This window comes from Campylobacter sp. BCW_4323 (assembly GCF_001763115.1).
GTDB classification, from domain to species: Bacteria; Campylobacterota; Campylobacteria; order Campylobacterales; family Campylobacteraceae; genus Campylobacter_D; species Campylobacter_D jejuni.
In genome coordinates this window covers 56,432-114,102 of the sequence record NZ_MJYC01000039.1, presented here as the reverse complement: position 1 = coordinate 114,102, position 57,671 = coordinate 56,432, and the positions used below count along the sequence as shown (strand labels likewise).

General features: G+C 30.6%; 56 protein-coding genes and 2 pseudogenes (2 of these 58 running past the window's edge). 27 read left to right on the top strand and 31 right to left on the bottom strand.

Going from position 1 to position 57,671, the window contains the following annotated elements; genetic code table 11:
- The 3 genes from AJN60_RS03150 to AJN60_RS03140 form a co-directional block, all read left to right on the top strand.
- Positions 1-1,311: the 3' portion of an FAD-dependent oxidoreductase gene (locus AJN60_RS03150; RefSeq protein ID WP_002870795.1), read on the top strand. Its footprint begins 36 nt before the window's first position; only the last 1,311 of its 1,347 coding nucleotides appear in the window; its start codon lies beyond the left edge, outside the window; its stop codon occupies positions 1,309-1,311.
- A 48-nt stretch (positions 1,312-1,359) separates the two neighbouring features.
- Positions 1,360-2,802: a pyruvate kinase gene (gene pyk / locus AJN60_RS03145; protein ID WP_070283007.1), complete on the top strand. Its 1,443-nt coding sequence runs from the start codon at positions 1,360-1,362 to the stop codon at positions 2,800-2,802.
- 97 nt (positions 2,803-2,899) lie between these two features.
- Complete coding sequence (locus AJN60_RS03140; RefSeq protein ID WP_002860276.1) at positions 2,900-3,535, top strand: hypothetical protein; 636 nt, start codon at positions 2,900-2,902, stop codon at positions 3,533-3,535.
- A 30-nt stretch (positions 3,536-3,565) separates the two neighbouring features.
- On the opposite strand, the gene pflB is transcribed toward AJN60_RS03140, so the two are convergent.
- From pflB to der, 5 genes are read right to left on the bottom strand one after another with little or no spacing between them, the layout of a single operon-like run.
- Complete coding sequence (gene pflB, locus AJN60_RS03135; protein WP_070285865.1) at positions 3,566-6,028, bottom strand: motility protein PflB; 2,463 nt, start codon at positions 6,026-6,028, stop codon at positions 3,566-3,568.
- Between the two features lie 9 nt (positions 6,029-6,037).
- Complete coding sequence (serS, locus tag AJN60_RS03130; protein WP_070233640.1) at positions 6,038-7,273, bottom strand: serine--tRNA ligase; 1,236 nt, start codon at positions 7,271-7,273, stop codon at positions 6,038-6,040.
- A 10-nt stretch (positions 7,274-7,283) separates the two neighbouring features.
- Positions 7,284-8,243, bottom strand: coding sequence for a tryptophan--tRNA ligase (gene trpS, locus AJN60_RS03125; RefSeq protein WP_070285864.1), 960 nt, complete (start codon positions 8,241-8,243; stop codon positions 7,284-7,286).
- The gene (locus AJN60_RS03120) at positions 8,240-8,737 is read right to left on the bottom strand and encodes a shikimate kinase (protein ID WP_002861145.1); all 498 of its coding nucleotides are present in this window, start codon (positions 8,735-8,737) and stop codon (positions 8,240-8,242) included. Before AJN60_RS03120 ends, trpS begins: the two co-directional genes overlap by 4 nt.
- The gene (gene der, locus AJN60_RS03115; protein WP_070285863.1) at positions 8,724-10,106 is read right to left on the bottom strand and encodes a ribosome biogenesis GTPase Der; all 1,383 of its coding nucleotides are present in this window, start codon (positions 10,104-10,106) and stop codon (positions 8,724-8,726) included. The genes AJN60_RS03120 and der overlap by 14 nt, the downstream gene beginning before the upstream one ends.
- Positions 10,107-10,206: 100 nt before the next feature.
- Between der and AJN60_RS03110 the strand changes: the two genes are divergently transcribed.
- The 7 genes and pseudogenes from AJN60_RS03110 (at position 10,207) to AJN60_RS03080 (ending at position 15,007) form a co-directional block, all read left to right on the top strand.
- Positions 10,207-11,139: a DMT family transporter gene (locus AJN60_RS03110; RefSeq protein ID WP_070285862.1), complete on the top strand. Its 933-nt coding sequence runs from the start codon at positions 10,207-10,209 to the stop codon at positions 11,137-11,139.
- Positions 11,136-11,951: a 3-deoxy-8-phosphooctulonate synthase gene (kdsA, locus tag AJN60_RS03105; RefSeq protein ID WP_070285861.1), complete on the top strand. Its 816-nt coding sequence runs from the start codon at positions 11,136-11,138 to the stop codon at positions 11,949-11,951. The genes AJN60_RS03110 and kdsA overlap by 4 nt, the downstream gene beginning before the upstream one ends.
- The gene (ribH, locus tag AJN60_RS03100) at positions 11,948-12,412 is read left to right on the top strand and encodes a 6,7-dimethyl-8-ribityllumazine synthase (protein ID WP_002870785.1); all 465 of its coding nucleotides are present in this window, start codon (positions 11,948-11,950) and stop codon (positions 12,410-12,412) included. Before kdsA ends, ribH begins: the two co-directional genes overlap by 4 nt.
- Positions 12,412-12,810, top strand: coding sequence for a transcription antitermination factor NusB (gene nusB / locus AJN60_RS03095; RefSeq protein ID WP_002854405.1), 399 nt, complete (start codon positions 12,412-12,414; stop codon positions 12,808-12,810). The genes ribH and nusB overlap by 1 nt, the downstream gene beginning before the upstream one ends.
- Positions 12,807-13,484: pseudogene (gene pyrF / locus AJN60_RS03090) on the top strand (orotidine-5'-phosphate decarboxylase); the annotation flags it as partial. The gene nusB and the pseudogene pyrF, both read left to right, overlap by 4 nt.
- Before the next feature lie 57 nt (positions 13,485-13,541).
- A complete protein-coding gene (msrP, locus tag AJN60_RS03085; protein WP_044794002.1) occupies positions 13,542-14,435 on the top strand; it encodes a protein-methionine-sulfoxide reductase catalytic subunit MsrP in 894 nt (297 codons plus the stop codon).
- A complete protein-coding gene (locus AJN60_RS03080) occupies positions 14,435-15,007 on the top strand; it encodes a sulfite oxidase heme-binding subunit YedZ (RefSeq protein ID WP_053872455.1) in 573 nt (190 codons plus the stop codon). Before msrP ends, AJN60_RS03080 begins: the two co-directional genes overlap by 1 nt.
- On the opposite strand, the gene AJN60_RS03075 is transcribed toward AJN60_RS03080, so the two are convergent.
- The 8 genes from AJN60_RS03075 to rpsU all read right to left on the bottom strand — a co-directional run bounded on the left by AJN60_RS03075 (position 14,972) and on the right by rpsU (position 21,536).
- Complete coding sequence (locus AJN60_RS03075) at positions 14,972-16,684, bottom strand: AAA family ATPase (RefSeq protein ID WP_004305420.1); 1,713 nt, start codon at positions 16,682-16,684, stop codon at positions 14,972-14,974. The genes AJN60_RS03080 and AJN60_RS03075 overlap by 36 nt on opposite strands.
- On the bottom strand, positions 16,684-17,508 hold the full coding sequence (locus AJN60_RS03070) for a hypothetical protein (RefSeq protein WP_070285860.1): 825 nt from the start codon (positions 17,506-17,508) through the stop codon (positions 16,684-16,686). Before AJN60_RS03070 ends, AJN60_RS03075 begins: the two co-directional genes overlap by 1 nt.
- Before the next feature lie 10 nt (positions 17,509-17,518).
- On the bottom strand, positions 17,519-17,995 hold the full coding sequence (locus AJN60_RS03065) for a hypothetical protein (protein ID WP_002861137.1): 477 nt from the start codon (positions 17,993-17,995) through the stop codon (positions 17,519-17,521).
- Positions 17,996-18,003: 8 nt separating this feature from the next.
- Positions 18,004-18,495 (bottom strand): YajQ family cyclic di-GMP-binding protein, encoded by a 492-nt coding sequence (locus AJN60_RS03060; RefSeq protein WP_002861136.1) that lies wholly within the window; start codon positions 18,493-18,495, stop codon positions 18,004-18,006.
- Complete coding sequence (locus AJN60_RS03055; protein ID WP_070285859.1) at positions 18,485-19,420, bottom strand: D-2-hydroxyacid dehydrogenase; 936 nt, start codon at positions 19,418-19,420, stop codon at positions 18,485-18,487. The genes AJN60_RS03060 and AJN60_RS03055 overlap by 11 nt, the downstream gene beginning before the upstream one ends.
- Positions 19,421-19,423: 3 nt before the next feature.
- Entirely contained in the window at positions 19,424-20,593 is a 1,170-nt protein-coding gene (locus tag AJN60_RS03050; protein ID WP_070285858.1) for a glutathionylspermidine synthase family protein, read from the bottom strand.
- 9 nt (positions 20,594-20,602) lie between these two features.
- Positions 20,603-21,208: a UPF0323 family lipoprotein gene (locus AJN60_RS03045; protein ID WP_044778507.1), complete on the bottom strand. Its 606-nt coding sequence runs from the start codon at positions 21,206-21,208 to the stop codon at positions 20,603-20,605.
- A gap of 115 nt (positions 21,209-21,323) precedes the next feature.
- On the bottom strand, positions 21,324-21,536 hold the full coding sequence (rpsU, locus tag AJN60_RS03040; protein WP_002780697.1) for a 30S ribosomal protein S21: 213 nt from the start codon (positions 21,534-21,536) through the stop codon (positions 21,324-21,326).
- A 158-nt stretch (positions 21,537-21,694) separates the two neighbouring features.
- On the opposite strand from rpsU, the pseudogene ccoG reads away from it, so the two are divergent.
- From ccoG to cmeC, 5 genes and pseudogenes are all read left to right on the top strand, one after another.
- Positions 21,695-23,072: pseudogene (ccoG, locus tag AJN60_RS03035) on the top strand (cytochrome c oxidase accessory protein CcoG).
- A complete protein-coding gene (gene cmeR / locus AJN60_RS03030; RefSeq protein WP_070243286.1) occupies positions 23,059-23,691 on the top strand; it encodes a multidrug efflux system transcriptional regulator CmeR in 633 nt (210 codons plus the stop codon). Before ccoG ends, cmeR begins: the two are co-directional and overlap by 14 nt.
- Positions 23,692-23,785: 94 nt before the next feature.
- On the top strand, positions 23,786-24,889 hold the full coding sequence (cmeA, locus tag AJN60_RS03025) for a multidrug efflux RND transporter periplasmic adaptor subunit CmeA (RefSeq protein ID WP_070285857.1): 1,104 nt from the start codon (positions 23,786-23,788) through the stop codon (positions 24,887-24,889).
- Complete coding sequence (cmeB, locus tag AJN60_RS03020; protein WP_079861559.1) at positions 24,889-28,011, top strand: multidrug efflux RND transporter permease subunit CmeB; 3,123 nt, start codon at positions 24,889-24,891, stop codon at positions 28,009-28,011. Before cmeA ends, cmeB begins: the two co-directional genes overlap by 1 nt.
- Positions 28,004-29,482 carry a multidrug efflux transporter outer membrane subunit CmeC gene (gene cmeC, locus AJN60_RS03015; RefSeq protein ID WP_070285855.1) on the top strand — a complete coding sequence of 493 codons (1,479 nt, stop codon included), beginning with the start codon at positions 28,004-28,006 and terminating at the stop codon, positions 29,480-29,482. The genes cmeB and cmeC overlap by 8 nt, the downstream gene beginning before the upstream one ends.
- Positions 29,483-29,504: 22 nt before the next feature.
- Here cmeC and cmeU read toward each other — a convergent pair whose 3' ends face one another.
- Positions 29,505-29,756 carry a CmeU family protein gene (gene cmeU / locus AJN60_RS03010; RefSeq protein ID WP_070274998.1) on the bottom strand — a complete coding sequence of 84 codons (252 nt, stop codon included), beginning with the start codon at positions 29,754-29,756 and terminating at the stop codon, positions 29,505-29,507.
- A gap of 127 nt (positions 29,757-29,883) precedes the next feature.
- Here cmeU and AJN60_RS03005 point away from each other — a divergent pair, with 127 nt between their 5' ends.
- A complete protein-coding gene (locus AJN60_RS03005) occupies positions 29,884-31,230 on the top strand; it encodes a coproporphyrinogen III oxidase family protein (RefSeq protein WP_070285854.1) in 1,347 nt (448 codons plus the stop codon).
- Here the strand turns inward: AJN60_RS03005 and hemJ are convergent.
- From hemJ to AJN60_RS02985, 4 genes are all read right to left on the bottom strand, one after another.
- The gene (gene hemJ, locus AJN60_RS03000) at positions 31,227-31,679 is read right to left on the bottom strand and encodes a protoporphyrinogen oxidase HemJ (protein ID WP_002870768.1); all 453 of its coding nucleotides are present in this window, start codon (positions 31,677-31,679) and stop codon (positions 31,227-31,229) included. The genes AJN60_RS03005 and hemJ overlap by 4 nt on opposite strands.
- Positions 31,663-32,133 carry a signal peptidase II gene (gene lspA / locus AJN60_RS02995; protein ID WP_052858530.1) on the bottom strand — a complete coding sequence of 157 codons (471 nt, stop codon included), beginning with the start codon at positions 32,131-32,133 and terminating at the stop codon, positions 31,663-31,665. The genes hemJ and lspA overlap by 17 nt, the downstream gene beginning before the upstream one ends.
- On the bottom strand, positions 32,126-33,463 hold the full coding sequence (gene glmM, locus AJN60_RS02990) for a phosphoglucosamine mutase (RefSeq protein WP_002870766.1): 1,338 nt from the start codon (positions 33,461-33,463) through the stop codon (positions 32,126-32,128). Before glmM ends, lspA begins: the two co-directional genes overlap by 8 nt.
- A gap of 93 nt (positions 33,464-33,556) precedes the next feature.
- A complete protein-coding gene (locus AJN60_RS02985; protein WP_070285853.1) occupies positions 33,557-34,585 on the bottom strand; it encodes a cytochrome-c peroxidase in 1,029 nt (342 codons plus the stop codon).
- Positions 34,586-34,784: 199 nt separating this feature from the next.
- Here AJN60_RS02985 and plsY point away from each other — a divergent pair, with 199 nt between their 5' ends.
- The 5 genes from plsY to AJN60_RS02960 all read left to right on the top strand — a co-directional run bounded on the left by plsY (position 34,785) and on the right by AJN60_RS02960 (position 38,263).
- The gene (gene plsY / locus AJN60_RS02980; RefSeq protein ID WP_002861122.1) at positions 34,785-35,393 is read left to right on the top strand and encodes a glycerol-3-phosphate 1-O-acyltransferase PlsY; all 609 of its coding nucleotides are present in this window, start codon (positions 34,785-34,787) and stop codon (positions 35,391-35,393) included.
- Positions 35,378-35,695, top strand: a complete 318-nt coding sequence (locus AJN60_RS02975; protein WP_002857609.1) for a dihydroneopterin aldolase — start codon at positions 35,378-35,380, stop codon at positions 35,693-35,695. Before plsY ends, AJN60_RS02975 begins: the two co-directional genes overlap by 16 nt.
- A gap of 78 nt (positions 35,696-35,773) precedes the next feature.
- Positions 35,774-36,445 carry a homeostatic response regulator transcription factor HsrA gene (hsrA, locus tag AJN60_RS02970; RefSeq protein ID WP_002857553.1) on the top strand — a complete coding sequence of 224 codons (672 nt, stop codon included), beginning with the start codon at positions 35,774-35,776 and terminating at the stop codon, positions 36,443-36,445.
- A gap of 112 nt (positions 36,446-36,557) precedes the next feature.
- The gene (locus AJN60_RS02965; protein WP_002854647.1) at positions 36,558-36,803 is read left to right on the top strand and encodes a YfhL family 4Fe-4S dicluster ferredoxin; all 246 of its coding nucleotides are present in this window, start codon (positions 36,558-36,560) and stop codon (positions 36,801-36,803) included.
- Positions 36,803-38,263, top strand: a complete 1,461-nt coding sequence (locus AJN60_RS02960; protein WP_053872664.1) for a Ppx/GppA phosphatase family protein — start codon at positions 36,803-36,805, stop codon at positions 38,261-38,263. Before AJN60_RS02965 ends, AJN60_RS02960 begins: the two co-directional genes overlap by 1 nt.
- Here AJN60_RS02960 and AJN60_RS02955 read toward each other — a convergent pair.
- From AJN60_RS02955 to AJN60_RS02915, 9 genes are all read right to left on the bottom strand, one after another.
- Positions 38,260-39,057, bottom strand: a complete 798-nt coding sequence (locus AJN60_RS02955; RefSeq protein ID WP_002861120.1) for a hypothetical protein — start codon at positions 39,055-39,057, stop codon at positions 38,260-38,262. The genes AJN60_RS02960 and AJN60_RS02955 overlap by 4 nt on opposite strands.
- Positions 39,058-39,366 (bottom strand): flagellar motor switch protein FliN, encoded by a 309-nt coding sequence (gene fliN / locus AJN60_RS02950; RefSeq protein ID WP_002824739.1) that lies wholly within the window; start codon positions 39,364-39,366, stop codon positions 39,058-39,060. It lies immediately after the preceding gene.
- Complete coding sequence (locus AJN60_RS02945) at positions 39,366-39,788, bottom strand: chemotaxis protein CheX (RefSeq protein WP_002892835.1); 423 nt, start codon at positions 39,786-39,788, stop codon at positions 39,366-39,368. Before AJN60_RS02945 ends, fliN begins: the two co-directional genes overlap by 1 nt.
- Before the next feature lie 70 nt (positions 39,789-39,858).
- Complete coding sequence (gene trpA, locus AJN60_RS02940; protein ID WP_070285852.1) at positions 39,859-40,608, bottom strand: tryptophan synthase subunit alpha; 750 nt, start codon at positions 40,606-40,608, stop codon at positions 39,859-39,861.
- Complete coding sequence (gene trpB, locus AJN60_RS02935) at positions 40,601-41,779, bottom strand: tryptophan synthase subunit beta (RefSeq protein ID WP_070285851.1); 1,179 nt, start codon at positions 41,777-41,779, stop codon at positions 40,601-40,603. The genes trpA and trpB overlap by 8 nt, the downstream gene beginning before the upstream one ends.
- Positions 41,776-42,375, bottom strand: a complete 600-nt coding sequence (locus AJN60_RS02930) for a phosphoribosylanthranilate isomerase (RefSeq protein WP_002861117.1) — start codon at positions 42,373-42,375, stop codon at positions 41,776-41,778. The genes trpB and AJN60_RS02930 overlap by 4 nt, the downstream gene beginning before the upstream one ends.
- Positions 42,362-43,963 carry an anthranilate phosphoribosyltransferase gene (gene trpD / locus AJN60_RS02925; RefSeq protein ID WP_070285850.1) on the bottom strand — a complete coding sequence of 534 codons (1,602 nt, stop codon included), beginning with the start codon at positions 43,961-43,963 and terminating at the stop codon, positions 42,362-42,364. Before trpD ends, AJN60_RS02930 begins: the two co-directional genes overlap by 14 nt.
- The gene (locus AJN60_RS02920; RefSeq protein WP_070285849.1) at positions 43,960-45,210 is read right to left on the bottom strand and encodes an anthranilate synthase component I family protein; all 1,251 of its coding nucleotides are present in this window, start codon (positions 45,208-45,210) and stop codon (positions 43,960-43,962) included. The genes trpD and AJN60_RS02920 overlap by 4 nt, the downstream gene beginning before the upstream one ends.
- A gap of 170 nt (positions 45,211-45,380) precedes the next feature.
- Complete coding sequence (locus AJN60_RS02915; RefSeq protein ID WP_002854718.1) at positions 45,381-45,506, bottom strand: hypothetical protein; 126 nt, start codon at positions 45,504-45,506, stop codon at positions 45,381-45,383.
- Positions 45,507-45,628: 122 nt separating this feature from the next.
- Here AJN60_RS02915 and AJN60_RS02910 point away from each other — a divergent pair, with 122 nt between their 5' ends.
- The 3 genes from AJN60_RS02910 to AJN60_RS02900 all read left to right on the top strand — a co-directional run bounded on the left by AJN60_RS02910 (position 45,629) and on the right by AJN60_RS02900 (position 49,761).
- Positions 45,629-46,414 (top strand): sulfite exporter TauE/SafE family protein, encoded by a 786-nt coding sequence (locus AJN60_RS02910; RefSeq protein ID WP_070243295.1) that lies wholly within the window; start codon positions 45,629-45,631, stop codon positions 46,412-46,414.
- Between the two features lie 73 nt (positions 46,415-46,487).
- Entirely contained in the window at positions 46,488-49,313 is a 2,826-nt protein-coding gene (gene uvrA / locus AJN60_RS02905) for an excinuclease ABC subunit UvrA (protein WP_070285848.1), read from the top strand.
- Between the two features lie 4 nt (positions 49,314-49,317).
- Positions 49,318-49,761, top strand: coding sequence for a YqaA family protein (locus AJN60_RS02900; protein ID WP_044305785.1), 444 nt, complete (start codon positions 49,318-49,320; stop codon positions 49,759-49,761).
- Here AJN60_RS02900 and AJN60_RS02895 read toward each other — a convergent pair.
- Together AJN60_RS02895 and AJN60_RS02890 are read right to left on the bottom strand one after the other, a co-directional pair.
- A complete protein-coding gene (locus AJN60_RS02895; RefSeq protein WP_052858517.1) occupies positions 49,717-50,724 on the bottom strand; it encodes a nucleoside hydrolase in 1,008 nt (335 codons plus the stop codon). The genes AJN60_RS02900 and AJN60_RS02895 overlap by 45 nt on opposite strands.
- The gene (locus tag AJN60_RS02890; RefSeq protein ID WP_070285847.1) at positions 50,721-52,082 is read right to left on the bottom strand and encodes an MFS transporter; all 1,362 of its coding nucleotides are present in this window, start codon (positions 52,080-52,082) and stop codon (positions 50,721-50,723) included. The genes AJN60_RS02895 and AJN60_RS02890 overlap by 4 nt, the downstream gene beginning before the upstream one ends.
- A gap of 161 nt (positions 52,083-52,243) precedes the next feature.
- Between AJN60_RS02890 and polA the strand changes: the two genes are divergently transcribed.
- Genes polA through motB form a run of 3 tightly spaced genes read left to right on the top strand, consistent with a single transcriptional unit; the run spans position 52,244 to position 56,422 of the window.
- Positions 52,244-54,883, top strand: coding sequence for a DNA polymerase I (gene polA, locus AJN60_RS02885; protein WP_070243299.1), 2,640 nt, complete (start codon positions 52,244-52,246; stop codon positions 54,881-54,883).
- 16 nt (positions 54,884-54,899) lie between these two features.
- Entirely contained in the window at positions 54,900-55,676 is a 777-nt protein-coding gene (motA, locus tag AJN60_RS02880) for a flagellar motor stator protein MotA (protein WP_002854170.1), read from the top strand.
- Positions 55,677-55,678: 2 nt separating this feature from the next.
- Positions 55,679-56,422, top strand: a complete 744-nt coding sequence (gene motB, locus AJN60_RS02875) for a flagellar motor protein MotB (protein ID WP_002861111.1) — start codon at positions 55,679-55,681, stop codon at positions 56,420-56,422.
- A 5-nt stretch (positions 56,423-56,427) separates the two neighbouring features.
- On the opposite strand, the gene flhB is transcribed toward motB, so the two are convergent.
- Together flhB and AJN60_RS02865 are read right to left on the bottom strand one after the other, a co-directional pair.
- The gene (gene flhB / locus AJN60_RS02870) at positions 56,428-57,516 is read right to left on the bottom strand and encodes a flagellar biosynthesis protein FlhB (protein WP_002857279.1); all 1,089 of its coding nucleotides are present in this window, start codon (positions 57,514-57,516) and stop codon (positions 56,428-56,430) included.
- Between the two features lie 118 nt (positions 57,517-57,634).
- A protein-coding gene (locus AJN60_RS02865; RefSeq protein ID WP_002854219.1) for a peroxiredoxin crosses the window boundary here: on the bottom strand, positions 57,635-57,671 show its 3' portion. 560 nt of this gene lie beyond the right edge of the window; the window shows 37 of its 597 coding nt (coding positions 561-597); the start codon falls outside the window, past its right edge; the stop codon is at positions 57,635-57,637.

Here is a 57,671-nt window from a genome sequence, read left to right as displayed (position 1 = left end):
GCTGGAATTTCAGGAGCAGCATTATTTTACGAGCTTGCAAGATATACAAATATTAAAAATATTGCTTTGATAGAAAAATATAATACAGCTGCAACATTAAATTCTAAGGGAACGAGTAATTCTCAAACCATTCATTGTGGAGATATTGAAACCAATTATACTTTAGAAAAAGCGCGAAAAGTAAAAAGAACAGCTGATATGATAGTTAAATATGGACTCATGCAAAATGCGCAAAATAATTTCATGTTTTCTCATCAAAAAATGGCCCTAGCTGTTGGAGATATAGAATGTGATTATATGAAAAAACGCTATGAAGAATTTAAAGAACTTTATCCTTATATAAAATTTTTCGATAAAGCAAAAATCAAACAAATTGAACCCAAGGTTGTTTTAGGAGAAGATTGCAATCAAGATAGACCTGAAAATATCTGTGCCATGGGTGTTGAAAGCGGCGAGGTTTTTACAACTGTAGATTTTGGGAAAATGAGTATAAATCTAATAGAACAAGCGCAAAAACAAAATAAAAATACTTTTGTTGCCTTTAATCAAGAAATTATTCACATAGAAAAAAAGGAAGATATTTTTATATTAAAAACCTCAAATCATCAAGAATACCATGCCAAAAGCGTAGTTGTCAATGCTGGGGCACACTCTTTATATTTAGCACATAAAATGAACTTAGGTATGGATAAGTCTTGTTGGCCTGTTGCAGGAAGTTTTTATTTAACCAAACAAAAACTTTTAAACGGTAAGGTTTATATGGTGCAAAATCCTAAACTTCCATTTGCAGCTCTTCATGGAGATCCTGATTTGCTTGCTGATATGAACACTCGCTTTGGACCTACCGCACTTGTTATTCCAAAACTAGAACGTTATCATGGTCTAAAATCAGTTCCAGAATTTTTTGAAGCACTAAAACTTGATAAAACTGTTTTAAAAGTAACTTTTAATATGTTTAAAGATGCAACAATTAGAAATTACATCTTTTATAATTATCTTTTTGAACTACCTTTTATTGATAAAAGCTTATTTGTTAAAGATGCCAAAAAAATAGTCCCAAGTCTTAAAGCAAGTGATATTTATTATGCAAAAGGTTTTGGAGGCGTAAGACCACAAGTTATTGATAAAACTAAAGGAGAATTAATGCTAGGTGAAGCAAGCATCACAGAAACCCCTGGTATTATTTTCAATATGACTCCAAGTCCTGGGGCAACAAGTTGTTTAGGAAATGCTGAAAGAGACGCAAAACTTATATGTAATTACTTAGGAATGGAATTTAACGAAGATAAATTTTCTTCAGAATTATTGTAATCATTTTGTTTCTATTTTTAGCTACAATAATTTCAAAAGGAGTTTGCTATGCTTAAAAAAACAAAAATTGTAGCCACAGTAGGTCCAGCAAGTGAAAAGGAAGAAATTCTACGCCAAATGATTATCAATGGTGTAAATGTTTTCCGTTTAAACTTTTCTCATGGAACACATGAGTATCATAAAAAAAACTTAGATACCATAAGAAGAGTAGCTAAAGAATTGCATACTCGTATTGGAATTTTACAAGATATTAGTGGTCCTAAAATTCGTACAGGCGAACTTAAAGAACCATTTGAATTAAAAAAGGGTGATAGAATTGATTTTTATCGTGAAACAATTTTAGGGGAGAAGATTGCTCAAAATCATTATAAAATCAGTATTAATCAAAAATCTATTTTAGATATGTTAAAAATTGATGAATATATTTATCTATACGATGGATCAATTCGTGCTAAAGTAGTAAGCATAGATGATCAAAAAATTGAAACCATTATAGAAAATGATGGTTTTTTAAACTCAAATAAAGGTATTAATTTTCCGAACACTAAAATCAATATTGATGTTATTACACAAAAAGATAAAAATGATTTACTTTGGGGTATAAAAAATGAAGTAGATTTTTTAGCAATATCTTTCGTACAAAATGCGCACGATATTGATGAAGTTCGTGAAATTTTAGCACAAAATAACGCAAAAATATCCATTTTTGCAAAAATTGAAAAATTTGATGCAGTAGAAAATATTGATGAGATTATTAAATCTAGCGATGGTATAATGGTTGCAAGAGGAGACTTAGGTATTGAGGTACCTTATTATAAAGTTCCTAATATCCAAAAAGAAATTATACAAAAAGCAAACAATGCCTCTAAGCCTGTTATTACTGCAACTCAGATGCTTTTTTCATTAGCCAAAAGCAAAACCGCCACAAGAGCTGAAATTTCAGATGTTGCAAATGCTGTTTTAGATGGAACAGATGCAGTAATGCTAAGTGAAGAAAGCGCCGTTGGTATAGATCCTGCAAACGCTGTTGATATAATGTGCCAAACTATAATAGAAACAGAAAAACGCTATCCATATAACAAATTTAATGATTTTAATGATTTAGACAATACAGATAAAATCATGCGTTCTTCAGCTCATCTTGCAACAGATCTTAACGCTGATGCTATTTTTTCTTTAACAAGTAGCGGAAAATCTGCTATTAAGATTGCAAGATATCGTCCAAATATAGAAATCATAGCAGTAGGGCATTCTGAAAAAACCTTAAACTCTTTAAGTATAGTTTGGGGAGTTAATCCTGCGATCTTGGTTAACAAAAGTAATGAACTTACAGAATTATTAAAAGACTCTGTAAGATCAAGTGTTGAAAAAGGTTTTATGGATGAAGACAAATGCTATCTTCTAACTGCAGGCTTTCCAACAGGAGTAGAAGGTACTAGCAATCTTATCCGCATTCTCAATAAAGAGCAAATTACTTATTATCTACAATAAAACATTAAATTCCTTTGAAAATAAGGAATTTAATGTCCTTATAAATTTTTTAAGTCAAAAGTCGATATAAATTAAAGCCTCACACAAAGGAGCAAATATGCAAGTGAATACTTTTTCAAATATCGCTAGCATGGCACAAACACAAGTTAGCAATAAGAAGGCAGATGATGCTAAGGAAAACACAAAAGACAAAAATGTTCAAAGTGCTAATTCTAGCAAGGATGTAGATAAAAATACCCTTGAAAAATTAAATGCACTTGGTGGAAAGGGCATTACACAAATTTACCTAGTTCAGTTTCAACAGCAAACAATGAATGCTGTAATAGGTTCGAGCAATGCCCAAACTGGACTAGATAGTCTTTTAAATGGTGCCAATTTAGATACTGCGAAATCTATACTTACAAATATTGATTTTGCATCCTTAGGCTACAGTGGCAAAAATCCACTTGATATGAATACAGATGAACTTCAACAACTTGTAAGTGAAGATGGTTTTTTTGGAGTGGAAAATACAGCCAATCGCATCGCGGATTTTGTTATTAAAGGCGGTGGCGACGATGTTGAAAAATTGAAAAAAGGTCTTGAAGGTATGAAAAAAGGATTTGAGCAAGCAGAAAAAATGTGGGGTGGAGAACTTCCTCAAATCAGTCAAGATACAATAGATGCGGCACTTAAAAAAGTTAGCGATCGCATTGATGAACTAGGCGGAAAAACTCTAGATCTTCAAGCTTAACTAAAAATGCTTAGAAATTTCTAAGCATTTTTAGTTGTTATTAATATCAAAAGTAAAAAATTCACTCTTAAAATTATTAGGTAAAGTTTTATACTGAGATATCGCAGCTTCATAGTTCTTTACTTCTTGATACAACATACCAAGAGCTGCTTTACTTTCTTTGTTATTTTTATCTGTAAGTTTAGAAAGCTGCAAAAGCGCTATAGCTGAATTTGGATTATTTGCACCTACGGCTGCTACGGCTGCTAAAAATAAAGTTTTAGTATCTTTAGCTCCATAATCATCAATCAAAGAATTGTAAAGCGCATAAGCCTCCTCGTATTGCTGTGCAAAAATATCCAAATAAGCTAAAGTTTGCAAAATACCCTCATCTTTTGCTCCTGAAACATTAATCAACTCTTTAAATTTCTGTCTTTCTAAATTTAAAAGCCCTGCAATATGCATTAAATTAACATAAAATTCCCTAGCTATATTTGGCCCACCAAAAACACTACGATAATCAAGTTTTAAATTTTTAAAATGAATTTGAGCATTTTGAGCATATTCTTTAATATTTAAATTTGAATTTAAAGAATTAAAATACAAAATATTTGCCAAAATATCTTCAGGCAACTCTGAACGCAATTTAGCAATTTTCACATCTACTTGATTATTAAGGTTATTATTTTTAGCAACAATAGCTTCAAAAATCAAACTCAAAGGCGTGTCTTTTTTTGTTTCATCTAAATAAGGAAGCATAGAAATATAATCATTATTAACTAAAAACAACATACTTTTTTGCATATTAGCTTTAAAATTAGAATCAGCAGCTATATTATCAAGAATTTCATTGTAAAGTTTAGTTGTATCAATATCAATTAATTTTGCACAAAACATAGCAAAAGCACCTGCTAAGTAATTTTTAGGATTAAGATGATATGAACTTGAAAAATGCTTATAAGCAAGTTCATAATTTTGCATTTGGGCATAGGTTAAAGCCAAATTATAATGTAAAATACTATGTTCTGGATAATCCTTGATAAGTTTTTGAAATTCTTGGTTAGCAAGGCGTAACTTCTGATTTAATGCATAGTTAATAATATTGGCAATTTTTACATTGGTAGATGAAAGAGCCTTGCTTGTATTAAGATAAACTCCCGCATCAGCACTATCATCAACGAAATCTGTAACATTAGCTTTTTTAATATATAAAGCAGCCTGCTTACTATCAAAAACCTGATAAGGTGCAAAATAAAAAAGCAAATCGAATTGATCTTTTTGTTTTTTTAGCAAATCTTTTGAAAAAGAATTTTGAGCAACTGCTATATTAAAAAGATCCTTATTTAAACGAACTTGAATTTTATAAGTATCTAAAATCTTATATCTATCTTTATCGTTATCATAAGAATTTTGTAAGCGCGCTAACATATCTTGATAATTTCCTGTTTTAATATCAACCAATGTTAAAGCCGCTAAACTTTGATTAAAATCTCTTTCAATTTTCATCGCTGTACTTAAAGCGACTTTAGCTTTAGCATATTCTCCTATTCTAGCGTATAAAAGACCTAAAGATAAACTAGATTCAAAATTGCCTTGAGAATTTAATTGCTGTATAGCCTTGGAATCAAAGTCCATTTTTGCATAAATTTTAGCAGACAAATACTTTGCAACATCAGAATACGGCTCCACATCTGTTCTTTGCAACATTTGTAAGGCCTCAGGGTAATATCCTTTGTAATAATTAATCAAGCTTAAATAATAATCATATAATTTTGATTTTCCTTCTTTTGGAAGATACACTTGAGCTAAATCAATATAATATCTAAATTTTTCCTTATCATTAAGCTTTAAAGCACAAACAGCAGCATTGATAGCAGCTACACTTTGATTTTCTCCATTGGCTATAGCTTTCTTGAAGCTTTCAAAAGCTTCTTGGAATTTATTCTCATTCATTTGAGAAACGCCTAAATTATAATTAGATAAAGATTCATTATATACGGCAACTTGCTCATAAACTTTTAAAGCCTGTTCAACCTCACCCTTTAAATATAAAGCATTTGCTTTTTGGATCATACCATCAATTCTTTGCATATCATTGTATTTATATGATTCATCAGGCATAACAACAGGTTGTTCTAAAGGCTTAGAAGCTATAATATCTGGTTTAATTTTTCCTTCACTAAAAGTTAAATAAAAAAGTGTAAAAACTAAAATACAAATAATCCCCAAAGATAAACCCACAAGAGACATAAACTTACGATCTTTATACCAAGGCGTAGGCTCTTGACTTTCAACTTCTTCAAAAGTTGATACATCTTCAGGCGCACTTTCTCTTGTAAATTTAAAACCACTTTCACTATTTTCTTGAGGTAATTCTTCTGGCAATGATGCAAATTCTTCATCTTCTGGAGCTTGCCCCTCTTGCCCTTTAAATCCCTCTAAACTCTCATCAAGTCTTGGTTGATTTAAGCCATCTTCGGGTTTTTCTAGTATTATATCTTCTTGTTCAGCCATCTATACTCTTTAAAAATATTTTTTCAAAACATCAGGAATATGAATTTTTCCTTCTTTGTCTTGATAATTTTCCATAATCGCTACCAAGGTTCTTCCTACTGCCAAAGATGAGCCATTAAGAGTGTGGACGAGTTCATTTTTTCCTTGTTCGTTTTTATAGCGAATTTTAGCGCGTCTTGCTTGAAAATCACGACAATTTGAAACCGAGCTGATCTCACGATATTTATTTTGTCCGGGAAGCCACACTTCAAGATCCACAGTTTTTGCCGCACTAAAACCCAAATCTCCAGTGCAAAGCATCAAATGTCTATGCGCTAAACCTAAAGAACTGAGTAAATCACTTGCACACTCAAGCATTTCATTAAACACGCTATCACTTTGCTCAGGTTTAGTGATACTTACAAGCTCTACTTTTTCAAACTGGTGTTGTCTTATAATACCTCTTGTATCACGCCCTGCACTGCCTGCTTCTTTTCTAAAACAAGCGCTATAACAAGTCATTTTTATAGGTAAAGTTTCACTAGCTAAAATTTCTCCACTATAAAGATTGGTTACTGGAATTTCAGAAGTTGAGATCAAATACAAATCCTCATCATCTACCTTATACATATCTTCTTTAAATTTTGGCAACTGACCTGTCCCAAACATAGTAGCACCATTTACCAAAAAAGGTACATTAACAAATTCAAATCCACGACTTCTATTAAAATCTATCATATAATTTACCAAAGCACGGCTTAATAAAGCTCCTTCGTTCTTAAGCACACAAAAACGGCTTTGTGAAATTTTCACCCCACGCACAAAATCAAGCCAATTTAAGCTCTCTCCTAATTCAAAATGCTCTTTTGGAGTAAAATCAAAGCTAGGTGGATTTAAAACTTTTTTAAGCTCCACATTTTCATCTTCGTCTTCACCCACAGGCACAGACTCATCAGGGATATTTGGGATGGCATGAGCGATTTCTTCAAGCTCATTTTCTAAAGCATTTACTTTAGCGCTTTGCTCATTAATTTTGCTTTTATTTTCGCTTAATTTTGCTTTTAAATTTTCTTTATCTTCGGCTGTAGCAAGCTCTTTGCTGAATTTATTTTGAAAAGCTTGAAATTCTTCTAAAGCTGTTTTTTCTTTTTTTAAACTTGCAAAAAGTTCAGCAAGTTTTTTTAAGATATTTTCATCAACTTTTTTATTTTTTAACTTTTTAGCCACTTCATCAAAATTATTTTGCAAATTTTTTAAATCTAGCATTTTCTACTCCTTAAAGTCCGATTTTTTCATAAATTTTTTGCATTTTTTCTTGGGCAATTTTTCTTGCTTTTGTCGCACCAAAATCCAAAATTTCTTTCAAATGCGAAGGCTTTTCTAAGAGCTCATTGTATTTTTCTCTTGCTTCTTTAAAATAAGCATTTACAAGCTCGTTTAAATACATTTTAAAATGTCCATAACCCTCACCACCTTTTTCATAGCGTATTTGTAATTCTTTTTGCCCTGCTTCATCTAAAAAAAGCTTTGCGATTTTAAAAACATTGCAGTTTTCATGATCTTTTGGATCTTCTAAAGCAGTGCTATCTGTAACTATGGAAGAAATTTGTTTTTTTAAGATTTTTTCACTGCTAAAAATATCTATAGTATTTTGATAAGATTTGCTCATTTTTACCCCATCAGTACCTACAACTACAGCTACTTCTTCATTAACTCTCGCTTCTGGAAGGGTAAAAATTTCACCCCATTCATTATTAACTTTTAAGGCAATATCGCGTGCGATTTCAACATGCTGGATTTGATCTTTTCCCACAGGGACAATTTGCGTATCAAAAAGCAAAATATCTGCCGCCATTAAAACAGGATAAGAAAAAAGTCCGTGTGAAGCACTAAGCCCCTTAGCAACTTTATCCTTATAACTATGCGCACGCTCTAATAAACCCATAGGAGTAAATTGCGATAAAATCCAATAAAGCTCCATAACTTCCTTAACATCACTTTGCAACCAAAAAACGCTCTTTTGTGGATCTATACCAAGGCTTAAAAAAGCCGCAGCAGCTTTTAAGGAATTTTGTTGAATTTTTTCTCCATCTTGAGAAGAAGTCATGGCATGATAATTAGCAATAAACATAAACATTTGGCTTTTTTCTTGCGCATCTACCATTTGTTTAATCGCACCAAAATAATTACCTATATGCAAATCGCCACTTGGCTGAAGGCCTGTTAATACTCTCATTTTATCACCTTTTTAATCTCGCTTAAAAGCTCATCTATATTTTTATTTTCTATATTTAAAACAAAATTTGCCTTTTGTTCATACTTGCTTAAACGCTCATTATATAATTTTTTTGCTTTAATTTCATCATAAAATAAAGGTCTTTTAGAAATTTCATTTTCATCTAAACGCTTTTTTAAATATTCAAAATCTGCTTTTAAATAAATACAAAAACCTGCTTTTTCTAAATTTGAAACATTAACAAAGCCCCCACCTGTAGCAATACAAGTTTTCTCACAAGAACTAAAAAAATCAGCCATTTTTTGCTCTTGTTCTCTAAAAAAATTCTCCCCTTTTTGCACAAAAATTTCACTGACTTTTTGATTAAATTTTTGTTCTATTAAAAAATCACTATCTAAAAAAACAAGATCTAAATCCTTAGCTAAAGCTCTTGCTAAAGTGCTTTTTCCAGAACCCATAAATCCTATAAAAACGATATTTTTAACTTTCATCATTTTCTTTACTGCCCTTTTTACGCGAAGCAATCACTAAAGGCACACCTTCGAAATTAAATTCTTTTCTGATTTGATTTTGCAAATAACGCTTGTAGCTAAAATGCAAGGCCTTAGGACGATTCATAATAAGTGCAATTTTTGGCGGTGCTAAGTCATATTGTACTGCATAATAAATTTTAACCAATTTCCCATAATCATGCGGCAAAGGATGTGCTCTTGTAGCATTTTCTATCAAGGTATTAAGCTTAGAAGTTTGGATTTTTTGAGTAAAATTTTCAAAAATTTGCAAAATTTTATCGAGTAAAACATGCACCCTTTTTCCACTTAAAGCTGATACACTAATCACGGGTGCGTAAGCTAGAAATTTAAAACGATCAAGACGCAATTCTTTTACAGTCTTATCAAAATCCATCTCACTTTTATCCCATTTATTTAAAACAATAATCACACCCAAATAATGCTTAGCCACAAGCCCAGCAATGCGTTCATCAAGCTCGTTAAAGCCCTCATGCGCATCTAAAACCAAAAGTGCTATTTGAGAATGAGATAAAATTTTTTCCGTGCGATTTAGTGCAAAGCGTTCTAGTCCTTGAATTTTACCCCTTTTTCTAATACCTGCAGTATCAACAAATTCTATCACTTTATCTTTATGAACTACACTTTCATTAACAGGATCTATAGTAGTTCCTGCGATAGAACTTACAACACTGCGTTCTTGCTTAACCAAAGCATTTAAAAGACTTGATTTTCCAACATTTACACGCCCTACAATACCCACTCTGATATGATTTTGATCAACTTCTTTAAATTGAATTTCTTTTCCTTCTTCATAATGCTCTAAAAAATCTTCTAAATTTTCTTCTTCATCGGGGATTAAAAACTCTTCATGTAAAAATTTTTCAAGCCATTCATAAAGTTCATCTAAGCCTACATTATGAGTTACTGAAAGATTAAAGATTTCCTTTACGCCAAAATTTGCAAACTCCCAAGCCCTTTCTTCATCTTTTTTATTATCTACTTTATTAATCACTAAGGCTATAGGTTTTCCAAGTTTTTTTAAAGAATAAAAAAACTGTCTATCCTCATCATCAGGCGCTAATTTCCCATCAACTAGATAAAGTATGATATCGCTTTCTTTAGCTACTTTTAAAGTGTTTTTTTTCACATTTTTAAAAAGTTCATCACTTTCATCAAGCCCCCCACTATCAATAAGCATGGCTTTTTTTGAATGAATATGAATTTCTGTTTTATTTGTATCTCTAGTTGTGCCTGAAATATCACTTGTAATAGCTATTCTTTGTCTTGCCATTCTATTAAAAAGACTTGATTTTCCAACATTTGGCTTACCTATAAGTATAATGCTTTGCATTTTTTTCCTAGAAAATTATATTTTTAAAATTATATAAAATTTGGCTTAATATTAAGCAAAAAAAGACTAGAATTAACCCAGATTTTAGTCAAGGAAAAAAATGCTAAAAATAATCAAGCATAATTTAGGAATTTATTTCATGATTTTAGCATGTTTGGATTTTGCACTTATGGGAGCTTGTGCAAAAATTCTTAGCAAGGAAATGAGTTCTATAGAAATTATGTTTTTTAGAAATATCATAGGAATTTTTTTTATAGTCTATCTTTTAAAACGATCTAAGGCACATAAAGAAGGGGGACATTTTTGGCTCTTGGTATTTCGTGGAGTAGTAGGCACGCTTTCACTATATATGTTTTTCTATAATGTTTCAAATATTACACTAGGTGGAGCTTTTGCTTTTCAAAAAACTGCTCCTATTTTTATTACTTTAATAGCTTTTGTTGTTTTTAAAGAAAATATTGGCATCAAAGGCTGGATAGGAATTTTAATAGCATTTGGTGGAGTGCTTTTAATCGCTCAGCCTTGGGCTCATAATTTAAATCATTCAGGCTTTGATTTAAAAAATTCAGTTATAGGTATCACGAGTGGATTTTTAGCCGCTTTAGCTCTTACAAGTGTAAGAGAACTTAGAAAATCTTACACTACAGAACAAATTGCCTTTTCTTTTATCCTTTTAGGAACCTTAATGCCTTTAATTTCTATGATCAGTGCTGAATTTTTTGAACCACAGCATCTTGATTCTTTACATTTAGATTTCATTCTAGCACCTTTTGTGATGCCAAGTCTTACAGCTTGGCTTATCATTGCCATTATGGGAACTTTAGGCACCTTTTATCAAATTTATGTCACTAAAGCTTATGGTATCGCTAAACAAGCAGGAGTAGTTGCTGGAGTTAGTTATCTTGATGTAGTATTTAGTATGATAGTTGGGATAATTTTAGGAGATAATTTACCAAGTACTATGGTTTTTTTAGGTATAATAGGCATTATTTTTGGTGGATTAATTTTAGTTAAGAACAAAGGAAAAAAATGAAAAAAATGATACTCATTGCTGGTCCTTGTGTGATAGAAAGCAAAGATTTGATTTTTAAAGTTGCCGAACAATTAAAAAATTTTAATGAAAACCCAAATATAGAATTTTATTTCAAATCAAGTTTTGATAAGGCCAATCGCACAAGTATTAATTCTTTTCGAGGTCCTGGTCTTGAAGAAGGATTAAAAATTTTACAAAGCGTAAAAGATGAATTTGGCATGAAAATCTTAACCGATATACACGAAAGCAATCAAGCAAACCCTGCAAGCGAAGTAGCTGATGTCTTGCAAATTCCTGCTTTTTTATGTCGTCAAACCGATTTACTTGTAGCCGCAGCAAAAACTAAGGCAAAAGTTAATATCAAAAAAGGACAATTTTTAAACCCAAGCGATATCAAATACAGCGTTAAAAAAGTTCTACAAACCCGTGGCATAGAAGATGAAGGCTATGAAGCTGCTCAAAAAAATGGTGTTTTTGTAGCTGAAAGAGGAGCTAGCTTTGGCTATGGAAATCTAGTAGTAGATATGCGTTCTTTAGTTATCATGCGTGAATTTGCTCCAGTTATTTTTGATGCTACCCATAGCGTACAAATGCCAGGGGCTGCAGGTGGAAGTAGCGGAGGGAAAAGCGAATTTGTAGAACCTTTAGCAAGAGCGGCAGCAGCCGTAGGCATAGATGGCTTTTTCTTTGAAACACATATTAATCCTTGCAAGGCTTTATGCGATGGACCTAATATGCTTAATCTTACACGCCTTAAAAATTGCGTTAATACATTACTAGAAATACAAAATATCATAAAGGAAAACAAATGAATATTATTGAAGGAAAATTAAATTTAGACTCAAATACAAAAATTGCTATCATTAATGCAAGATTTAATCATATTATCACAGATCGCCTTGTAGAAGGAGCAAAAGATGCTTTTTTAAGACACGGAGGCAAAGAGGAAAATCTAAGCCTTATACTTGTTCCTGGTGCTTTTGAGCTTCCGTATGCGTTAAAAAAAGCTATAGAAAGCAAAAAATTTGATGCAATTTGTTGCGTAGGTGCAGTAATTCGTGGCTCAACTCCGCATTTTGACTATGTTTCAGCAGAAACTACCAAAGGCATAGCCAATGTGAGTTTAAATCATAATATCCCTGTAAGCTTTGGTGTTTTAACTACAGATACAATAGAACAAGCCATAGAAAGAGCTGGAAGCAAGGCAGGTAATAAAGGCTTTGAAGCTATGGCAACTGTAATTGAGATGTTAAATTTAAGCAAGGAGCTTTAATGGCAACGCGTCATCAAGTTCGCCAAAGCGTCATCTCCTTACTTTATGCTTTTGAATTAAATTCTCAAAACAACGTTTTTGTAGATGAAATTTTAGATGAAAAAAAAATACGCAATGAACAAAAAAATTTTACTTTAAATTTATATCATGGAATTTTAGATAATTTAAACAATATTGATGAAACCTTAAATTCATTTCTAAATGATAATCAAATTACAGCTTTAGGACATGTAGAAAGAGCTATACTAAGACTTGGAGCTTATGAGTTACTTTTTACCGATACTCCTAGTGCCATTGTTATCAATGAAGCTATAGAACTTGCCAAAGAACTTGCTAATGACAATTCTCCAAAATTTATAAATGGAGTTTTAGATGCCTTAATAAAGGCTAAAAAATGAAGCTTTGTGTCGCACTTGATCTTTCTACAAAAGAAGAATGCTTACAACTTGCTAAAGAATTAAAAAATTTAGACATATGGTTAAAAGTAGGTTTAAGAGCATATTTAAGAGATGGTTTTAAATTCATAGAAGAACTTAAAAAAGTTGATGATTTTAAAATATTTCTTGATCTTAAAATTCATGATATTCCCAACACTATGGCAGATGCTTGCGAAGAAATATCAAAACTTGGTGTTGATATGATCAATATCCACGCAAGTGCTGGAAAAATAGCCATGCAAGAAGTTATGACACGGCTTAGCAAATTTTCAAAAAGACCATTAGTTTTAGCAGTTTCTGCTCTTACGAGTTTTGATGAAGAAAATTTCTTTAGTATTTATAGACAAAAAATCGAAGAAGCTGTAATTAATTTTTCAAAAATATCCTATGAAAATAGACTTGATGGTATGGTATGCTCTGTTTTTGAAAGTAAAATCATCAAAGAACACACCCAAAGAAATTTCTTAACTCTCACTCCAGGAATTCGTCCATTTGGAGAGAAAAATGATGATCAAAAACGCGTCGCTAATTTAACAATGGCTAGAGAAAATTTAAGCGATTTTATAGTAGTTGGACGCCCTATTTATAAAGATAATAACCCTAGAAAAATTTGTGAAAAAATTCTACAAGAAATTTAATAATCATTATCCTTGTTATATTTTAATAATAAAAATTTTTAATAAGGAAAAATTATGATTATAACTCCTGAGAATTTATATAAAAAAAGAAGAGATTTTTTAAAACTTGGAGCAGGTGCTTTAATAAGTTCAAGCGTGCTTACTTCTAAACTATCTGCTTTAAATTTCACAAACGATACTAATCCAAACAAACTTGAAATCAGCGATGAAGAACTGGCTACAAATTATGTTAATTTTTATGAATTTTCAACAGACAAAAAAAAGGCTGTATCATTAGCACAAAATTTCAACACTCAAAATTGGAAAATCGATATCAGTGGAGAAATAGAAAAACCTTTAACTCTAAGCATGGAAGATATTTTAAAATTCCCTCTAGAAGAAAGAATTTATCGTTTTCGATGTGTTGAAACTTGGTCTATGGTGGTACCTTGGGTAGGCTTTGAATTGCGTCGTTTGATTGAAATGGCAAAGCCTACAAGCAAAGCAAAATTTGTTAAATTTACCACTCTTTTAGATAAGAGTCAATTTCCCGATCAAGACGCTTTATTTCCAACTATAGACTATCCTTATGTAGAAGGACTTCGCATGGATGAAGCTATGCATCCTCTTACCTTGCTTGCAGTAGGAATGTATAAAAAAGCCTTAAAGCCTCAAAATGGCACTCCAATACGCCTTGTTGTTCCTTGGAAATATGGCTTTAAAAGTATTAAATCCATAGTTAAAATAGAATTTACCAAAGAACAGCCTAAATCCACTTGGGAAAGTTACGCTCCAAACGAATATGGTTTTTATGCCAATGTCAATCCTAATGTCTCTCATCCTAGATGGTCTCAAGCTAACGAGAGGACTTTAGGAGATTTCTTTACCAAGCCTACTTTAATGTTTAATGGCTATGAAAAAGAAGTAGCAAGTTTATATAAAAACATGGACTTGAAAGTGAATTTTTAATGCAGACAAAATACTTTAAATTTCTTGCTTATTTTAGCTTCATCATAAGTTTAATCTATGGATTTTATCGCATCATAAAAGCCTTTGATTTTGTAAAAGAAGCCTATATTTACACTGGAATATTTGCTTTAATCTTTTTAAATTTAAGTCTTTTATTTTCTTTACTTAAATTTAAAAAAACAAAAAATTATCCTAAAATTTTAGGTATTTTTGCAGCTTTTTGGGCGATTTTGCACTTTTTAAATTATTTTATTTTTGATAGAAATGCTCAAATTTTAAGGCTTTTCGATGATATTTCACATCGTTTATTAGAAGCAAGTGGATTTATCGCATTTTTAATCATATTTTTAATGCTTTTAAGTTCTTTTAAAATCTTTAAAAAACTTAGTAAAATCAGAAAACTAGGATATTTATGCTTAGTTTTGGCAAGTTATCATTATTTTTTAACCCCAAAAATTCCTATGTTTTGGGAATGGAGCGCTTTAATTATAGCTTTGTTTTATTTTATAGTTCGCTATACAAAAACATTAAAAAAGTTAAAATCCAACAATCTTACTTTTATCAAAACTTGAATTTAATTCTTTTTGTATGCTTTCTATAAAATCTTGCATTTTAAAAACCCCATCTTTTGATACAGCTACTTTCAAAGCTGTATTCTTCACCACCATTAAAATTTGTGCTCCACTTAATTCATAATTTGATAAAATATTTATATCAAAATCTTTTTCAAATAATGCTTTTTTAGGTAGAAATTTTTCCCAAATTTTAAGCCTATCTTTAAAATCAGGTTTTTTAAATTCTATCTTATAATCAAATCTTCTTGAAAATGCACTATCTAAGCTTTCTAAAAAATTTGTCGTAGCGATAATCACACCGCTAAAACGCTCAATTTGCTCTAAGAATATATTTTGCATTTGATTATGCATTTTATCGCTACCACTACTTCCATCTACACGCGTACTTAAAAACTGATCGGCTTCATTGAGAAGTAAAATAGGACTTTGTTTGCAAGTTTGCACGATATTTTTATAGGTATCAAAAATTTTTCTTACATTTTGTTCACTCTCTCCAACCCATTTGCTCAAAATTTTAGAACAGTCAAAACTAAGAACAGATTTTTTCATTGATTTAGCCATAGCTAAAGCTGACATAGTTTTTCCAGTACCAGCAGGACCATAAAAAATAATTTTAGCTTCTATATTTTTATTGCTCTTTATACCCCAAGAATGAAGTCTTTCTAGGACTTTTTTATCTTGTTGTTTTAAAATATTTTCTAAAAGCTCTTTTGTATTTTCAGGCATAATAATATCATTGATGTCAGTGCTTGGTTCTATAAGCTCGAAAATATCTTGATCTTTTAAAACACTTTCAATTTTGATTTTTTTACTTTGTTTTGGTTCAAAATTTATAATTCTTTGTAAAATTTCATCAATAATAAAAAAACTTTTAGAAATATCTCCAAAAGCATTTAAATATTCATCATACTCGATTAAGTTTAAAAGAGGAGCATTTTCTTGTAATAGTTTTTTATTTTTATGCCTTTCTAAATCATTTTCACTGATTAAAGAAAGTAAAGAATTCATTTCTCTAGAAATCGAACTTTCATTACTTAAGGCGTATTCTTCTTTTAAAAGTGCTAGAAAAATAATTTGTTCTTTATGTTCAAGATTGTATTCTTTAAAAATATCAGCTAATACATTATAAAATTTACTTTTTTTTAGTCTTTCTTTGATATGTTTTTCATAAAGTTTAATTTGATTTTTTATTTCACTATTATAAGCACTTTTTTGTATAAAACTTAATCTTTCGTATAATTGAATACGCACAAATTCATCTTTTAAATATTCTAAATAATCTGCATAAGCCTCTTGTTTCTCAAAGTTTAAACGAGGTTTTGCTTCTAAAAATTCTAAAAAATATTCACTTAGACTAAGCTCGCTTTGCAATAAGGCAAGAGTTAATGTTTGAGTTTTATTATTTTCTAAACTTTTAAAAAAACTCGAATTTTGATTTACAAAACCTCTTTCGATAAGTTTTTTTAAATCCTCCAAAGCATCAAGATAAAGATACTTATCATTTCCAAAAATTGTCGATAATAAAGTAAAGGCATTGATAGAAGAAATAGAAACGACATAATTTCTACAAAGTTCTCTAAGAATCAAAGCCTCATTTTTAGCACACTTAAGCTCTTTATAAATTTGAGTATCTTCTATATTTTTCAAACTTAAAAAATTTTTTAATTTTTCCATTATTTTTTAAATTCCTTAAGCTCATCTTCGTTAAATTCTACGCAAATATTTTCATCTAAAAAATGACCTTCAAAAGGTAGATAACAAATTTTTAGTTTTCCATTATTAAGCAAAAAATTATTATTAAATTGTAAATTTTGCAGATCTTCAAAACACTCATCACATGTATTTTTAAGCTTCTCATGTAAAAGATTTTGAAATTTTTGATTTTCAGTATTATACAAATCATTTAGTTTTACAAACGCGTGAGCATTAATATCATAAACAAAATTATTTAACTCTAAAATAGCACGACTCATGCCATCTTCATAAAAATAATACCATTCTTCAAAACTAATTTTTCCATCTTGCAAAAAAATAGGTTTTTGGCGAATTTGTTCAAAGCTAAATACACCCTTATGAACAGGATGAAATTCTTTAAAATCATCATTAAAACCTATAAAATCAAGACTACGCTTTATACGAATGCCATCTTGCGTTTCAATAAGTTCTAAAGTAGTCGTTCCTAAATTTTCTCCTTGAAAATTTTTATTATCATATGTAAGCATTTTAGAAGAATTGATTTTATATTTTTTACGCTCATCCTGCCAAAAATCATTTGTCTTAAAGAGTGGAATCTCTAAATTTCCATTTATATCATCAACAATTAAAAAACTAGAACTTGTTTGATTTTTATCCCTGTCAAAAAGTGGAGTCATAGGTGCATTATCATAAACTATGGCAAAAATTTCTTTATCCTGCAAATGATAAAAATACAATTCACCTTTATAAACTTGTGCTAAAGCTAGATTTACAAAGCAAAATACCAGTAAAAAAAATTTCAAACTCTATCCTTCAATTTTGAATATGCGTTAAGATAATTTTAGTATGTGAAATTTTATCAAAAAAACTTACTTTATTATCACAAACTTGATAAAAAATTTCATAATTTTTTGCTTTTAAATTTTGCTCAAAACCACAATCAGTTTTTTCTAAATTTTTACCCTGCCATAAAGCATTTGCCTTTAAAATATCACTTAAAATATCATCATAATATACATTTTTAAAAAATTTTTGATTAAACACTTTTTTATCATAACACACTGCATTGATGCAAATTTTATCCTTGATTTTGAGTTCAAAAAAAGCTTGCCCTAGTTTATAAACTTCCAAATTTAAAGCATTATTTTCTTTTTTTAAAAAAGCTGCATCATTGATTTTTATCATAGGAGAAGCAATCAAAACCATCAAGCTTTGACTTGAAAAATTTTGATTTTTCACACTACAAGCACAAAGAAAAAAAACAAAACATAGAGCTAAACAATGTTTCAAATTTAACCTTATTTGAGATTTTTAAAACTGATATTTAACTCTAAATCAAGCTCTTTTACAAGCTTCATCACAGCTTGTAAATCATCGATTTGTTTTGCTACAACACGAATTTCTTCACCACGAATCGAAGAGTTAACTTTAAGCTTGCTATCTTTAATAGCTTTATTGATTTTTTTAGCATTTTCACTATCAATAGCATCGTTTGCTTTCAAATTTAAACGAAACATTGCTCCACTTTCACGAGAAAGCTCTTTAATAGCATTAGGATTAATTCCTCTTTTGATAAGTTTAGAAATCACTATATCTTTTAGAACATCAAGTTTTCCTTCACTAGAAGAACTGAGTTTAAAAATACTCTCTTTTTCGTTTAAATCAATCTCACACTTAATTCCTTTTAAGTCATAACGACTATCAAGTTCTTTTTTAGCTTGTTCAAAAGCATTTTTTAACTCTTGCTTATCTAAAGCTGCTGAAATATCAAAACTATGTTCACTTGCCATTTTCTATCCATTCTTTTAAATTATTATAAACTATATCCATTAAAGCATTTAAAGCTTCCTTACTCGCCCATGCAACATGAGGGGTGATAATAAGATTTTCTTTATTTTTAATGCTTAAAAGCGGATGATTTTTCATCATAGGTTCAATTTCTAAAACATCAAGCCCTACACGAATATTTTTTTCATCTATGATTTTAGCTAAATCATTTTCATTGATAATCCCACCTCTTCCTACATTAATCAAAATCGCATTATCTTTTAAAAGCTTTAATTCTTCAAAGGTGAGTAAATTTTTAGTTTTTTCATTTAAAGGTGCATGGATACTTATAATATCACAAGTTTTTAATAAATCTTTTAATTCCAAATGTATAAAATCTGCGTTTTTATTAGCTCCACTCGTAGAATAATAATAAATTTCAGCTCCAAAAGCCTTTGAAATTTTTGCCACTTCTTTACCTATAGTTCCTAAGCCTATAATACCATGTTTTTTACCGCTTAAGGTGTTTAAAATTCTGCTATAATCTGTAAAAATAGGACTTTCACACCATTTACCCTCTTTACTCCATTTGTCATAATAAAGCACTTGATTTAAAAAAGCAAACATAAATGTAAAAGTATGTTGTACAACACTCATGGTAGAATACCCAGCAGCATTTTTTACAATAATACCTTTTTCTTTAGCATACTCAATATCGATATTATTAACCCCTGTAGCAGTTTCTAAAATGAGTTTTAAATTTTTACAAGCATCAATCACATCTTTATCAATTACAACCTTGTTTGTCATGGCGACATTAGCATCTTTTAAACGCTCTATGGTTTGCTCTTTATTTGTTGTAGTATAAATTTGTAAAGAACCAAATTTTTCAAAAACACTTAAATCATAATCCCCTAAAGTTGCCGCATCTAAACAAACAATTTTCATTTTTCAATCCTTTATGATATGTCCTACAAATTTAGAATAATTATCAAGCACAAGACCACCTTTTCTAAATCCTAAACCACACCCTTCATAGGCAAAGAAAACACCTGCTTGATAGTATTCGTTTTCACATGAATTAAACTCTACATATTCTTGATAAATAGCCTTATTATTCCCGTAAGGACCTACATTCTCATGCAAAGTTTTTCCATCTTTAATTATACTGATATTTGCACCTTCTCTACCAAAAACAGGTTTTTTAACATAGTTTTTACCCTCTAAAGGAGTATCTTTTGTTTCTAAAAGTAAAGGATGATTTGGATAAAGTTCCCATAAAATTTTTAAAATTCCCTTAGATTGAAATAAAAGCGTATAAGCAGGATTTAAAATAATTGCTCTTTGATTACGCATAATTTGAGTTAAAAGCATGGCAAGTTCACCCTCTTCTATGGCTATATCTTCCCAAGGAATAAGCTTAAACCAATACTCATAATTTTCGCCCTCTTTAAAAATACCCTCTTCGCTAAATTCCACCTCATCCACAAAGGAAAAATTAGTTTGAAAACCTGCTTCATTGGCTATATGAGAAAGTAATTTTGTAGTGATTTCTTCTTCTTTACTTCCTGCAACACTTGAAAAAAGAATTTTCCATCCTTGATAATGTTCTTGAAACCCTTCAACACTTTCATCAAGGGTAATAAGTCTTTTAAAATTATCCATCAAACTTTCATAAATGCTGTTAAATTGTGCGCTTTCATCCATTCCATTTTGTTTTAAAAGCGCCCATTGTAAAATCGCACTTTCAAAAAGAGCAGTAGGGGTATCAGCATTAAATTCTATAAGTTTTATAGGCTTACCATCAAGTCCACCCGCTAAATCAAAACGCCCATATAAATGCCAATGAACCTCATTTTCCCAACTCATCTTAATCGCATCAATAAGATTAAAAGGAATTCCAAGCTCATCAAAACGATCATTATCAATCACTTCTTGCGCTGCAGCAATAAACATATCATAAAGCTCATTTACCGCTTCATAATAAGCATTAGCTTCACTTTCCTTAACACAAACTAACTTATTGCTAATATAATCACTTCCATCTTCATCTGTATGCCAAGAAAAACCTATATTTTCTAAATAATCTTTTTGAAGTTTGTCTACTTGTAATAATTGCATTATTTATCCTTAAGAACCAAAAGAAGAACTAGAACTTGCAGCTTTAGAGCCTCCACCAAAAAAGCCTGATTTTTTAGCGCTTGAGGTAGAACTCGTTGAGCCTGCTTTATTAAAACTATTCACACTTCTTTGATAAGCACTTTGATTTGAAAAAGCACCGCGTTGTTGATTAGCAAAATTTTGATTATTGAAAAGTTTTGAACCTATCCAACTTCCCAAAATAGCACCTGCAGCACTTGCAAGTAAAGTTTCTCCTAAACTCAATCCTCCACTACTGATTTGTCCATTGTCTTTAGTTAAATTTGAAGTTCCATTGTCAATTTTAGCTGCTTCTTCTTTAATCAAAGCATCCATTTCTTCTTTGGATAAAATTCTTTCTGTACCATTAAGATCTTTTAAAACTACCCTTGTTTCATCACTTGGATATTGATCTTTGATTTTATACTGCCCTGGAGCTGTTTCTTCGATAATTACAAAAGCTCCTTGAGCATTAGCTGCTTGATTTAAAGTATCTGCATTGTCATTATTACTTCCACAACCTGCTAAAGCACCTCCAGCAACAGCTGCTAAACCACCTATCATACCAATTTGAATGATTTTTTTGATTTTTTTCATAAGTTTATCCTAAAAACAGAAAATCTAGATTAGAAATTTTAACAAAAAATAATAAATACTTTTTAATGCCAAATGAAGTTTGCAGATATAAAAAAAGCCCTTTCGGGCTTTTGGGTTAGAGTCTTGACTCGTAGCGTCTAAGCATATAAAGTCTTTTAAGCATTTTTTTGCGTGCTGAAATTTTTTGTTTTTTGCGAATTTCAGTCATAGGCTCGAAAAATCTTCTTGCTCTTACTTCAGTTACAACTAGATTTCTATCTACTTGCTTTTTGAATTTACGATACGCTTCATCAAAAGACTCGTTAGGATGCACCTTGATTCCTGGCACAGTCCTCACCACCTTTCTGTGTAAATTTTTGTTGTGAAATATAATTATAAAACACTTCTTATTAATTCTAACTTAGAAAGCATTTAAAAATTGTTTTAGTTTTTATCGGCTATAATCCTTAGTTACAAAGTGCTAAAAATTATAATTAAGGTCTAAAAATGCAAGGACACATTACAAACTATACAAAAAAACGATATTTTATATATTTAATTGCAAGTATTGTCATATTTGCTCTACCTTTCATAAGAATTAATGAAAATCATTTTTTTCTTTTAAGTTTTGATCACTCTAAATTAAACCTATTTTTTATTTCTTTTTCAACACAAGAATTTTATCTCATGCCTTTTGTTCTTATATTTCTTTTTTTATTTATTTTTTTTATTACAACTTTAGGTGGAAGAATTTGGTGTGCTTGGAGTTGTCCACAAACAATTTTTAGAGTTATATATAGAGATATCATACAAACTAAAATTCTTAAAATTCGCAAAAATATCAATAACAAACAAAAAGAATATGAGGGACAATATTTTAAAAAATTTCTTGGAGTAATAATTTTTTATTTTATATCTTTAGTTGCTGTTAGTAATTTACTTTGGTACTTTATTCCTCCTGAAGATTTTTTCAATTATATTCAAAATCCTGGCGAGCATCTACTTTTACTTGGAGTTTTATTTTGTGCTAGCTTACTTTTTACTTTGGATATTACCTATTTACAAGAAAAATTTTGTATTTATGTCTGTCCTTATGCAAGAATACAATCTGTAATGTTTGATCATGATACAATGCAAGTGATCTACGATGAAAAACGCGGAGGTTTGATTTATGATGGACACATCAAACTTCATAAAAAACCGCCTGAAGGAGAATGCATAGGTTGTGAAGCCTGTGTTAGCATCTGTCCAACTCATATTGACATACGCAAAGGAATGCAACTTGAATGTATTAATTGTCTTGAATGTGCCGATGCTTGTTCTAAGGTACAAAGCAAATTTAATCGTCCAAGTTTGATCAATTGGACAAGTGCAAAAGCTATTGAAACACGTTCTAAGGTTCATTATTTAAGATTTAGAACGATAGCATATTTTATAGTTCTTTTAATTGCTTTATTGGCTTTAATTATCATGGGAAGCAAAAAAGAAAGCATGCTTTTAAATATCAATCGCAGTAGTGAATTATACAATATTTCAAATGTTAAAGGTAAATTAGTCATTTCAAATGCTTATACCTTTTTGTTTCAAAATACAGATTCTAAACCTCATGAATATTATTTTACAGCAAATTTAGAAGGAATAAATGATGGAATTGAAATCATAAGACCAAACAAACCTTTTAAATTAAAAGCAGGAGAACAAGTTAAAAAAATAGTTGTTATCAAAGCTACAAAAAATTTAGCAAACAACGATAAAAAAGATGTAATCTTTCCTTTACATATAAAAGCTTACGCAAAGGATAATGAAAAAATTTCGGTTTTTAGAAAAAGTATATTTGTATACCCCAAAAACACTCTTACAAAGGATAAAAAATGAACTCAAATAGAACACCATCACAAAAAGTTTTAGCTAGACAAGAGAAAATCAAAGCAGTGGCCTTAGAGCTTTTTTTAACAAAAGGTTACCAAGAAACAAGTTTGAGTGATATTATTAAATTATCCGGAGGATCTTATTCTAATATTTATAATAGTTTTAAAAGCAAAGAAGGATTATTCTTTGAAATTTTAGATGACATATGTAAAAAACATTTTCATCTTATTTATTCCAAAACACAAGAAATTGAAAATGGTACTTTAAAAGAAATTTTAACTTCTTTCGGTTTAACTTTTATAGAAATTTTTAATCAACCAGAAGCTGTAGCTTTTGGTAAAATTGTTTATTCTCAAGTTTATGATAAAGATAGACACCTTGCTAATTGGATAGAAAACAATCAACAAAATTTTTCCTATAACATACTTATGGATTTTTTTAAGCAACAAAATAATTCTTATATGAAAAAAAATGCAGAAAAACTTGCTGTTCTTTTTTGTACTATGTTAAAAGAACCTTATCATCATCTTAATGTTTTAATTAATGCTCCTGTGAAAAATAAAAAAGAACAAAAAGAACATGTTGAATTTGTTGTAAACGTTTTTCTAAATGGGATCAATGGTTCCAAAGCTTAAAAAATAATTTTATTAACCAAAATTAAGATATAATTAGCCAAAAATTTTTGTAATAAATATTACAATTTTTAATTTAATTTTTCAAGGCAAAACCATGAAATTATTTCAAAACAACATTATTTTAGCTTTAAGTGTTGTGCTTTTACTCACTGCTTGTAGCAAAGAAGAAGCACCAAAAATACAAATGCCGCCTCAACCTGTAACAACAATGAGTGCTAAATCTGAAGATTTGCCACTTAGTTTTACTTATCCTGCTAAACTTGTCAGCGATTATGATGTTATTATAAAACCTCAAGTTAGTGGCGTAATAGTAAATAAACTTTTTAAGGCTGGAGATAAGGTAAAAAAAGGACAAACATTATTTATTGTAGAGCAAGATAAATTTAAAGCTAGCGTTGATTCAGCTTACGGACAAGCTTTAATGGCTAAGGCAACTTTTGAAAACGCGAGCAAGGATTTTAATCGTTCCAAGGCTCTTTTTAGCAAAAATGCAATCTCTCAAAAAGAATACGACTCTTCTCTTGCTACATTTAATAATGCAAAAGCTAGTCTAACAACTGCTAGAGCACAACTTGCAAATGCAAAAATTGATCTAGATCATACCGAAATAAAAGCTCCTTTTGATGGTACTATAGGAGATGCTTTAGTTAATATAGGGGATTATGTAAGTGCTTCAACAACTGAACTAGTTAGAGTTACAAATTTAAATCCTATTTACGCAGATTTCTTTATTTCAGATACAGATAAACTAAATTTAGTCCGCAATACTCAAAGTGGAAAATGGGATTTAGACAGCATTCATGCAAATTTAAATCTTAATGGAGAAACCGTTCAAGGCAAACTTTATTTTATTGATTCCGTTATAGATGCTAATAGTGGAACAGTAAAAGCTAAAGCTGTATTTGATAACAACAACTCAACACTTTTACCGGGTGCTTTTGCAACAATTACTTCAGAAGGTTTTATACAAAAAAATGGCTTTAAAGTGCCTCAAATAGCTATTAAACAAGATCAAAATGATGTTTATGTTCTTCTTGTTAAAAATGGAAAAGTAGAAAAATCTTCTGTACATATAAACTACCAAAACAATGAATACGCTATCATTGACAAAGGATTACAAAATGGCGATAAAATCATTTTAGATAACTTTAAAAAAATTCAAGTTGGTAGCGAAGTTAAAGAAATTGGAGCACAATAATGTTTTCTAAATTTTTTATCGAAAGACCTGTTTTTGCTTCAGTTGTTGCAATTATCATTTCTTTAGCTGGAGTCATCGGTCTTACAAATTTACCCATAGAACAATATCCTTCTTTAACTCCTCCTACAGTTAAGGTAAGCGCAACTTACACAGGAGCTGATGCACAAACCATTGCTTCAACAGTTGCAAGTCCTATCGAAGATGCAATCAATGGTGCAGATAATATGATTTATATGGATTCAACTTCAAGTTCTTCAGGAACTATGAGTTTGACTGTTTATTTTGATATCGGCACAGATCCCGATCAAGCCACTATAGATGTTAATAATAGAATTTCAGCTGCAACTGCAAAAATGCCAGATGCAGTTAAAAAACTTGGAGTAACTGTTAGAAAAACTTCTTCAGCAACACTTGCTGCAATTTCTATGTATTCAAATGATGGTTCAATGAGTGCGGTGGATGTATACAACTACATCGCTTTAAATGTTTTAGATGAGTTAAAAAGGGTTCCGGGAGTTGGGGATGCAAACGCTATAGGAAATCGTAATTATTCTTTAAGAATTTGGCTAAAACCTGATTTATTAAATAAATTTGGAATCACAGCTACTGATGTAATTTCTGCGGTTAATGACCAAAATGCTCAATACGCAACTGGTAAAATTGGCGAAGAGCCTGTAACTCAAAAATCCCCTTATGTTTATTCAATCACTATGCAAGGAAGACTACAAAATCCTAGCGAATTTGAAAATATTATTTTAAGAACAAATGATGATGGATCATTTTTAAGACTTAAAGATATAGCTGATGTAGAAATAGGATCACAACAATACAGCTCACAAGGACGATTAAATGGCAATGATGCAGTTCCGATTATAATCAATCTTCAATCAGGGGCAAACGCATTGCATACAGCAGAACTTGTCCAGGCTAAAATGCAAGAACTTTCAAAAAATTTCCCAAAAGGTTTAACATATAAAATTCCTTACGACACAACAAAATTTGTGATAGAATCAATCAAAGAAGTAATTAAAACTTTTGTTGAAGCTCTAATTTTAGTTATCATTGTTATGTATATGTTCTTAAAGAATTTCCGTGCAACGCTTATTCCTATGATAGCAGTACCTGTTTCATTATTAGGAACTTTTGCTGGACTTTATGTTTTAGGCTTTAGTATTAACTTGCTTACGCTTTTTGCCTTGATTTTAGCTATAGGGATTGTTGTAGATGATGCGATTATAGTTGTGGAAAATATCGATAGGATTTTACACGAAAATGAACAAATAAGCGTAAAAGATGCTGCTATCCAAGCGATGCAAGAAGTTAGCTCTCCGGTTATTTCAATTGTTCTTGTACTTTGTGCTGTTTTTATACCCGTTTCTTTTATATCAGGTTTTGTTGGAGAAATTCAAAGACAATTTGCCCTTACCTTAGCAATATCTGTAGCCATATCAGGTTTTGTTGCTCTTACTTTAACACCTTCTTTATGTGCACTCTTTTTACGACGTAATGAAGGAGAGCCATTTAAATTTGTAAAGAAATTTAATGATTTTTTTGATTGGAGTACTTCTGTATTTAGCACAGGAGTAGCATATATTTTAAAAAGAACCATTCGCTTTGTTTTAATTTTTTGTATTATGCTTGGGGCAATTTTTTATCTTTATAAAGCTGTACCAAGCTCTTTAGTTCCTGAAGAAGATCAAGGTTTGATGATTGGCATTATTAATCTTCCTTCGGCTTCAGCACTTCATAGAACAATCTCAGAAGTTGATCATATAAGTCAAGAAGTTTTAAAAACCAATGGAATTAAAGATGCAATGGCTATGTTAGGATTTGATCTTTTTACAAGCTCATTAAAAGAAAACGCTGCTGCAATGTTTATAGGCTTGCAAGATTGGAAAGATAGAAATGTGAGTGCTGATGAAATCGCTATGGAACTTAATAAAAAATTTGCTTTTGATCGCAACGCTTCAAGTATATTTATAGGCCTACCTCCTATACCTGGATTAAGCATCACAGGTGGTTTTGAAATGTATGTTCAAAACAAAAGTGGAAAAAGTTATGATGAAATACAAAAAGATGTAAATAAACTTGTTGCTGTAGCCAACCAAAGAAAAGAGCTATCAAGAGTAAGAACAACCCTTGATACAACTTTCCCTCAATACAAGCTTATAATTGATAGAGATAAATTAAAACACTACAATCTTAACATGCAAGATGTTTTTAACACAATGAATGCAACTATAGGCACTTATTATGTTAATGATTTTTCTATGTTAGGCAAAAACTTCCAAGTAAATATCCGTGCAAAAGGTGATTTTAGAAATACACAAGATGCATTAAAAAATATTTTTGTAAGATCAAACGATGGAAAAATGATACCACTTGATTCTTTCTTAACTTTACAAAGAAGTTCAGGGCCTGATGATGTAAAACGATTCAACCTTTTCCCAGCGGCACAAGTTCAAGGTCAACCCGCACCAGGTTATACTTCAGGTCAAGCTATAGAAGCGATTGCTCAAGTAGCAAAAGAAACCTTAGGGGATGATTATTCCATAGCTTGGAGTGGATCAGCCTATCAAGAAGTTTCTAGCAAAGGAACAGCAAGCTATGCTTTTGCTTTAGGGATGATATTTGTCTTTTTAATTCTAGCTGCCCAATATGAAAGATGGCTTATACCTTTAGCAGTTGTAACAGCTGTACCTTTTGCGGTATTTGGATCATTTTTATTGGTATATTTAAGGGGATTTAGCAATGACATATATTTTCAAACAGGACTTTTGCTCTTGATTGGACTTTCAGCTAAAAATGCTATCTTAATAGTAGAATTTGCAATGGAAGAGCGCTTTAAAAAAGGCAAAGGAGTTTTTGAAGCAGCTGTTGCAGCAGCAAAACTTCGTTTTCGTCCTATCATAATGACTTCTTTGGCATTTACTTTTGGGGTCTTGCCAATGATTTTCGCAACAGGAGCAGGAAGTGCTTCAAGACACTCTTTAGGAACAGGGCTTATTGGTGGAATGATCGCAGCATCAACTTTAGCGATATTCTTTGTGCCTTTATTTTTCTATCTTTTAGAAAATTTTAATGAATGGCTAGATAAAAAAAGAGGTAAGGTTCATGAATAAAATAATTTCAATTAGCGCTATAGCAAGTTTTACTCTTTTGATTTCAGCTTGCTCTTTAAGTCCAAATTTAAATATTCCCGAAGCAAACTATAGCATTGATAATAAGTTTGGAGCCTTATCCTGGGAAAAAGAAAACAATAGCTCTATCACAAAAAATTGGTGGAAAGATTTTGATGATGAAAATTTAAATAAAGTGGTTGATTTAGCACTTAAAAATAATAATGATTTAAAACTTGCCTTCATACACATGGAACAAGCTGCCGCTCAATTAGGCATAGATTTTAGCAGTTTGTTGCCAAAATTTGATGGTAGCGCAAGCGGAAGTCGTGCAAAAACAGCTATAAATGCTCCAAACAATCGAACTGGGGAAGTAAGTTACGGTAATGATTTTAAAATGGGGCTTAATTTAAGCTATGAAATCGATCTTTGGGGAAAATATCGCGATACATATCGCGCCTCAAAATCAGGCTTTAAGGCAAGTGAGTATGATTATGAAGCTGCAAGACTTTCTGTCATTTCAAATACGGTTCAAACTTATTTCAATCTTGTAAATGCGTATGAAAATGAAAATGCTCTTAAAGAAGCTTATGAATCTGCAAAAGAAATTTATAGGATCAATGATGAAAAATTTCAAGTTGGTGCTGTAGGTGAATATGAACTTGCTCAAGCAAGAGCCAACTTAGAAAGTATGGCTTTGCAATGCAATGAAGCAAAATTAAATAAAGAAAATTACCTTAAAGCTTTAAAAATTTTAACTTCAAATGATTTAAATGACATACTTTACAAAAATCAAAGCTATCAAGTTTTTAATCTTAAAGAATTTGACATTCCAACTGGAATTTCAAGTACCATCTTGCTTCAACGTCCAGATATTAGCTCTTCTTTAGAAAAATTAACTCAGCAAAATTATCTTGTTGGAATTGCTCGCACGGCTTTCTTGCCTAGTCTTTCTTTAACAGGATTATTGGGATTTGAAAGCGGAGATTTAGATACCTTGGTTAAAGGAGGTTCTAAAACTTGGAATATAGGTGGAAACTTTGCTCTGCCTATTTTTCATTGGGGTGAAATTTACCAAAATGTAAATTTAGCCAAGCTTAGTAAAGATGAAGCTTTTGTAAATTATCAAAATACTTTGATTGCTGCTTTTGGAGAAATTCGCTATGCTTTAGTAGCTAGAAAAACTATACGCTTACAATACGATAATGCACAAGCAAGCGAACAATCTTACAAAAGAATCTATGAAATTGCTAAAGAACGCTATGATATAGGAGAAATGTCTTTACAAGATTATTTAGAGGCACGTCAAAATTGGCTTAATGCTGCGGTTGCTTTTAATAATGCTAAATATTCTTATGCCAATTCCATAGTAGATGTAATCAAAGCATTTGGTGGAGGATTTGAGCAAAGCGAAGATATGAGTAAAAATATAAAAGAAGAATCAAAAAATTTAGATATGTCTTTTAGAGAATAGTTTATTCTATTCTCTAAATAAATTAAAAATCTTTGTCTAAATCTGCATCTGTAATTTCATAAGCCTTGTAAATAGCAGGCAATAATTTTCTTATAGCATAATCAAAATGATAAAATTGCTTATATACCTCTTCTGGATTTAAATTTTTAGCATTCTTAAAATCAAATACTTCAGTATTATTGATTTTGGCAATATTTTCATCAAAATAAGAGTAAAACTTTGCTCTTTGTTTAAACAAAACATTTAAATTTTGAACAATTTTGGCTTTATCCATTTTATATCCTTTTTAAATAATTTAAAAACTTAATCCCATTTTTTATTTAAGAAATAAAAAATTTACTCCTATTTTAGCTAAAAATTGATAAAGTTATATCTTAAATATTTTAATATATAGGCCACTTATGAATTTATTTCAAAATTTAGCTTTAAAATACTCTCATACTATGATGGAAAAATCCCTCCAAAAAGGTTTCAATGTCGAACTTTTAAAACAACCCAAAGAAAAAATTCCAAAACAAGACAAAAGCTATATGCTTTATGCCCATGTACCTTTTTGCCATACTTTTTGTCCTTATTGTAGCTTTCATAAATATTATTATGATGAAAATTTAGCCAAAGTGTATTTTCAAAATCTTAGAGAAGAAATTAAAATCATGAAAGATAAAGGTTTTGATTTTACTTCCATGTATGTGGGTGGTGGTACAACACTGATTAACGAAGAGGAATTATTAAAAACCTTAGAACTTTGTAAAAAATTATTTAATATAAAAGAAATTTCATGCGAAAGTGATCCAAATCATATTGATCCAAATAAGCTTTCTATGTTTAAAGGTATAATTGATCGTTTAAGTTGCGGAATTCAAAGTTTTGATGATGAAACTTTAAAAAAAGTGGCAAGATATAATAAATTTGGTTCATCCAAAGAACTTCAAGAAAAAATTTCAAAAGCTTTAGGAATTTTACCTATTTTTAGTATAGATCTTATTTTCAATCTTCCAGGACAAAGTGAAAAACAACTTTTAAATGACTTAGAAATTGCTAAAAATTTAACCCCGCAACAAATCACAACCTATCCTTTAATGAAATCAAATCTTACCAAAGATAATATCGCTAAAAGTCTAGGAGTGAGCATTAAAGATAATGAATTTACTTATTATCAAATCATACGCGAATTTTTTAAAGACTATACCCAAAACAATGGTTGGAGTTTTTCTTTAGAAAAAAACAAGCTTAATGACGAATATGTCAGTTCTCATCATGAATACCTAGGAGTGGGCAGTGGGGCTTTTAGCTTTTTAGATGGGGAGCTTTTAATTAATGCATTTAATCTAAATGATTATGCTAAATTTATACAAGAAAAACAAAATGCTAATATAGCCAAAGCTTGTTTTGATAAAAAAGAGATTATTAAATATGTCTTTTTAACTGAAATTTTTTCAGGAAAAATAGAAATTGATAAATTTAATAAAACTCTAAATTGCAATCTCGAAAAAGAACTTTTCATAGAACTTTTAGGGCTTAAAACAAGCGGTGCCATCATAAAAGATCAAAATGCTTTAATCGCAACCGAATTTGGTCAATATCTTTTTGTGGTTTTAATGAAAGATTTTTACACAGGAATGGATCTTGTGCGTGCAGTATTTAGAGATGATAAGCGTCTTAAAAATAAAGATTATATCGATATCATGAAAGAAAATATTGATCCGCTTAACTCCGCTAGCATGGAATTTAAAGCGGAGGCAAACTAAAAGGGACGAACAACCATCATTAGAGTGATAATAATAAACATTATGGTTGGAAATTCATTATAAATTCTAAAATATTTCCCACTTTTAGCAGAAGTATCATTTGCTAAAGCTTTTAAACAATAATAATTATGTATATGGAAAATAATCAAAAGTGTAACACAGGTAAGTTTAACATGCATAAAACCCGAACCTACCATTAAAACTTCCTTATGAGCATGCAACATTAAACTTCCTGTGATTAAAGTCACAATCATTGCAGGAGTTTGTATATAAAAATAAAGTTTTCTTTCTTGAATTTTTACAATCTCGACAAAACCTTTATTGTCTTTATGTTCAGCATGATACACAAAAAGACGAGGTAAATAAAAAAGACCCGCCATCCAAGAAACAAATGCCAAATAATGCACCCATTTAATCCAAAAATAATAATCATTAATCCATTCTGTCATCTTTTTTCCTTTTTTTAAATATTTCTTGTATTAAAATCAAAGCCACACTTATATTTATCATGACATCTGCAACATTAAAAATAGCAAAATTAAACCATTTATGCCAAAAAAACATATCCACTACACCTCCATGTATAAAACGATCCAATAAATTTGAAACACCAGCACCAAGCATCATTCCAAAAGCTATACTATGAGTTTTTAAAAGTGTTTTTTGCCAAAAAAGATAAATAAAAAGCACGCCAATTAAAACAAGATGTAAATATTTTAAATTATGTTCTAAAAAACTCAACATTGAAAAAGCTACGCCTGTATTTAGAGCATAAGTTAAATCTAAGTATTCACTCTGCCATCTAAGTCCTGCTAAAGTTAAGGATTTTACCCATTGATCAAGAGTAAAAACCAAAACAAAGGCACCCCAAAAATAAAAAATAAATTTAAAAGTTTTAGCCATTTAAAGCTTTCTTAAAAAACTCCACAACATTTTTCATTTCTTTTTCTAAGAGCTTAATATCTTTAGCTTCTAGCAAAAGTCTTATCAAATTTTCTGTTCCAGAATAGCGAAATAAGGTATTAATATTTTTATTTTCTAAATCTTTTTTTAATTCTTTTAAACCTTTAATTTTATCTAAATCTTTTTTTTCTGCAATTTTAAGATTGGTTAAAAGCTGAGGATAAGGTTTGACTTGACCCAAAATAGAGCTTGCAGATTTTTTCTTAGAAAGCATTAAAGCGCTAAATTGCAAAGCAGCTATCAAACCATCTCCAGTTTTTGCATAATCGCTAAAAATAATATGTCCGCTTTGCTCTCCGCCAAAATTTCCACCATTAGCTTTTAATTTTTCAAGCACATATTTATCGCCCACATTACAAGTATCAAGTTCTATGCCATGTTTATTTAAAAACTCTTTTAAAGCACCATTACTCATTATAGTAGCCACAACACTTGATTGTAATTTACCTTGTTCTTTAAGATAAAGTGCTAATACGCCCAATAAACTATCTCCATTAGCCACTTCGCCTTTTTCATCTACAACCACCAAACGATCTGCATCACCATCAAAAGCAAAGCCTACATCTGCACGCAAACGCTTTACCTCAGCAGCTAAATTTGCAGGATGTAAAGCTCCACAATTTTCATTGATATTAAGTCCATTAGGTTTATCGCTCATTACTATAACTTCAGCACCTAATTCCTTAAAAACAGTAGGTGCTACCTTATAAGCTGCCCCATGAGCCACATCTAAAACCACACGCAAAGACTTTAAAGTAAGATCTTTTGGAAAAGAATTTTTAATAGAAACAATATACCTTCCTATAACATCATCAATTCTTTTTGCTTGACCAATTTTTTCCATATCCACCTTAGAGGCTTGTATAAGCTTATCATCAAAATAAATTTCTTCTATTCTTTTCTCTATATCTTCACTGAGTTTATTTCCATGAGCATCAAAAAATTTAATACCATTATCATAATAAGGATTGTGAGAAGCTGAAATCATAATCCCTGCATCACAACGCATATCTTCAGTTAAGAATGCAATCGCAGGAGTTGGCATAGGACCAATTTGTATAACATTATATCCTATAGAAGTAAGCCCTGAAACAATAGCATTTTCTATCATATAGCCGCTTCTTCTTGTATCTTTTCCTACTAAGATATTATTAGTAATACTTTTATCTTTAAAATAAATACCCGCAGCCATTGCTAAACGCATAGCCAAAAAACTATCTAAAAATTCACCCGCTTTTCCACGAACTCCATCGGTTCCAAAAAGTTTCATTGCAAACCTTTCTAGCAAAATTTAAAGACAATTATAACAAAGCTAAGATAAAGAAATTTAAACAAGCTCTAAAAATAGAGCTTGTTTGGAACCTTATAGTTCAGGTTTAGGAGTTTTTTCAGTAGAAATAGGAAGTTGTGGATAAACAATTGCTGGTTTTGTTCCTGTTAAAGATTTTAAGAAAGTTTCAATACTTTTTGCTTCTTTATCAGAAATTTTAATGCCAAGTTGCACACTACCCATTTCCTTAATAGCATCTTTTAGATTCCAAATAGCGCCATTATGAAAATATGGAGCAGTTTCAGCAACATTTCTTAAAGTTGGAGTTTTTACCATGCCATTTGCATCACCTTTAAAATCACCTAAATTTGCAAATTTATATTTACCAGCAACTTCAAACGCTTGCATATTGCCACCTAAATTCACACCATTATGACAAGCTACACAACCTTTATCTATAAAAAGTTTTAAACCTTGTTGCTCTTCTTTTGTTAAAGCTTTTTCATCGCCTTCTAAAAATTTATCAAAACGAGATGGAGTGATTAAAGTTCTTTCAAAATTTGCGATTGCATCAGCAATATTGTCAAAATTTACACCGCTTTTACCATAGATTTTTTTAAACTCACTCACATATTCAGGCAAAGATGAAATTTTTTCTACTGCAAGTTTAGCAGGAGTTGCCATTTCAGGATCAGCTTGGATTGGACCTTTAGCTTGATCGGCTAATGTTCCTGCACGACCATCCCAAAATTGAGTATTATTTAAAACCGCATTATAAACTGTTGGTGAATTTAAATGATGGGGATTTGCTGTCCATTTATGACCTATTGCAGTACTAATTCCATCTGTTCCACCAAGTCCTACATTATGACAGGTATTACAAGAAGAAATGATACCACTTTTTGAAAGGCGTGGTTCAAAATAAAGCTTTTTACCAAGCTCTGCTTTTTCAAGAGTAAATTCACTAGCCTTTACTCCATTTTGTTTTAAAATTTCATCAACGCCTTTTTGATCTTTTGGTAAAGCAACAAGACCTGAATTTTTAGCTTCATCTATAAGACTTGCAGCATTTAAACTTGAAAAAGCAACTAAGGATGCGATTAGTAATGATTTTACTTTCATTTACAAACTCCTATTAAAAATAAATTAAAATAAAATAATAATCATTTAGAGCTTAAATAAAGATAAATATTATTAAAAAATGTTTATAATTAATTAATACTATTTTTATCTTAAAAATTATTTTTTGTTTATTTATTTTCATAAGATATAATTTTTAGTTATAAATCTTAAAATTTTAAGATGATTTGAAAAGGATATTATGGAAAATTTAATAATTTACGCTTTTATATATCTTTTAGGTTCAATCCCTTTTGGGCTAATCCTAGCTAAATTTTTTGCTAAAACTGATATCAAAAAAGAAGGTTCAAAAAGTATAGGGGCAACCAATGTTTTAAGAGTAGTAAAAGAAAAAAATCCCAAACTAGCAAAAAAACTTGCCATTGCTACAATAATTTTAGATTTTGCAAAAGCAGCTATTCCTTTACTAATCTTGAAATTTCTTCATTATGATCAAGCTTTGCTTTGGAGCGTGGCAGTTTTGGCTATTTTTGGACACTGTTTTTCAATTTACTTGTTATTTGAAGGAGGGAAAGGCATAGCAACAGGAGCAGGTGCTATGATAGTTTTGCTTCCATTGGAAGTGCTTACAGCATTTATTGTGTGGGTAGTTATTGGAAAAATTTTCAAAATATCTTCGCTAGCTTCTTTAGCAGCGTTACTTGCTTTTGTTGCAAGTTCTTTTATATTTAATTATGACTTAGAAATTCATACACATGCACCCGTTTTCATTATCGCTTTTATTATAGTATATAAACATCTACCTAATATTAAAAGATTGATTTTTAAAGAAGAATGCAAAGTCATATAAAAATAAAATTTCACTTTAAGTGTATCATTGGTATATTAGATTTCGAAAGAAGGAAAAAACAAAAAATTATTATCAAGCTTAAAGCTAAAGCAAATGAATTTTTAAATTATGCAGAGGTAATTACCAAAATTAAAAAATGGTATAAAAAAGAAGAATTTTACACCCTTGAAGAGTCTTTAGACTTTGTAAGCTTAAATTTAAAAAAAGATTTTCCTAATTTAACCAATCTTAACATAAAAATTTTCAAACCCCATATAATAAAAAATGCTACAGTTGGGGTTAAATTGAAAAAAAAATATTAATTTTTTTTTAAAGATATCTAAACATTTACTTAAGCTATGATATAATTCTTTAAATTTTTCTTAATAAGGATAGAACAAATGAGAATTTTAGTTATAGAAGATGAGATTAGCCTAAATAAAACAATTATAGACAATCTTAATGAATTTGGTTATCAAACCGATTCTTCTGAAAATTTTAAAGATGGAGAATACTTTATCGGCATTAGACATTATGATTTAGTTTTAGCAAACTGGACTTTACCTGATGGAGATGGAGCAGAACTTGTTAATACCATCAAACATAAATCTCCAAGAACTTCAGTTATGATTATGTCTTCAAAAACAGACAAAGAAACAGAAATCAAAGCTTTGAAAGCTGGAGCTGATGATTTTGTTAAAAAACCTTTAGATTTTGATATTCTACTCGCAAGAATTGAAGCAAGACTAAGACTTGGCGGAACCAATGTTATTAAAATTGAAGACTTAGTTATTGATCCAGATGAGGAAAAAATTACTTATAAAGGTCAAGATATAGAACTTAAAGGAAAACCTTTTGAAGTTTTAACGCACTTAGCAAGACATTCAGATCAAATTGTATCCAAAGAACAACTTTTAGATGCCATCTGGGAAGAACCTGAGCTAGTAACTCCAAATGTTATCGAAGTAGCTATCAATCAAATTCGTCAAAAAATGGATAAACCGTTAAACATATCTACTATAGAAACAGTTCGTCGTAGAGGATACCGTTTCTGCTTCCCTAAAAAATCTTAACAATTTTGCACCTTCGGTGCAAAAAATTTATCTTTATTTCTATTTTTATATTTTATTTAAGTTTGGTTATTGTATAAACTAAAATTATTTTTTAAATTTTTGAAAGGTTATGATGTCTCTTTTAATTACAAAAGACTGCGTATGTTGTGATGCTTGCAGAGAAGAATGTCCTGATGAAGCTATTTATGAAAATAGTCCAATTTATGTAATAGACCCTGATCTTTGTTCAGAGTGCGTTAATGATTTTTCAGAGCCTGCCTGTATTGTTGCTTGCCCATATGAATGTATCATTCCTGATCCTGATAATGTAGAAACTATAGAAGAATTAAAACTCAAACATAGAGATAGAGAATTTTAATGGCAAAAAAAACAGCCGTTGTTGATCTTGGCTCAAACTCCATTAGAATGGTGATTTTTGAAAAAACTTCTAGATATGGTTTTTATACAACTTGCGAATACAAACGCAAAGTAAGACTTGGAGAAAATGCTTATAATAATGGCAAAATTCTCCAAGAAGAAGCCATGCAAAGAGCCGAAGATGCCTTAGCTTTTTTCAAACAATGTGCTTTAAAGCATAAGTGCAAAAAAATATTTATAGTAGGCACATCAGCCTTAAGAGATGCCCCAAATTCAAAAAATTTCATTAAAAGAATCAAAGATAATCTGTCTTTAAATATACGCTGTATAGATGGAAAAAGCGAAAGTTACTTAGGTGGTCTTGCGGCTTTAAATTTATTAAGTCCTTTTAAGGATGGAACCACTTTAGACATAGGTGGTGGTTCTAGTGAATTGTGTTTAATAAAAAATAATAGAATTATTTCTTGCATATCTCTTGATATTGGCACTGTTAGGCTAAAAGAATTGTTCTATGATACTGGAAAAATGGATTCTTTAGAAGAATTTATAAAACCAATTTTAGAACAAATTCCTAAAGAATTTTGCAATCAAAACCTTATTGCAATAGGTGGAAGCTTAAGAGCAATATCTAATTCCATTATGCAAAAAAATTCCTATCCACTGAAAAATTTACATGATTTTCGCTATATGCTAGATGAAGAAAAAGGACATATTTTAAAAATTTTTAATTCAAACTTAGACTCTTTAATCAATTTTGGCATAAAAAAGGATCGTTTTGATACCATTAAAGAGGGTATATTTATTTTTTTAAAGATTGCGGAAAAAATAAAAGCCAAACAAGTTATCACGAGTGGGGTTGGAATCAGAGAAGGAGTTTATTTACAAGATTTGCTTCGTCCTAAAATCACTTTTCCACCAAATTTCAATCCCAGTTTAAAATGTTTACAAGATAAATTTTTACAATCAAAACAAAAAAATAAAACTCCACATTTTGCTCTGCAAATTTTTACAACCCTTAAAAATCTTCATAAACTTAATGATAACTATAAGCATACTTTACTAAATGCTGCTAAATTATGCCATATTGGAGAATATTTAAATTTCTATTTTGCTAATGAACACTCTGCTCATTTTGTACTAGGTGGATTAAATTATGGATTTTCACATAAAGAAAAAGCTTTAATTGCTAGCATTATTAAGCTTAATGGAAAAAAAGTTAATCCTTATAATCTTGAACCCTATAAACAACTTTTACCCAATATTCATACCATTTCATGGCTTAATTTTATTTTGTGCCTAGCTAAAACTTTAAGCACAAATGAAAATAAGATTGATTTTGCTTTTGCAAACAATACTCTTTATATATATCAAGAAAACAAAATTCTTAATTTACCCAAAGATGAGCTCAAAAAAATTGCAAAACCAGCTACCATAGCATTAGCAATCAATCAAAAAATTTAAGATTTTTTACCTTTTTGACGCTGCTCTATAAGATTTTGAATTCTTTTTTTATTCTCTTCAAAAAAAGAATCAAAATTTTTCTCTGTTTTTTCTGTATGTTTTATTATTTGTTCCTCTGGAATTTCAACACTTTCTAAAAGCACATTGGAATTACCTATTATCATTGTATAACGTTTATTAGCGTGATCAAAAACAACAAGTTGATTATTTTTATCTAAAAATCTTTGGAAAATCATAGTAAAATCTCTAGAAACATTGTTATTTTTATAAACCATAGTCTTTTTAAACCACCAAAGCACTATTAACAAAATAACTAAAATCAGCATTACCAAGATATAATTTGTATAATCATACCCTTCTAAACTTGTACTTTTTGGTTTAGGCATTAATTCTTGAGAATTATTCGCAGTAGTTGTAGGTACAGATTCGATATTTGCTTTCCCTTGCTCTATAGCTCGTATTCTTACTCCAAATTTATCATTGATAGAGCTAAGTTCTAAATTAATATTTTGTTTATTTTGTAGCATAATATAGGTATTATTATTTTTAGAACTAATACTAATTTTATCTACAAGTTGAGAGTTAAGTTCTTTTAATTCATCTTTAGAATACGTTAAATCACTAAAAGTTAAAAGAGTTAAATTTTTTTCTTTTTTTTGAGAAATCTTGCCATTATAAGTATTATCAAAAGAAAGCATTAAATCTACTCGGTCATTTCTATCGTAGATATTATAACCAATCAACTCAACACTATATAAAGGTAAAATTAAAAAAAATAATACTAGCAATCTCATTTAAATTTCTTTTTTAAAGTATTGAAGCACAGTCTTAGAATCCAAAATTTCATTAATTCTTATAGCGAGATTTTTTTCATAAACCATAACCTCGCCTTTGCCAAAAATTCTTTTATTGATATAAAGCTCAACGCTTTCTCCAGCAGGCTTTTCAAGATCAATAACCGAGCCTACTTCAAGTTTTAAAAGCTCCGCTACACTCATATTTGTAGTTCCAAGCTCGCTTACAAAATCTACTGTAATATCTAAGATATCTTCATAAGATTGTAAAAGCCCATGATGAATATTAAACTCTATATCATCGCTCATTATTTGCAATATCCTATTCTAAAATAACAATTTTCAAATTTATAAGTTAAAGCTTCATCTAGAACTATTTCAGAAAAATCAACTTTTCCTAAATATTCCGGAATTCCGAGTTTATACTCGTCATCACCCTTGGCATCATTTAACAAATTTTTAGCATAACCTATAATCTGATTGGTGCATTCTTTAGTTAAATCGCACCAGTCATCTTCTTTAAATTTTTCATCATTAATTAAAATTTCTGCAATTTTTTTTAAAAATTCTTTTGGAAAAAATAAATAAAAATTACATTCTCCTTCGCTTTTGCCCATGATAGGAATACTCGCTCCATAAAGTTCACCGCTTATATCTTGAGCTGCTTCAATGCGAAGTCTTAAGATATGCTCGCAAAAATGAGTGATGGAATACTCAAGAATTTTTAACATAGCTACCACCTTTATAAAAAACTTAATTTAAAATTATAGTAAATATAAAATAAAAATATGTTTTAAAATTTTATTTTTTGAAAATTTCTTCAATATCTTTCATTATTATATCCAAATTTCCTTGTTTAAAACACTTTACTATGCTAGTTCCCACAATCACTCCATCAGCAACTTTTCTCATTCTTTTTACATCTTGATTATTTTGAATGCCAAAACCTACAAAAATAGGCAAATTTGTAAAAAATCTGATTTCTTTTACTTTATCTTGCAAGATTGCTTCTTCGACACTTTTCGTACCTGTAATACCTATGCTTGCTAATAAATAAATAAAACCTTTAGCATGTTTTACTAATTTTTTAACCCTTTCTTTAGACGTTGTAACGCTTACAAGTGTGATTAAAGCTATATTATATCTTTCACACTCTTTAATTAAATCATCACTTTCTTCAAAACTCAATTCAGGCACAATCAAAGCACAAATCCCTAAAGATTTTGCTTTTTTCACAAATTTTTCCAAGCCATAAGAAAAAATTAAATTATAATAAACCATAAAAACCAAAGCTTTTTTAGTTTTTATCCTAGCTAAAAGCTCAAAAACACTATGAATATCCACGCCTTGATTAAGAGCTATTTTTGCCGCATCTGCAATAATCTCACCATCGGCAATAGGATCACTATAAGCAACACCAAGTTCTAAAATATCAATAGGGCTTTGATCTAATCTTTGCAAAAAAGCTTCACTTGTTTGAAGATTTGGATAACCTAAAACCGTATAAGCCACATTTGCATTTTCTTTATAAAATTTTCTAAAATCAACCATAAATCACCCCTTTTTTATAATCTCTAATCATTTGCATATCTTTATCTCCCCTGCCTGAAAGATTTACTACTATCACGCTTTTCTTTTTTAAAGTTGGACAAAGTTTTTCTAAAAACGCTAAAGCATGCGAACTTTCAATCGCTGCAATAATACCTTCTTCTTTGCAAAGTAATTTTAAAGCTTGCATACATTCTTCATCACTTATAGCATGATATTGCGCTCTTTTACTTTCAAATAAAAAAGCATGCAAAGGCCCAATTCCTGGATAATCAAGCCCTGCAGAAACACTATGTACAGGCAAGATATTGCCTAAATCATCTTGTAAAACCTTGGTTTTCATACCGTGAATAATGCCTGTTTTTCCCTTATTTAAAGTCGCTGCATGATAAGGCGTATCAATGCCAAGCCCCCCTGCTTCAATACCTATAAGTTTAACATTTTCATCTTTGATAAAATCATAAAAAATCCCAGCTGCATTGCTTCCACCCCCAACAGCTGCGATAATATAATCTACTTTTTTATTGAGTTTTTGAAGTTGCATTTTGCATTCTTTTCCTATAATGCTTTGAAAATGGGTTACCATTTTAGGATAAGGATAAGGACCTACCGCACTTCCAACCACATAAAAAATATTTTTAATATCTCCAACCCAAGCTTGAATAGCTGCAGTAGTAGCTTCTTTTAGAGTTTTAAGCCCACTTTGTACTGCATGAATTTTAGCACCCAAAAGCTCCATTTTATAAACATTTAAAGCCTGTCTTTGCACATCGGTTACCCCCATATAAATTTCACATTCAAGTCCTAAAAGTGCTGCTGCAGTGGCTGTTGCAAGCCCGTGTTGACCTGCTCCTGTTTCTGCTATGATTTTTTTCTTTCCCATTTTTTTTGCTAAAAGGGCTTGAGCGATGGCATTATTGATTTTATGTGCTCCAGTATGATTTAAATCCTCGCGTTTTAAATAAATTTCATGCTGATATTTTTTGCTTAAATTTCTAGCAAAATAAAGCGGAGTAGGACGCCCCACATAAGTTTTTAAAAGATCGTTTAATTCTTTTTTAAAGAGTTTATCTTTAGAAAATTTCAAAAAAGCACTTTCTAGCTCATTTAAAGCAAACATTGCACTTTCAGGCAAAAACTGCCCACCAAAATCCCCACAATACGCTTTTTTCATTTTTTCAGCTCCTTTAAAATTTGTTTTATTTTGTTGATATCTTTTAAGCCTTTTTCATCTTCAAGTTTTGAATTAAGATCTAAAATTTTAGCTCCTGTTTTTACAGCCTTATGAATATTATCCAAACCTATGCCTCCAGCTAATGCAAAATCTTTAGTATAAGAACTTAATAAAGTCCAATTAAAACTTATTCCATTACCGCCCTTTAAAATTCCCTTAGCATCAAAAAGCACTAAATCAGCAAAAATTTCACTTTTTAAATCTAAACTATTTTCCACACTTATCACCTGCCAAACAAAAACATTTTGCACCTTTAAAATTTTAAATTCTTCTTTGGTAATAGTGCGATAAATTTGCATCCCATCAAGCTTAACTTCTTTAATACATCTTAAAATTTGTTCCAAATTTTCATCTACAAAAACACCAACAACTTTTTTATCTTTCTCATGAAAAATTGCACTTAAATTTCTTGCTTGATTTAAACTCACTCTTCTTGGACTTTTAGCAAAAATAAGTCCAAAAAAATCAATATTTAAAAAAGCTAAATCTTTAGCATTTTTTTCATCTTTAATGCCACAAATTTTAAGCTTTAGCATAAGCTTGATACTCCTTAAAATACCCTATAACTTTACCTGAATAAATGGCTTCTAAAATCATATCTTTAGCCACTAAAGGCGAACTTGCTTTATTGGCTGTATAAAGTGCAAACATAGCATTTAAAACTACTAAATCAAATTTTGCCCCTTGCATTTTACCACTTAAAATATCTTTTAAATCCTTAGCGTTTTCATATGCACTAGACCCTATGATTTCACTATGAAAAGCTCTTTTAAAACCAAATTGTTCAGGACAGATAGAATACTCTAAAATTTCTCCTTCACAAAGCTCATAAATTTTACTTTCATCGCAAATACTAAGCTCATCCATACCATCATTTCCTCTTACCACTAAAGCTTTTTTGCGTCCTAAATTTTTTAAAACCTCTATCAAAAGCCTATGCACAGGTGCGTGATAATTTCCCATAAGTTGATATTTTAACTTTAAATTAGGGTGCAATAAAGGACCTAAAACATTAAAAACCGTTCTTACTCCAAGCCTTGATCTAATCTCTTTAAGTTCTCCTACTAAAGGATGGAAAAATGGAGCATGTAAAAAACTAAGCCCTTGATTGTTTAGTTGTTTTAAAGCTAATTCTAAAGTATTTGGAGTAGGTATATTTAAAGCTTCTAACACATCTGTACTTCCACTATAACTTGAAATGGCACGATTTCCGTGTTTGGCTACTTTTACTCCTAAAGCTGCTAAAATAAAAGCACTAGTCGTAGAAACATTGATACTTTTAAAACCATCTCCACCCGTTCCACAAATATCAATCATCTCACTCTCATCACTAAAAGTTTGAGAATATCTTAAAATTTGTCTTACAAAAGCACTTAAAGATTTTTCGTTTAAAGACTTTTCCGTGATTAAAATCAACAAAGCCACCACTTGCAAAATTTCATAATCTTTAGACATAATAATCTTACAAATTTGCTCAAAATCATCGCTTTGTAAAAAATGATTTTCACTCATTTTTTGCAAATAAAAACTTAAAGGATTTTCTTGTTTTTGTGATTTTTTTATATCTTGTTTTAAAAAATTAGAAAAAAGCTGTAAGCCATATTCACTAAAATAGCTTTCAGGATGAAATTGCACACCATAATAAGGTAAATTTTTATGTCCCAAAGCCATAATCACACCCTTTTCATCAAGGGCTAAAATTTCAAGCTCATCACTAAGCTGTTTAACCTCTAAAGAATGATAACGCATCACGCTAAAATTTGAAGGCAAATTAGAAAATAATTCATTTTCCTTGCATTGTTTTATCAAAGAATTTTTTGCATGCATAGGCTCTTGCATCTTAACCACTAAAGAATCAAAAGCTAAAGCTAAAGCTTGATGTCCTAAACAAATGCCCAAAACAGGGATATTAAGCCTTGCTTTAAAAATTTCAAGACAAATCCCACTTTGACTTGGATGCTTTGGACCAGGACTTAAAATAATATGAGTAGGATTTAAATTTTTAATTTCACTCAGAGAAATTTCATCATTTCTTCTTACTAAAATTTCATCATTGCTGAGTTGCTCTAACATGCTTTTGACATTAAAAACAAAAGAATCATAATTATCAATTAAAAGTATCATTGATTTTCCTTTTTTAAATTTTCAAAAGCTACCAAAAGCGCCTTGCGTTTAGCACAAATTTCTGCATATTCTTTTTGACTCTCACTTTGCAAAACAATACCCGCCCCACTTGCCAAATAAGCCTTATCTTGAGTAAAAAAAGCGCAACGAATTAAAATCGCTAAAGTTATGTCTTCGTTAAAATTTAAAAATCCTACCGCACCACCATAAATTCCACGATCGCAATCTTCAAGCTCACTAATGATCTCTAAAGCTCTTATTTTAGGAGCTCCGCTTAAAGTTCCCGCTGGAAAAACTGCTTCAATCACATCGAAAATACTCGCATCTTCTTTCATATTGGCATACACTTCACTCACTATGTGCATTACAAATTTATTTTTAATAATAGAAAAAAGATTTTCCACTCTTGTTTGAGCGCCAAATTTAGAAGCATCATTTCTTGCTAAATCTACAAGCATCTTATGTTCACTAAGTTCTTTTTCATCACTTAAAAGATCTTTTTCTAAAGCTAAAAGATCACAGTTATTTTCCAAATTTCTAGTTCCAGCAATAGGGGCTAAATAAATCTCTCTTTTTTTAATTTTCAATAAAAACTCTGGAGAAGAACCCAAAACAACACCATATTTACTTGGAAAATAATACATATAAGCGCTTGGATTTAAAGCACTTAAACTCTCATAATAATCAAAAGCATTTACTTGATGCTTGATACAAAGTTGCTTACTTAAGACCACTTGAAAAATATCTCCACTTAAAAGATATTCTTTAGCTTTTTCACACATTTTTAAAAAATCATTTTTTTCATCTTCTAAAGAATTTAAAATTTCAAAAGCATTTTTTTGTTTCTTTTTAATTGGTTCAATATCATCTTTTAAATATTCAAAATATTTTGAAGCGCCAAATTTAAAAAACATCTTACTATTTTTCTCATAAATCAAATAAGCTTTAGCATTGGCAAATAAAAATAAAGGAAAATCATAATTTTTCTTAGAAGAAAGTGGAATTTTCTCAAACAAAGATACAAAATTCGCACTAAAAACTCCAAAAAATCCAGCAAAGTCGCAAATTTTATTCTTACTTAAAGCTTCATAATATTTTGCCTTAAACTCGCTAAATGATAATTCATTAGCATCTAAATAATCACAATCAATCCCTACAATTACCTTAGTCAAATCCTCTGCAAAATAAGAATTTTCAAATTTTTCAAGGATTTGTCTGTAATAAAAATTTACATTTTTAACAAACATAATAGGCCTTTTTTTAAAAAAATAAAATAAATAAAAATAATACTAAAGAAAAAATTTAGATAAAAAGAAGTTTAGAAACGCCAAGAGCGAAGAGTGTGTGTAAGTTTTAAAATCAAAGAATTACCAAAAAAATCATTTTCACTCATCTTTTACCTTTCTTATAAAATATTTCAAAAATTAAGACTTTTATGAAAATTTTTAAAGTCTAAGTTAATTTTAATCAATAAATATAAATTTTGCTTTAAATTTAAAATAAATATTATAAAATCTTTATATTTTATAATATTTTGAAACATTTTTACGATGCTTAAAGTTACCAAAAAAATATTCTATTGTTTTAAAAAACTAAGATAATACTTAGCTTAATAAGATAAAATTATTCCGTATTTGAAATATTTAATATTTTTTAGGAAAAGCTATGGAAATCACAGATTTACCTTATCTAATCATAGGAATCATTTCAGGTATTGCTTCTGGACTTTTTGGCATTGGTGGAGGTATGATTATCGTTCCTTCTATGTTCGCACTTGGAGCAAGCGCTCACCATGCTATCGGAATTTCAGTATTGCAAATGATTTTTGCAGCAGTTTTTGGCTCTTATATTAATTATAAGAAAAAAAATCTAAATCTTAAAGATGGTGTTATGATAGGTTTTGGAGGGCTCATAGGGGCAAGCTTTAGCGGAATGCTTTTAAAAGCTTTAAGCGATGTAGCTCTTACTAGCGTATTTTTGGCGGTAAGTTGTATATTTTTTATCAAATATGCTTTTGGAATTAAAGAAAACATTATGCAAATTCAAAGAAGCGTTTGGGTAAAGAATATCATTTTATTTATTGCTGGAGCTTTTACTGGTATTTTTGCTATTTCTTTGGGAATTGGTGGTGGACTTTTAATTGCTCCAATTTTAGCTTATTTTTTAGGCTATGATAGTAAAAAAGTTGTTTCCTTATCCTTGTTTTTTGTTATTTTTGCTTCAGTCTCTGGTATTATATCTTTTTCAAATTCTGGAGTTATAGACTCTGAAGTTATTCATAAAGGAATACTAGTAGGTATAGCTTCTATGGTTGGAGTTTTTATAGGAATTAAAATCATAGAAAAAATGCATATTTCAGCTCATAGAAAAATTTTACTTTGCGTATATGCCTTATCAATACTTGGAACCACCCACTCTTTGCTTAATAAGCTAAATCTTATAAATTTTTAACTTGGATTTATCCAAGTTCTTTTAATATTATTATGCTAAAATCTTAAATTTATTTTAATGTTTAGGAAAGACTATGAACGATACCATCAAAATCATTGGTGCAAGAGAAAATAACCTAAAAAATATCCACCTTGAAATTCCCAAAAACAAACTCATTGTTTTTACAGGACTGAGTGGAAGTGGAAAATCAACCCTTGCTTTTGGCACTCTTTATGCTGAAGGACAACGCCGTTATATAGAAAGTTTAAGTGCTTATGCCAGACAATTTTTAGATAAGGTAGGCAAACCTGATGTCGATAAAATCGAAGGTTTAACTCCAGCCATTGCTATAGATCAAAAAACTACTTCTAAAAATCCACGCTCTACTGTAGGAACCATCACTGAAATTTATGATTATCTAAGACTTTTATATGCAAGAGTTGGCATTCAACATTGTCATCAATGTGGACAAAAAATCTCATCTATGAGCGTAAGTGATATAGTCAGTGAAATTTTAAAATTTCCAAAAGGTGCAAAAATCATTATCTACGCTCCACTCATACGAGAAAAAAAAGGAACTTATTCAGATTTACTTGAAAATTTACGCAACAAAGGCTATGTAAGAGCTCAAATTGATGGAGTTTTAGTAAGGCTTGATGAAGAAATTGAACTGGCTAAAACCAAAAAACACACCATTAAACTTATCATAGATAGGCTTGAAATTCAAGAAGATTTACTTTCTCGTCTTGCAAGCGATATAGAAAAAGGCTTACAAGAAAGCTTTGGAGAAATAGAAATAGAAGTTTTAAATCATGAGGAAATAAACCTTAATAAACACTATCATTTTAGCGAACACTGCGCTTGTTTTGATTGTAAAATTTCTTTTGTTCCACTCGAGCCTTTAAGCTTTTCTTTTAATTCTCCAAAAGGAGCATGTGAAGCTTGCGATGGACTTGGAATTCGTTATACTTTAGATATGAAAAAAATCATCGATGAAAATTTAAGTCTCGAAAACGGTGCTGTTAAAATCATGTATGGTTTTAATAAAAGTTATTATTATAAATTCCTAATCGCCTTTTGCGAACAAAATGAAATTCCTATCAAAATACCTTTTATGCAATTAAGCGAAGAACAAAAACGTCTTGTATTGTATGGTAATGCCAAAACTATAGAATTTCTTTGGAAAAGAAATCGTCTAAAACGCACTTTTGAAGGCGTGGTTAAAATGGCTTATGAAATGCTAAAAGATGAAAAAGATTTAGCCGAATATATGAGTGAAAAAATTTGCAAAGACTGCGGTGGGCATCGTTTAAAACCCGAAAGTTTAGCCGTGAAAGTAGCCAAAAAAGGCTTGGGTGAAATTTTAGATATGAGCATAGAAGATAGCACGGCCTTTTTTGCAGATGAGAAAAATTTTTCTTATTTAAGCGAGCAACAAAAAATTATTTCTAAACCTATCCTAAAAGAAATCAACGAAAGATTGTTTTTCTTGTATGATGTGGGGCTAGGTTATCTTTCTTTAGGGCGCGATGCAAGAACGATTAGTGGGGGTGAAGCACAAAGAATCCGCATAGCTTCACAAATTGGCAGTGGTTTAAGCGGAGTGATGTATGTCTTAGATGAGCCTAGCATAGGACTTCATGAAAGAGATACTGCAAAACTGATTAAAACTTTAAGAAATTTACAACAAAAGGGCAATACCCTAATTGTCGTAGAGCATGATAAAATGACCATAGAAGAAGCAGATTTTATTGTAGATATTGGTCCAAAAGCAGGAAAATTTGGAGGTGAGGTTGTATTTAGTGGAACTTATAAAGAACTTTTAAAAAGCAAAAGCGAAACTGCACTTTATATGAATGGTAAAAAACAAATTTCACAACTTCAAAATAGAGAGCAAAAAGAATGGCTAGAGCTTAAAAATGTAAATATTAACAATATCCAAGATTTAAGCGTAAAATTTCCTTTGCAAAATTTAGTCGCTATAACAGGAGTTTCAGGTTCTGGAAAAAGCTCTTTGATACTTCAAACCCTACTTCCTTTTGCACAAGAGGAATTAAACCGTGCGAAAAAAGTTAAAAAACTTGGTGGAGTGCAAATAGAAGGACTTGAAAAACTTGATAAAGTCATTTATCTTGATCAAAGCCCAATTGGACGCACACCACGATCAAATCCTGCCACCTATACAGGCGCTATGGATGAAATCAGAAATCTTTTTGCTGCCACTAAAGAAGCCAAAATGCGTGGTTATAAAGCAGGACGCTTTTCTTTTAATGTCAAAGGTGGAAGATGTGAAAAATGTAGCGGAGATGGAGAAATCAAAATAGAAATGCATTTTTTACCTGATGTTATGGTAGTTTGTGATACTTGCAGGGGCAAACGCTACAATGATGCCACGCTAGAAATCAAATATAAGGGTAAAAATATCAGTGAAATTTTAAATATGAGTGTTTTAGAAGCGAGTGAATTTTTTACAGCCGTTCCTAAAATCAAACAAAAATTAGACACTCTAGTAAAAGTGGGTTTAGATTATCTAACTCTAGGACAAAATGCCACCACCTTAAGTGGAGGTGAAGCGCAAAGAATCAAACTTGCTAAAGAACTAAGCCGTAGTGATACAGGAAAAACTCTTTATATACTTGATGAACCTACAACAGGACTGCATTTTGAAGATGTTAATAAACTCATCTTAGTTTTACAACATTTGGTTGATCTTAAAAATTCGGTTTTTGTAATAGAACATAATTTAGATGTGATTAAAAATGCTGATTATATTATCGATATGGGGCCTGAAGGCGGAGTTAAAGGAGGCAAGGTTATAAGCACAGGAAGCGTGGAAAAAGTCGCCAAAGAACACAAAAAAAACCGTTCTTACACAGGATATTATCTAGACTTAGAGCTTAAAAATACACAAAAATCATAATTTTATGTTTGATTTTTTATATAATGATATTAGCTATTTGGGACTTTTTATAGTGTGTTTTCTTTCAAGCACACTATTACCCTTAGCAAGTGAAGCCTTTGTTTTAGGCTTTATAAAACTTGATTTTAATCCAAATTTGGTACTTATCGTAGCCACTTTGGGTAATACCTTAGGAAGTTTAAGTACTTATGCTTTAGCGTATTTTGGAAAAGAAAAAATTTTAGAAAAATACTTTAGCAAATCCTTGAAAAAATTAGAAAATTTCAATGCTAATTTTGCTAAATTTGGAAGTATATTTGCTTTTTTTACTTTTTTGCCTTTAGTAGGAGATCTTTTTGCCTTGGGACTTGGTTTTGCAAAATATTCTTTTTTAAAAACTATATTTTTTATCTTACTTGGAAAATTAAGTCGTTATGCTTTCATAATTTTCATAGCAAACTCCTTTTAAAAGCCTCATTTTTATCAACTCTAAAAGCTTTGCATTATTAACATTTTTTAAAATTTTAACACAATTTTTAGTGCTTAAATCCACCCCCATACTCATTTTTGGTTCTTTAAAACAACGCCAACTCATACCTCTTGCCAAAGAACTATCGCAAATAACATCAGCATAACACTCATCAAAATCTGCAATACTAGAATCTAATGCGTAAGCTATCGTTAAAGCGTCATGTATCCAAGTTCCCTTTGTACCACGTGTTTTAGAGGCATAATCAATCCAAACACCTAAAGTTTCAACGATAAAATCGCATAAAATATTCTTAGCTTGCAACTCTTTTAAATCCTCATGAGTCAATAAAGTCTGCATGGTTGCATTATAAGGTACGAGTGTAATTTTAGCTCTTGAATTTAACACTATACTAGCCGCCTCAGGATCGAAACCAAAATTTGTATCTTTAGTGTAATAAGGCATATCAAAACTACCGCCCATAATAAAAAGCTCTTTAAGATTTATATCAAAATCTTTAAAAATTTTCATAGCCATAGCGATATTTGTCAAAGGTCCTATCGCACAAATAGAAATTTCTTTAGGATTTTTACCCACCAACTCACCCATTTTAAAAATCGCATCAGGATTTATATTTTCTAAAATTTCAGGACTTTTTGTATTTTCCCAAAGATATTCGAGTTTAAAATTTTTTACACTTTCATCAAGTCTTTGACGCCAAGCTTTACTTGGTTCTTTTAAGGCTTCATTCGCTCCTAAATAAACGGGGATATTTAAATTTAAACGTTTAAATAAATCCTTAGCCACGCTATAGGCAACAAGGCTTGGAACATTACCGCAAACTGTGCTTAGCATTTCAAGTTTGATTTCTTTAGATGCCAAAATCAAAGCAAGCGCTAAACCATCATCGGTATTTGCTCCTGCAATAGCATTGCCTATATCCGTGTCTAAGATAAGTCTCATATCGCATCTTCTATTTTATTTAAATCCCTGCCTCTAGTTTCTGGCGCAAAAAATGTAGTCACAAAACCTATACCTGCAGTTAATACAAAATACGTTGCGATAGGCCACCAAGTGCCATAATACGCAAGCAAAGCAGAAGCCACCATAGGCGCTGTTCCTCCTGAAAGAATAGAACCTAGCTCCTTAGCAAAAGCCATTTTTGTATAACGGTTTTTTACCCCAAAAAGTTCTACACCCCAAGCCGCTTGTACACCAAAAATCCCTAAAGATGCTAAAGACATACCTACAATAATAGTTAAAATCACAATAATTTCATTTTTACTATCTAAAAGCATAAAAGCAGGAAAAGCATAAATCATCAAAAGTAAACAAAACATTCTATAAGTAATACGTCTTCCAAATCTATCACTTAAATAACCTGCCAAAGGAATAACTAAAAATCCTACCAATGAAGCTATCATTACCGCTGTAGTGGCAACTGATTTGTCTAAAAGTAAAATTTTAGTCACATAACCTACAATAAAACCTTGCGCAAGATAAGAAGGTCCATTTTCGCCTATTCTTAAACCCACCATAGTCCAAAAAGCACGACTTCTTTGCCAAAAACTTCTTTCATCTTTTTTCATATGCTTTTCGTTATTAAGACGCAATCTCATCATTTCATTTTTTTGCTTTTCAAAAACAGGGGTTTCTTTGACATAAAAACGAATATATACAGCAAAAAGAGCGATTAAAATACTTCCCATAAAAGGAACTCTCCAACCCCATTCTTTAAAACTTGCTTCATCCATTTGTACCATCAAAAGCCATACAAAAGACGCAAGCAAAGTTCCGCTATTTGATCCTAAGGCAATCACAGAAGAAACAAGCCCTCTTCTCTTGCTAGGAGCATATTCTCCTAGCATAACTGTTCCACCTGAAAGTTCAGCTCCTGCACCAAAACCCTGCATAAAACGTAATATAACCAAACAAATAGGCGCCCAAACACCAATCACTGCATAGCTTGGAATAAAACCTATAAGAGTAGTTGAAATTCCCATTAAAGCTATTGTAGCCATCATAACATTTTTTCTTCCATGTTTATCGCCTAAATAGCCAAAAAACAAAGCCCCAATAGGTCTTGCAATAAAACCTATGCCATAAGTTACAAAACTAAGCAAAAGTGCAATTACTGGAGTTTGCTCAGGAAAAAACACTTCTGAAAAAATTGTTGCAGCTGCTAAACCATAAAGTGCAAAATCTGCATATTCCATAGCAGTTCCCAACCAGCAAGAAAAAACTGCCTTTTTAAAAACTTTCCTACCTTCAGGTGTGTTAAAATTCTTATCCGCAATTCCATCAATTTGCTGATTTGTCATTACATTATCCTTATATTTTAATATATTTTTTTATAAATAATTTGTAATTATGGCTAAAAATTGCAGTGTTTTTGCTTAAAGATCTTAAATTGTAGACATTTTAAGCAAAATTTTGAAATAATACAACTTAAAAATATATTTTATCAAAAGAAGAAATTATTATGAAAACTTTAACTATTATCGATACTTTTGGATTTTTTTTCAGACTTTACTACGCATTAAAAGGTTTTAAAAATTCACAAGGACAAGCTAGTGGAATGATTAGCGGTTTTGCAAATTTTATTTATAGCTTAAAAAATGAACATAAAAGTGATTATATTGTTTTTGCATTAGACTCCAAAGGAAAAACTTTTCGTAGCGAAATTGATCCAAACTATAAACAAAATCGCACTCCACCACCACCTGAACTTCTAGAACAAATTCCAATTTGCATAGAGATGATAGAAAAAATGGGTTTTATAAGCGTTTCTAGGGAAGGTTATGAAGCCGATGATATCATCGCTTCTTTTGTAAAAACTTGTGAAGATAGGGATATTTTTGTACGCATTATCACTCAAGATAAAGATCTTTATCAGCTCATAAAAGATGGCAAAACGAGCATTTATAGCCCTATTTCTAAAAACGACTATGATGAAGCAGCGTGTTTAGAAAAATACGGAGTAAAACCTCATCAAATCAGAGATTTTTTAGCTCTTTGCGGAGATAGTTCTGATAATATTCCAGGCGTTAAAGGTATAGGTGCAAAAGGGGCTAAAACCTTACTTGATGAATTTGGTAGCATAGAAGGAATTTATGGAAATTTAACTCTAATACGCAATGAAAGAAGTCGTAACTTGCTTTTAGAGGGTAAGGAAAATGCATTTTTAAGCAAAAAACTAGCTTCTTTATATGAAAATTTAGAAGTGCAAGATCTTATAGAAAAAGCAACTTATCCTAATGAAGAACCTCTTTTAAAAATACTTGAAATTTTAGAACATTACGAACTTAATACTTTACTTAAAAAACTGCGTCAAAATCCTGATAATAAAGATAAAAATTTAGGTTTTAAAGCCACTTTAATACAAGATGAAAACAAACTTTTTGAAATTTTAAATACCCTTGATAAAGAAAGTATTATTGCTTTTGATACCGAAACCACAGGACTTGATACAAAAGAAGCAAAAATTGTTGGTTTTAGTTTTTGCATGAGCGAAAACGAAGCCTTTTATGTGCCTTTAACTCATAACTATCTTGGAGTAGGTGAGCAAATTTCATTGCAAAGTGCCAAAAAAGCTATAGAGCTAATCTTTAATCATTTTGTTATAGGACACAATCTCAAATATGATTTTAAAATCATTCAAAACAATTTTGGATTAAATTTACCTCAAAAATACGCAGATACAATGATTTTAGCATGGCTTAAAAATCCTTCTTTAAGAGTAAATATGGATGATTTAGCCTTAAGACTTTTTAATTATGAAACCTTACATTTTGAAAGCCTTGTTAAAAAAGGAGAAAATTTTGCAAGTGTAGAACTTGAAAAAGCTTGCAAATACGCCGCAGAAGATGCTTATATCACGTTAAGATTTTATCTTTATTTTTTAAAAAATCTTGAAACTCCTTTATTAGAACTTGCTAAAAACTGTGAATTTAATTTCATTAAAATCATTATGATGATGGAAGAAAATGGCATAAAGCTTGATACAAATGCACTTGAAGCCCTTATGAAAAAATTTGAAAATGAAATCAAAAATTTAAGTGAAGAAATTTATACTCTTTGTGAGGATAGATTTAACCTAAACTCACCTAAACAAGTAGGTGATATACTTTTTGAAAAACTTAAACTTCCAAGTGGAAAAAAAGGAAAAACAGGATATTCTACCGATGAAAAAGTTTTAAATGCACTTTTAGATAAACATCCTGTAATTGCCAAAATTTTAGATTATAGAGAACTTGCCAAACTTTATTCCACTTATTGCGAACCTTTGTTAAAACTAGCGTTAAAAGATGAAAATTCACGCATTTACTCAAGTTTTTTACAAACTGGAACTGCAACGGGTCGCCTTTCATCTAAAGATCCAAATTTGCAAAATATTCCTGCACACGGACAATACGCAAAAGATTATAAATCTTGCTTTGTAGCTAAAGATGGATTTAGTTTTATCTCTCTTGATTATTCTCAAATCGAACTGAGAATGCTTGCACATTTTAGCGAAGATGAAAAACTTTTAAATGCTTTTGCTAACGATGAAGATATACATGCAAGAACAGCTATAATGATTTTTGGAGAAAGCAATTATGAAACCAGAAGTGTTGCAAAAAGTATAAATTTTGGACTTATTTATGGCATGGGCTATAAAACTTTAAGTCAAAATTTAAAAATAGAAGCTCATTTAGCCAAATCTTATATAGAAAAATATTTTGAAAATTTTACTAGCATTAAAAAATATTTTGAAACAGTTAAAAACGAAGCTAAACAAAATGGTTTTATCACTACTTTAAACAGTCGCAAGCGTTATTTTGATTTTGAAAATGCAAAACCTATGCAAATTGCCATGTATGAAAGAGAAAGTATTAATTCAATCTTACAAGGCTCAGCAGCAGATGTAATTAAACTTGCTATGTTAGAAATCGATAAAGAATTAAATGAAGACAAAAAGCTTATTTTACAAATTCATGATGAATTAATTTTTGAAGTAAAAGATGATTTATGTGAAAATTTTGTAAAAAAAACTAGAGATATTATGGAAAATATAGTAAAATTAAAAGTAAAATTAAAAACAAGCTCAAGTATTGCCAAAAATTGGGGCGATTTAAAATAATCAAGGAGATATTTATATGGATCTTTCAACCATACTGGGAATGGTGCTTGCAGTTACTAGTATTTCAGTAGGAGATATACTAGAAGGTGGTAATCCTTTACATGTTGTACATCTTTCTTCCTTTCTTATAGTTATGCCAACGGCTGCATTTTGTGCAATGACTTCTACACATAAAAAAATCGTAAAAGCAGCTTATAAAGAACTCAAAGTTGTCTTTAAAGGTTCTGGAGTAAATCTACCTGAAAGGATAGCCCAGTTAATAGAATTTGCCATTATTGCAAGAAGAGATGGGCTTTTAGCATTAGAATCAAGAACCAATGAGATTGAAAATGAATTTTTAAAAAATGCTATGATGATGCTTGTAGATGGTAAAAGCTTTGAAGAAATTCACGAAAGCATGGAAATACAAACCGAACAACTTGAAGAGCATTATAAAGAATGTGCAGAATATTGGATAGTATTTGGAGAAACTTGCCCTACCATGGGACTTGTTGGAGCGGTTTTTGGTCTTATTCTAGCTCTTAAATTACTAGACAATCCTCAAGCAATGGCAGCGGGTATTTCAGGTGCTTTTACAGCTACGGTTACTGGGATTTTTGGTGCTTATGCGCTTTTTGCACCTTGGGGAAGAAAAATGAAAGCTAATGGAATGGATCTTGTAAAAGAGCAAATTGTCATCACTGAAGCCATAAAAGGAATTGCAGAAGGTGCGAATCCTAGAGATTTGGAAGCTAAGCTTTTTAATTTCTTAAGTCACGATGATCCAAAAATTTCACAATTTGACAAAGGTTAAAAATGGCCAAGAAACATAAATGTCCAGAATGTCCTGCAGGTGAAAAATGGGCTGTACCTTATGCAGACTTTCTAAGTTTGCTTTTGGCGCTTTTTATTGCTCTTTGGGCAATTTCTAAAACAAATCCTGCTAAAGTAGAGGCTTTAAAAACCGAATTTGTTAAAATCTTTGATTATACCTCTACTCAAACAGTCAAAGAAGAGAGCAAAACCCAAGAAAAATATAAGGGTGCAGCAAAAGAAGAAAGTGATGAACTCAAATCGTTAAAACAAATGACTATGACACAGCAAGAAACCATCAAACGTCTTCAAGCGGCTCTAGATCAAAGCGACAATCAGGTTGCTCTTAACCTTCCATCCAAAGTTGAATTTGAAAGAGGTAGCGCTCAAATCGTTTCAGCTGATATACAAGATTATTTAAAACGTATGGCTGAACTAACAACATATTTGCCACCTCAAGCAAAAATAGAAATTAGAGGCTATACAGACAATAGCGACTCTATTATAAGAAGTTATGAACTCGCCTACCAAAGAGCAGAAAATGTATTAAAATATTTTATAGAAGGTGGAGCAAATTTGAAAAATATTAGCATTAAAAGCTACGGGCTTAATAATCCCATCAATGGAAATCCGCAAGCCTTAGAAAATAATAGAGTAGAAATATATTTTAAAGTCGATACAGCAGATACAAGCACTCAAAAATCTGTTCTTGAACTTATCAATAAAATAGGAACTAAAACACCTTAAAAGTTTTAGTTTCCTTTTTTTACTTGACCAGCTAAACGACTCTTATTATTTGTATTATAAACAAATCCTAGCACCTCAGCTACAGCTTTAAACATTTCCCTAGGAATAAGATCATTAACATCACAAGCTTTATAAAGCTCTCTTGCTAAAGGAGGATTTTCATAAACCACAACATTATTTTCATAGGCTACTTGTTTTATGCGAAGAGCGAGAAAATCCACTCCTTTGGCAACAACCCTAGGGGCTTGTTCTTTACTTGTATCATAACGAATAGCTACGGCATAATGCGTTGGGTTTGTGATTACCACATCCGCACCTGCAACATCTTGAACCATACGACGACGCGCAGCTTCCATTTGAAGTCTACGAATTCTACCTTTAACCTGAGGATCTCCTTCCATTTGTTTATACTCATCTTTTATTTCTTGTTTGCTCATACGCAAACCTTTAAAATACTGAAAACGCACCAAAAAAACATCTAAAACAGCAATAATTAAAAAAGCAACTATAACAATAGCTGCTAAAACAATAGCTCTGTCTCTTAGCCAAGTAAGCTGTGCAACCATAGTATAAAGCTCAACTCTTGGAAGCTCTTGCATAAATTTAAGTAAAACTATAAAAGCTATAGTAAAAACAATACCCACTTTTAAAATAATTTTTATACTTTCAACAATTTTTTTCAATGAAAAAAGGTTTTTTAAACCTTTTAGAGGATTGATTTTTCCTAAATTTGGCATAATAGGTTTAGTTGTAAAAATAAAACCAAATTGCATAATATTTCCCAAAACCCCAGCAATCATAATACTTAAAACAATAGGTGCAAGAATAATTAAAACCTCAAAAATGCTTTTAATCATAATGGCTTGAATAATACGCAAATCAAATTCAACACCAATAAAACTTTGATAGTATCTATATAAATTTACAATTCTCTCGCCCATAAAACTCATCATAAATAAAGTTATAGTTACTCCAATTATCAAAGTTACAATAGCTGCCGCATCTTGAGACTTTGGAACATTACCTTCTTTACGCGCATCTTCTATCTTTTTGGACGTGGGTTCTTCTGTTTTTTCTTGATCTTCGCCTGCCATATTTTAGCCTAAGTAAAAATTTTAATATGTGTGTAAAATTATAGTAGAAAATTTATGAATTTCAATTAAAGAATAAAAATGAAGAAAAAGCCTCATGAAGAGGCTTTATACTAAGAAATTAAAGTTTAGCTTCGTTTTTACCAAGATATTCAGCC

Coding starts and splice junctions, on each gene's coding strand:
- pyk (WP_070283007.1), top strand. CDS start 1,360: ATGCTTAAAAAAACAAAAATTGTAGCCACAGTAGGTCCAGCAAGTGAA.
- AJN60_RS03140 (WP_002860276.1), top strand. CDS start 2,900: ATGCAAGTGAATACTTTTTCAAATATCGCTAGCATGGCACAAACACAA.
- pflB (WP_070285865.1), bottom strand. CDS start 6,028: ATGGCTGAACAAGAAGATATAATACTAGAAAAACCCGAAGATGGCTTA.
- serS (WP_070233640.1), bottom strand. CDS start 7,273: ATGCTAGATTTAAAAAATTTGCAAAATAATTTTGATGAAGTGGCTAAA.
- trpS (WP_070285864.1), bottom strand. CDS start 8,243: ATGAGAGTATTAACAGGCCTTCAGCCAAGTGGCGATTTGCATATAGGT.
- AJN60_RS03120 (WP_002861145.1), bottom strand. CDS start 8,737: ATGATGAAAGTTAAAAATATCGTTTTTATAGGATTTATGGGTTCTGGA.
- der (WP_070285863.1), bottom strand. CDS start 10,106: ATGCAAAGCATTATACTTATAGGTAAGCCAAATGTTGGAAAATCAAGT.
- AJN60_RS03110 (WP_070285862.1), top strand. CDS start 10,207: ATGCTAAAAATAATCAAGCATAATTTAGGAATTTATTTCATGATTTTA.
- kdsA (WP_070285861.1), top strand. CDS start 11,136: ATGAAAAAAATGATACTCATTGCTGGTCCTTGTGTGATAGAAAGCAAA.
- ribH (WP_002870785.1), top strand. CDS start 11,948: ATGAATATTATTGAAGGAAAATTAAATTTAGACTCAAATACAAAAATT.
- nusB (WP_002854405.1), top strand. CDS start 12,412: ATGGCAACGCGTCATCAAGTTCGCCAAAGCGTCATCTCCTTACTTTAT.
- msrP (WP_044794002.1), top strand. CDS start 13,542: ATGATTATAACTCCTGAGAATTTATATAAAAAAAGAAGAGATTTTTTA.
- AJN60_RS03080 (WP_053872455.1), top strand. CDS start 14,435: ATGCAGACAAAATACTTTAAATTTCTTGCTTATTTTAGCTTCATCATA.
- AJN60_RS03075 (WP_004305420.1), bottom strand. CDS start 16,684: ATGGAAAAATTAAAAAATTTTTTAAGTTTGAAAAATATAGAAGATACT.
- AJN60_RS03060 (WP_002861136.1), bottom strand. CDS start 18,495: ATGGCAAGTGAACATAGTTTTGATATTTCAGCAGCTTTAGATAAGCAA.
- AJN60_RS03055 (WP_070285859.1), bottom strand. CDS start 19,420: ATGAAAATTGTTTGTTTAGATGCGGCAACTTTAGGGGATTATGATTTA.
- AJN60_RS03050 (WP_070285858.1), bottom strand. CDS start 20,593: ATGCAATTATTACAAGTAGACAAACTTCAAAAAGATTATTTAGAAAAT.
- AJN60_RS03045 (WP_044778507.1), bottom strand. CDS start 21,208: ATGAAAAAAATCAAAAAAATCATTCAAATTGGTATGATAGGTGGTTTA.
- cmeR (WP_070243286.1), top strand. CDS start 23,059: ATGAACTCAAATAGAACACCATCACAAAAAGTTTTAGCTAGACAAGAG.
- cmeA (WP_070285857.1), top strand. CDS start 23,786: ATGAAATTATTTCAAAACAACATTATTTTAGCTTTAAGTGTTGTGCTT.
- cmeB (WP_079861559.1), top strand. CDS start 24,889: ATGTTTTCTAAATTTTTTATCGAAAGACCTGTTTTTGCTTCAGTTGTT.
- cmeC (WP_070285855.1), top strand. CDS start 28,004: ATGAATAAAATAATTTCAATTAGCGCTATAGCAAGTTTTACTCTTTTG.
- cmeU (WP_070274998.1), bottom strand. CDS start 29,756: ATGGATAAAGCCAAAATTGTTCAAAATTTAAATGTTTTGTTTAAACAA.
- AJN60_RS03005 (WP_070285854.1), top strand. CDS start 29,884: ATGAATTTATTTCAAAATTTAGCTTTAAAATACTCTCATACTATGATG.
- hemJ (WP_002870768.1), bottom strand. CDS start 31,679: ATGACAGAATGGATTAATGATTATTATTTTTGGATTAAATGGGTGCAT.
- lspA (WP_052858530.1), bottom strand. CDS start 32,133: ATGGCTAAAACTTTTAAATTTATTTTTTATTTTTGGGGTGCCTTTGTT.
- glmM (WP_002870766.1), bottom strand. CDS start 33,463: ATGAAACTTTTTGGAACCGATGGAGTTCGTGGAAAAGCGGGTGAATTT.
- AJN60_RS02985 (WP_070285853.1), bottom strand. CDS start 34,585: ATGAAAGTAAAATCATTACTAATCGCATCCTTAGTTGCTTTTTCAAGT.
- plsY (WP_002861122.1), top strand. CDS start 34,785: ATGGAAAATTTAATAATTTACGCTTTTATATATCTTTTAGGTTCAATC.
- AJN60_RS02975 (WP_002857609.1), top strand. CDS start 35,378: ATGCAAAGTCATATAAAAATAAAATTTCACTTTAAGTGTATCATTGGT.
- hsrA (WP_002857553.1), top strand. CDS start 35,774: ATGAGAATTTTAGTTATAGAAGATGAGATTAGCCTAAATAAAACAATT.
- AJN60_RS02965 (WP_002854647.1), top strand. CDS start 36,558: ATGTCTCTTTTAATTACAAAAGACTGCGTATGTTGTGATGCTTGCAGA.
- AJN60_RS02960 (WP_053872664.1), top strand. CDS start 36,803: ATGGCAAAAAAAACAGCCGTTGTTGATCTTGGCTCAAACTCCATTAGA.
- AJN60_RS02955 (WP_002861120.1), bottom strand. CDS start 39,057: ATGAGATTGCTAGTATTATTTTTTTTAATTTTACCTTTATATAGTGTT.
- fliN (WP_002824739.1), bottom strand. CDS start 39,366: ATGAGCGATGATATAGAGTTTAATATTCATCATGGGCTTTTACAATCT.
- AJN60_RS02945 (WP_002892835.1), bottom strand. CDS start 39,788: ATGTTAAAAATTCTTGAGTATTCCATCACTCATTTTTGCGAGCATATC.
- trpA (WP_070285852.1), bottom strand. CDS start 40,608: ATGGTTGATTTTAGAAAATTTTATAAAGAAAATGCAAATGTGGCTTAT.
- trpB (WP_070285851.1), bottom strand. CDS start 41,779: ATGAAAAAAGCGTATTGTGGGGATTTTGGTGGGCAGTTTTTGCCTGAA.
- AJN60_RS02930 (WP_002861117.1), bottom strand. CDS start 42,375: ATGCTAAAGCTTAAAATTTGTGGCATTAAAGATGAAAAAAATGCTAAA.
- trpD (WP_070285850.1), bottom strand. CDS start 43,963: ATGATACTTTTAATTGATAATTATGATTCTTTTGTTTTTAATGTCAAA.
- AJN60_RS02920 (WP_070285849.1), bottom strand. CDS start 45,210: ATGTTTGTTAAAAATGTAAATTTTTATTACAGACAAATCCTTGAAAAA.
- AJN60_RS02915 (WP_002854718.1), bottom strand. CDS start 45,506: ATGTTTCAAAATATTATAAAATATAAAGATTTTATAATATTTATTTTA.
- AJN60_RS02910 (WP_070243295.1), top strand. CDS start 45,629: ATGGAAATCACAGATTTACCTTATCTAATCATAGGAATCATTTCAGGT.
- uvrA (WP_070285848.1), top strand. CDS start 46,488: ATGAACGATACCATCAAAATCATTGGTGCAAGAGAAAATAACCTAAAA.
- AJN60_RS02900 (WP_044305785.1), top strand. CDS start 49,318: ATGTTTGATTTTTTATATAATGATATTAGCTATTTGGGACTTTTTATA.
- AJN60_RS02895 (WP_052858517.1), bottom strand. CDS start 50,724: ATGAGACTTATCTTAGACACGGATATAGGCAATGCTATTGCAGGAGCA.
- AJN60_RS02890 (WP_070285847.1), bottom strand. CDS start 52,082: ATGACAAATCAGCAAATTGATGGAATTGCGGATAAGAATTTTAACACA.
- polA (WP_070243299.1), top strand. CDS start 52,244: ATGAAAACTTTAACTATTATCGATACTTTTGGATTTTTTTTCAGACTT.
- motA (WP_002854170.1), top strand. CDS start 54,900: ATGGATCTTTCAACCATACTGGGAATGGTGCTTGCAGTTACTAGTATT.
- motB (WP_002861111.1), top strand. CDS start 55,679: ATGGCCAAGAAACATAAATGTCCAGAATGTCCTGCAGGTGAAAAATGG.
- flhB (WP_002857279.1), bottom strand. CDS start 57,516: ATGGCAGGCGAAGATCAAGAAAAAACAGAAGAACCCACGTCCAAAAAG.